The 57,671-nt window shown below is 37.1% G+C and carries 51 protein-coding genes and 1 other annotated feature (1 of these 52 running past the window's edge); of the genes, 4 read left to right on the top strand and 47 right to left on the bottom strand.

Annotated features, from left to right (window positions below; translation table 11 throughout):
* The 13 genes from HMPREF3103_RS04545 to HMPREF3103_RS04485 form a co-directional block, all read right to left on the bottom strand.
* Nucleotides 1-886, bottom strand: partial view of a peptidylprolyl isomerase gene (locus HMPREF3103_RS04545; RefSeq protein ID WP_005607355.1) — the 5' portion only. 62 nt of this gene lie to the left of the window's left edge; the window shows 886 of its 948 coding nt (coding positions 1-886); the start codon lies at nt 884-886; its stop codon lies beyond the left edge, outside the window.
* A 179-nt stretch (nt 887-1,065) separates the two neighbouring features.
* Nucleotides 1,066-1,845: a 3D domain-containing protein gene (locus HMPREF3103_RS04540; protein WP_246826958.1), complete on the bottom strand. Its 780-nt coding sequence runs from the start codon at nt 1,843-1,845 to the stop codon at nt 1,066-1,068.
* A 379-nt stretch (nt 1,846-2,224) separates the two neighbouring features.
* Nucleotides 2,225-3,835, bottom strand: a complete 1,611-nt coding sequence (locus HMPREF3103_RS04535; RefSeq protein ID WP_070437587.1) for an ABC transporter ATP-binding protein — start codon at nt 3,833-3,835, stop codon at nt 2,225-2,227.
* A 110-nt stretch (nt 3,836-3,945) separates the two neighbouring features.
* Nucleotides 3,946-5,007 carry a hypothetical protein gene (locus HMPREF3103_RS04530; protein WP_070437584.1) on the bottom strand — a complete coding sequence of 354 codons (1,062 nt, stop codon included), beginning with the start codon at nt 5,005-5,007 and terminating at the stop codon, nt 3,946-3,948.
* The gene (locus HMPREF3103_RS04525) at nt 5,004-6,194 is read right to left on the bottom strand and encodes a hypothetical protein (RefSeq protein WP_070437582.1); all 1,191 of its coding nucleotides are present in this window, start codon (nt 6,192-6,194) and stop codon (nt 5,004-5,006) included. Before HMPREF3103_RS04525 ends, HMPREF3103_RS04530 begins: the two co-directional genes overlap by 4 nt.
* 36 nt (nt 6,195-6,230) lie before the next feature.
* A complete protein-coding gene (locus tag HMPREF3103_RS04520) occupies nt 6,231-7,115 on the bottom strand; it encodes an ABC transporter ATP-binding protein (protein WP_070437581.1) in 885 nt (294 codons plus the stop codon).
* A gap of 202 nt (nt 7,116-7,317) precedes the next feature.
* Entirely contained in the window at nt 7,318-8,433 is a 1,116-nt protein-coding gene (gene rlmN, locus HMPREF3103_RS04515) for a dual-specificity RNA methyltransferase RlmN (protein WP_048709914.1), read from the bottom strand.
* Nucleotides 8,434-8,448: 15 nt separating this feature from the next.
* A complete protein-coding gene (locus tag HMPREF3103_RS04510; RefSeq protein ID WP_070437800.1) occupies nt 8,449-9,417 on the bottom strand; it encodes an asparaginase in 969 nt (322 codons plus the stop codon).
* Nucleotides 9,418-9,603: 186 nt separating this feature from the next.
* Nucleotides 9,604-11,205: an ATP-binding cassette domain-containing protein gene (locus tag HMPREF3103_RS04505; RefSeq protein WP_070437579.1), complete on the bottom strand. Its 1,602-nt coding sequence runs from the start codon at nt 11,203-11,205 to the stop codon at nt 9,604-9,606.
* Between the two features lie 580 nt (nt 11,206-11,785).
* On the bottom strand, nt 11,786-13,108 hold the full coding sequence (locus HMPREF3103_RS04500; RefSeq protein WP_070437576.1) for an ISL3 family transposase: 1,323 nt from the start codon (nt 13,106-13,108) through the stop codon (nt 11,786-11,788).
* A 159-nt stretch (nt 13,109-13,267) separates the two neighbouring features.
* Nucleotides 13,268-14,908 carry a mercury(II) reductase gene (gene merA / locus HMPREF3103_RS04495; RefSeq protein ID WP_070437573.1) on the bottom strand — a complete coding sequence of 547 codons (1,641 nt, stop codon included), beginning with the start codon at nt 14,906-14,908 and terminating at the stop codon, nt 13,268-13,270.
* A 29-nt stretch (nt 14,909-14,937) separates the two neighbouring features.
* On the bottom strand, nt 14,938-15,330 hold the full coding sequence (merR, locus tag HMPREF3103_RS04490; protein WP_070437570.1) for an Hg(II)-responsive transcriptional regulator: 393 nt from the start codon (nt 15,328-15,330) through the stop codon (nt 14,938-14,940).
* A 282-nt stretch (nt 15,331-15,612) separates the two neighbouring features.
* Nucleotides 15,613-16,773, bottom strand: a complete 1,161-nt coding sequence (locus tag HMPREF3103_RS04485) for a hydroxymethylglutaryl-CoA synthase (protein ID WP_070437567.1) — start codon at nt 16,771-16,773, stop codon at nt 15,613-15,615.
* 229 nt (nt 16,774-17,002) lie between these two features.
* On the opposite strand from HMPREF3103_RS04485, the gene HMPREF3103_RS04480 reads away from it, so the two are divergent.
* Nucleotides 17,003-18,193, top strand: coding sequence for a thiolase family protein (locus HMPREF3103_RS04480; RefSeq protein ID WP_070437564.1), 1,191 nt, complete (start codon nt 17,003-17,005; stop codon nt 18,191-18,193).
* 570 nt (nt 18,194-18,763) lie between these two features.
* On the opposite strand, the gene HMPREF3103_RS04475 is transcribed toward HMPREF3103_RS04480, so the two are convergent.
* Nucleotides 18,764-20,035, bottom strand: coding sequence for an Mbeg1-like protein (locus HMPREF3103_RS04475; protein ID WP_246826957.1), 1,272 nt, complete (start codon nt 20,033-20,035; stop codon nt 18,764-18,766).
* Between the two features lie 160 nt (nt 20,036-20,195).
* Between HMPREF3103_RS04475 and HMPREF3103_RS04470 the strand changes: the two genes are divergently transcribed.
* Nucleotides 20,196-21,683: a DUF1846 domain-containing protein gene (locus tag HMPREF3103_RS04470; RefSeq protein WP_070437561.1), complete on the top strand. Its 1,488-nt coding sequence runs from the start codon at nt 20,196-20,198 to the stop codon at nt 21,681-21,683.
* Nucleotides 21,684-21,946: 263 nt separating this feature from the next.
* Here the strand turns inward: HMPREF3103_RS04470 and HMPREF3103_RS04465 are convergent, their stop codons facing one another.
* The 28 genes from HMPREF3103_RS04465 to rhaB all read right to left on the bottom strand — a co-directional run bounded on the left by HMPREF3103_RS04465 (nt 21,947) and on the right by rhaB (nt 48,026).
* On the bottom strand, nt 21,947-23,017 hold the full coding sequence (locus HMPREF3103_RS04465; protein WP_070437558.1) for an ABC transporter substrate-binding protein: 1,071 nt from the start codon (nt 23,015-23,017) through the stop codon (nt 21,947-21,949).
* The gene (locus HMPREF3103_RS04460; protein ID WP_005607378.1) at nt 23,014-23,850 is read right to left on the bottom strand and encodes an ABC transporter permease; all 837 of its coding nucleotides are present in this window, start codon (nt 23,848-23,850) and stop codon (nt 23,014-23,016) included. The genes HMPREF3103_RS04465 and HMPREF3103_RS04460 overlap by 4 nt, the downstream gene beginning before the upstream one ends.
* Nucleotides 23,847-24,659, bottom strand: coding sequence for an ABC transporter permease (locus tag HMPREF3103_RS04455; protein ID WP_049555318.1), 813 nt, complete (start codon nt 24,657-24,659; stop codon nt 23,847-23,849). The genes HMPREF3103_RS04460 and HMPREF3103_RS04455 overlap by 4 nt, the downstream gene beginning before the upstream one ends.
* Nucleotides 24,652-25,758 (bottom strand): ABC transporter ATP-binding protein, encoded by a 1,107-nt coding sequence (locus tag HMPREF3103_RS04450; protein ID WP_049555319.1) that lies wholly within the window; start codon nt 25,756-25,758, stop codon nt 24,652-24,654. Before HMPREF3103_RS04450 ends, HMPREF3103_RS04455 begins: the two co-directional genes overlap by 8 nt.
* Before the next feature lie 22 nt (nt 25,759-25,780).
* Complete coding sequence (locus HMPREF3103_RS04445) at nt 25,781-26,323, bottom strand: helix-turn-helix domain-containing protein (protein ID WP_005607384.1); 543 nt, start codon at nt 26,321-26,323, stop codon at nt 25,781-25,783.
* Between the two features lie 251 nt (nt 26,324-26,574).
* The gene (locus tag HMPREF3103_RS04440) at nt 26,575-27,417 is read right to left on the bottom strand and encodes an AraC family transcriptional regulator (protein WP_070437555.1); all 843 of its coding nucleotides are present in this window, start codon (nt 27,415-27,417) and stop codon (nt 26,575-26,577) included.
* 359 nt (nt 27,418-27,776) lie between these two features.
* Nucleotides 27,777-29,309: a metal ABC transporter solute-binding protein, Zn/Mn family gene (locus tag HMPREF3103_RS04435; RefSeq protein WP_070437552.1), complete on the bottom strand. Its 1,533-nt coding sequence runs from the start codon at nt 29,307-29,309 to the stop codon at nt 27,777-27,779.
* Between the two features lie 178 nt (nt 29,310-29,487).
* Entirely contained in the window at nt 29,488-30,213 is a 726-nt protein-coding gene (locus HMPREF3103_RS04430) for an amino acid ABC transporter ATP-binding protein (protein ID WP_070437549.1), read from the bottom strand.
* Nucleotides 30,206-30,847 (bottom strand): amino acid ABC transporter permease, encoded by a 642-nt coding sequence (locus HMPREF3103_RS04425; RefSeq protein ID WP_070437546.1) that lies wholly within the window; start codon nt 30,845-30,847, stop codon nt 30,206-30,208. The genes HMPREF3103_RS04430 and HMPREF3103_RS04425 overlap by 8 nt, the downstream gene beginning before the upstream one ends.
* A 15-nt stretch (nt 30,848-30,862) precedes the next feature.
* The gene (locus tag HMPREF3103_RS04420; protein ID WP_070437543.1) at nt 30,863-31,669 is read right to left on the bottom strand and encodes a transporter substrate-binding domain-containing protein; all 807 of its coding nucleotides are present in this window, start codon (nt 31,667-31,669) and stop codon (nt 30,863-30,865) included.
* Nucleotides 31,670-31,713: 44 nt separating this feature from the next.
* Nucleotides 31,714-31,929, bottom strand: a binding site (T-box leader).
* Nucleotides 31,930-32,008: 79 nt separating this feature from the next.
* Nucleotides 32,009-32,407, bottom strand: coding sequence for a hypothetical protein (locus HMPREF3103_RS04415; RefSeq protein WP_070437795.1), 399 nt, complete (start codon nt 32,405-32,407; stop codon nt 32,009-32,011).
* 111 nt (nt 32,408-32,518) lie between these two features.
* Nucleotides 32,519-33,469 carry a metal ABC transporter substrate-binding protein gene (locus HMPREF3103_RS04410; RefSeq protein ID WP_070437540.1) on the bottom strand — a complete coding sequence of 317 codons (951 nt, stop codon included), beginning with the start codon at nt 33,467-33,469 and terminating at the stop codon, nt 32,519-32,521.
* Nucleotides 33,462-34,295, bottom strand: a complete 834-nt coding sequence (locus tag HMPREF3103_RS04405) for a metal ABC transporter permease (RefSeq protein WP_005607400.1) — start codon at nt 34,293-34,295, stop codon at nt 33,462-33,464. Before HMPREF3103_RS04405 ends, HMPREF3103_RS04410 begins: the two co-directional genes overlap by 8 nt.
* Complete coding sequence (locus HMPREF3103_RS04400; protein WP_070437537.1) at nt 34,288-35,022, bottom strand: metal ABC transporter ATP-binding protein; 735 nt, start codon at nt 35,020-35,022, stop codon at nt 34,288-34,290. Before HMPREF3103_RS04400 ends, HMPREF3103_RS04405 begins: the two co-directional genes overlap by 8 nt.
* 208 nt (nt 35,023-35,230) lie before the next feature.
* Entirely contained in the window at nt 35,231-35,938 is a 708-nt protein-coding gene (locus tag HMPREF3103_RS04395; RefSeq protein ID WP_070437534.1) for a glucosamine-6-phosphate deaminase, read from the bottom strand.
* 200 nt (nt 35,939-36,138) lie between these two features.
* The gene (locus tag HMPREF3103_RS09685) at nt 36,139-36,261 is read right to left on the bottom strand and encodes a hypothetical protein (RefSeq protein ID WP_255202262.1); all 123 of its coding nucleotides are present in this window, start codon (nt 36,259-36,261) and stop codon (nt 36,139-36,141) included.
* A gap of 140 nt (nt 36,262-36,401) precedes the next feature.
* Nucleotides 36,402-37,283, bottom strand: coding sequence for a hypothetical protein (locus HMPREF3103_RS04390; protein WP_070437532.1), 882 nt, complete (start codon nt 37,281-37,283; stop codon nt 36,402-36,404).
* A gap of 26 nt (nt 37,284-37,309) precedes the next feature.
* The gene (locus tag HMPREF3103_RS04385) at nt 37,310-38,191 is read right to left on the bottom strand and encodes a hypothetical protein (RefSeq protein ID WP_148128805.1); all 882 of its coding nucleotides are present in this window, start codon (nt 38,189-38,191) and stop codon (nt 37,310-37,312) included.
* 212 nt (nt 38,192-38,403) lie between these two features.
* The gene (locus HMPREF3103_RS04380) at nt 38,404-38,697 is read right to left on the bottom strand and encodes a DUF4176 domain-containing protein (protein WP_070437525.1); all 294 of its coding nucleotides are present in this window, start codon (nt 38,695-38,697) and stop codon (nt 38,404-38,406) included.
* A gap of 19 nt (nt 38,698-38,716) precedes the next feature.
* A complete protein-coding gene (locus HMPREF3103_RS04375; RefSeq protein WP_070437522.1) occupies nt 38,717-39,592 on the bottom strand; it encodes a hypothetical protein in 876 nt (291 codons plus the stop codon).
* Nucleotides 39,582-41,150, bottom strand: a complete 1,569-nt coding sequence (locus HMPREF3103_RS04370; RefSeq protein WP_070437517.1) for an LXG domain-containing protein — start codon at nt 41,148-41,150, stop codon at nt 39,582-39,584. The genes HMPREF3103_RS04375 and HMPREF3103_RS04370 overlap by 11 nt, the downstream gene beginning before the upstream one ends.
* Nucleotides 41,150-41,482 (bottom strand): DUF3958 family protein, encoded by a 333-nt coding sequence (locus tag HMPREF3103_RS04365; protein WP_070437514.1) that lies wholly within the window; start codon nt 41,480-41,482, stop codon nt 41,150-41,152. Before HMPREF3103_RS04365 ends, HMPREF3103_RS04370 begins: the two co-directional genes overlap by 1 nt.
* Nucleotides 41,463-41,786 carry a TIGR04197 family type VII secretion effector gene (locus HMPREF3103_RS04360; protein ID WP_070437512.1) on the bottom strand — a complete coding sequence of 108 codons (324 nt, stop codon included), beginning with the start codon at nt 41,784-41,786 and terminating at the stop codon, nt 41,463-41,465. The genes HMPREF3103_RS04365 and HMPREF3103_RS04360 overlap by 20 nt, the downstream gene beginning before the upstream one ends.
* A gap of 230 nt (nt 41,787-42,016) precedes the next feature.
* Complete coding sequence (nadE, locus tag HMPREF3103_RS04355; protein WP_070437510.1) at nt 42,017-42,844, bottom strand: ammonia-dependent NAD(+) synthetase; 828 nt, start codon at nt 42,842-42,844, stop codon at nt 42,017-42,019.
* 10 nt (nt 42,845-42,854) lie between these two features.
* On the bottom strand, nt 42,855-44,345 hold the full coding sequence (locus HMPREF3103_RS04350) for a nicotinate phosphoribosyltransferase (protein WP_070437507.1): 1,491 nt from the start codon (nt 44,343-44,345) through the stop codon (nt 42,855-42,857).
* A gap of 129 nt (nt 44,346-44,474) precedes the next feature.
* Complete coding sequence (rhaD, locus tag HMPREF3103_RS04345; protein WP_070437504.1) at nt 44,475-45,296, bottom strand: rhamnulose-1-phosphate aldolase; 822 nt, start codon at nt 45,294-45,296, stop codon at nt 44,475-44,477.
* A 14-nt stretch (nt 45,297-45,310) separates the two neighbouring features.
* Nucleotides 45,311-46,573: an L-rhamnose isomerase gene (gene rhaA, locus HMPREF3103_RS04340; protein WP_070437501.1), complete on the bottom strand. Its 1,263-nt coding sequence runs from the start codon at nt 46,571-46,573 to the stop codon at nt 45,311-45,313.
* Complete coding sequence (rhaB, locus tag HMPREF3103_RS04335) at nt 46,566-48,026, bottom strand: rhamnulokinase (RefSeq protein ID WP_070437498.1); 1,461 nt, start codon at nt 48,024-48,026, stop codon at nt 46,566-46,568. Before rhaB ends, rhaA begins: the two co-directional genes overlap by 8 nt.
* A 105-nt stretch (nt 48,027-48,131) precedes the next feature.
* Here rhaB and HMPREF3103_RS04330 point away from each other — a divergent pair, with 105 nt between their 5' ends.
* Nucleotides 48,132-49,082, top strand: a complete 951-nt coding sequence (locus HMPREF3103_RS04330; protein ID WP_070437495.1) for an AraC family transcriptional regulator — start codon at nt 48,132-48,134, stop codon at nt 49,080-49,082.
* 31 nt (nt 49,083-49,113) lie between these two features.
* Here the strand turns inward: HMPREF3103_RS04330 and pgmB are convergent, their stop codons facing one another.
* The 4 genes from pgmB to HMPREF3103_RS04310 all read right to left on the bottom strand — a co-directional run bounded on the left by pgmB (nt 49,114) and on the right by HMPREF3103_RS04310 (nt 55,457).
* Nucleotides 49,114-49,782: a beta-phosphoglucomutase gene (pgmB, locus tag HMPREF3103_RS04325; protein ID WP_070437492.1), complete on the bottom strand. Its 669-nt coding sequence runs from the start codon at nt 49,780-49,782 to the stop codon at nt 49,114-49,116.
* Nucleotides 49,782-52,376 (bottom strand): family 78 glycoside hydrolase catalytic domain, encoded by a 2,595-nt coding sequence (locus HMPREF3103_RS04320; RefSeq protein ID WP_070437489.1) that lies wholly within the window; start codon nt 52,374-52,376, stop codon nt 49,782-49,784. The genes pgmB and HMPREF3103_RS04320 overlap by 1 nt, the downstream gene beginning before the upstream one ends.
* Nucleotides 52,366-54,009, bottom strand: a complete 1,644-nt coding sequence (locus HMPREF3103_RS04315; protein ID WP_083278732.1) for a glycoside hydrolase family 3 protein — start codon at nt 54,007-54,009, stop codon at nt 52,366-52,368. The genes HMPREF3103_RS04320 and HMPREF3103_RS04315 overlap by 11 nt, the downstream gene beginning before the upstream one ends.
* Nucleotides 54,010-54,071: 62 nt before the next feature.
* Nucleotides 54,072-55,457 carry an MFS transporter gene (locus HMPREF3103_RS04310; protein ID WP_070437486.1) on the bottom strand — a complete coding sequence of 462 codons (1,386 nt, stop codon included), beginning with the start codon at nt 55,455-55,457 and terminating at the stop codon, nt 54,072-54,074.
* A 126-nt stretch (nt 55,458-55,583) separates the two neighbouring features.
* Between HMPREF3103_RS04310 and HMPREF3103_RS04305 the strand changes: the two genes are divergently transcribed.
* Nucleotides 55,584-56,579 (top strand): AraC family transcriptional regulator, encoded by a 996-nt coding sequence (locus HMPREF3103_RS04305; RefSeq protein ID WP_070437483.1) that lies wholly within the window; start codon nt 55,584-55,586, stop codon nt 56,577-56,579.
* Between the two features lie 47 nt (nt 56,580-56,626).
* Here HMPREF3103_RS04305 and HMPREF3103_RS04300 read toward each other — a convergent pair whose 3' ends face one another.
* On the bottom strand, nt 56,627-57,607 hold the full coding sequence (locus HMPREF3103_RS04300; RefSeq protein ID WP_168132823.1) for an alpha/beta hydrolase: 981 nt from the start codon (nt 57,605-57,607) through the stop codon (nt 56,627-56,629).
* Between the last annotated feature and the right edge of the window lie 64 nt (nt 57,608-57,671).

Below are 57,671 nucleotides of genomic sequence, written 5' to 3'. Positions count from 1 at the left end.
AGCTTTCATCAGAAATTTTCACGTCAGCACCTTTCAATAAATCCACCATTGTTTGGTGTAAGTATGCTGAATCTTTTAATTTTGCTTGTAACATTTCATCTTCCATTTGAGATTTCACTTCATCAAATGGTTTCTTCTCACCTTTGTCTAACATCTTAATAATGTGGTAACCGAATTGAGTTTCAACTGGAGTTTCTGTGATATCTCCTACATTTTTCAAGTTGTAAGATGCTTCAGAGAACTCTTTCACCATATCTGAACGTTTGAAAGGTCCGATTTCTCCACCTTTAGAAGCTGTACCTGTATCGGCAGAGTTTTCTTTTGCTAATTCTGAGAAATCAGCGCCATCTTTTAATTTTTGAATTAATTCTTCTGCTTTTGCTTTTGCAGCTGCTTTTTCTTCATCAGAAGCGGTTGCTTTAGCAGCAATCAAGATATGTTGTACTTTGATTTGTGGTTCCCACTCATCGTAGTATTTTTTAATATCTTCATCTGTAAATGCTGCAGCCTTTTTAACAGCAGCCGTCATTAATTTGTTTAAGTAAATAGTTTGACGGTATGCATCTACTGAAGCGATTCCGCTTTGTTTCAAAGCAGCTAACATGCCGTTTTCACCACCATATTGAGCTACTAATTTAGCAACTTCTTGTTCAGCATCTTCTTTTAATTTTTTAGAATCTTCTACTGATCCTTCTAACACTTTTGTTAAGACTAAACGTTGTAAAGTTTGTTCCCCAACGGTATCTTTCATTGCATTCACAAATTCTTCTCTTGTCACATTACCATATTTTGTAGTAGCAATTGTTTCTGAATTCGTATTATTTGAGCAAGCTGCTAATGCTAAAGTTGAAGCAAGCACTAACATTCCTGTGAATTTTTTCTTCATAAAATTCCCTCTCCTATTGGTTTCTTTTTTAATCGATGGTATTAATATACCATAGTTCTAAACTCTTTCCTAGTTTTCTAGTCAGGTCTTACCTTTTCTTAACTTTCTTTTGAACTAAAAAAGAGCCGGGTCTAGTAAGCCCGACTCCTCAAAAAGTTAAGTTAAGTTCTATTCAGTGATTATTGTAATACTCGAATAGTAATTGTACGACGTCCGAAGTTATAAACATCATTTAAATTCACTAAGTGAACGTCAATTCTGTTTCCGTAAATCGCGCCACCTGTATCTGCAGCACGGAAAATACCGTAACCTGGAATTTCAACATATGATCCTAATGGAATGACACTTGGGTCAACCGCAATCACATTTGGTTCATTCACAAGGTTTGTTCCATCAGCAGTGTAGCTTGATAAACCAGCTTCATTATATGAATAAGCAGTAGCTTCTACTGTTAAGTAGTAGCCATTTTGGCTTGATGAAGCAGCTTGAGTCGTTTGAGCAGCTTGTGTTGTTTCAGTTGCTTGAGTTGCTTGTGCAGTCTCATTGCTTGCTGAAGTTGTTGCTTCTGACTTCTCTACTTCTTTAACTTCTTTGTTATCTTGAACACGGTAAGAATGTTCTTGAGAGCCATTATTGACAGTCACTTCTTTTTGGTCTGCTGAGAAGCGTAATACTGTTCCTGGGTAAATAAGGTTCGCATTTTGAATCTCGTTTACTTGAACAAGTGAATCTAGTGAAGCGCCTGTTGCTTCAGAGATTACTGATAAAGTATCTCCCCATTTAATTGTGTACTCTTGTACCCCTTTGTCATCTTTTTTCACATCTTGTTTTACTTGTTCAACAGTACGTGCTGTCCATTCTACTTCATTTGCACTTGCTGAATTTGCTGTAAAACCTGCATAGCCAAATAGTGCAAGTGATGCTGTCACCATCATCAATCGTTTCTTGATTGGTTTCATATTTTCCTTTCCGACTTTTGACTCTTTTATAGAATTCAAAAATCTCGTTCGCATAAATTTTTTGAGCCGCGAACTTAATGAATGCAATTATGTTACCATGAAAAAAAATGAAAGTGTTGATTTTACGCCCTTTGTTAAGGTCACTTAATTTTTTTGACTTTTTCTGATGTTATTATTACAAACAAATGACAAGAACATATGTTTCTGCAATATTCGATATCTTCCTGTAACGTTTTCGTAGAACTTTCTTAGATTCTTAGTCATACTTTTTTCATTTATTACATCATTTTTGGCTCTTTTCAAAGAAAAAATCGCATTAAATCGAATATTACATCAAAAAAACCTTCCTATTTAACAGTAGGAAGGCTCTTCATTTTCTTTAATTTACATGATTCAATTCACTCATCTGAATCGTTTGATCGATATTTTCTTTTAAGGCTTCAGGAAGATGGTGTGTTACCCATAGAACGGTCACGCTCTTATCTTCTAGGATAGGTTTCAACACCTCAACCGTCGTCTTTTCATCTAAGTTGGAGCTGACCTCATCCAGTAAGAAGACTTTTGGTTTTTTTATAAGTCCACGTGCAAAGGCAATTCGTTGCAACTGGCCGCCAGATAGATTTGAATCGCCATCGCCTAGAACGGTGTCTAATCCTTGTGGCAAGTTTCGTACGATCGTGGCGAGTCCGACTTTTTCAAGGGATGCCCAAACTTCTTCGTCCGTATACTCTTCTGTGAGCGTTACGTTTTCGCGAATGGTTGTCGTGAAGATATGTGGCTTTTGGGCGATATAGACCATTTGACGATATAACTCATCATAGGATTGTTTCTTCACATCGACCCCAGCAAATTTTACTTCTCCTAAATACTCCGTTAATTTAGCAGCGATAATATTTAATAGCGTTGATTTCCCTGTTCCGCTTTCACCAGTAATCGCGTATTTTTGTCCTTCGTTGAATCCAAGAGACACATGATTTAAAATCACCTTTTCTCCGTAATTGAAAGAGACATCTGTTACTTCAATTAACGTATGAGAATCTTCTTTATCCACATTCTCATTATTTTGCGCAGACTCAAGTAGTTCATATTTTTCAAAGAGAGGAGCTGTACTTTTAATCGAACCGATTTTCTGACTGATATTTCCAAGAACATTAAAAATGATTCCGCTAAGGCCTGTTGTCGCAATGATACTACCGATACTCACTTCTCCGATATAGGCTAGATATCCTGTTAAAACAAAGACAGAAACTTGGCAAAATAAATTACTAATTCCACCACTTACGGCAACTTTTGCCATTGTTTTACTAAAATCTCGTTGTGTATCTCCAACTTTGACAGATCTTTCATGGATTTTTTGAGTCAAATAGTTCAATTTTCTAAATACGAATAAAGTATCGTATCCACTTAATAAGTCCGAAACATGTTTTGAAAAATGCTCGTTTTCTTCAGATGTTTTCATCGTTTTAGCTGTTAACTCTCCAGAAAACAATGCGGGTAATACTGCCATCAAAATAATACAAAAAGCGGTTAATAATACAATAGACCAATGATACATAAATAGCGCTACCGCAGAAAATACAGCAGAGATGGCTCCCCCAACGACTTCAACCGTAGGCGTAAAAGCTTTTGTTCTGATTTGTTCCATATCGCTTGTAAACCAAGAAATATAGGTTTGACTATTTTTCTCATAAAAGCGTTCATAAGAAGTGTTCTTTATGGCATGACTAATTCGATCTCGTAACCAAGTAACTACCTTTTGTTCAAAGAACGCTTGATAGCGAATCAACATATAGGTAAACAACAAATATAAAGCAAAAATTGCGACTAAAAGAATCGTCTCACGGATAAACCCGTTCATATCCATTTTTACTAAATAGTCTAAAATCTCTGCATTGACAATACTTGTTAATAATTGAGAGGTCGCAATTAATGTTAAAATCGCAATAGTCACGAACACCTCTTTTTTAAATTTTTGGAAAATCACCTTCATCTAAATCTCTCCACTTCAAATTATTATGCTCATAGTTTAACATCGTCTTAATCTAATGTGTATAGGACTTTGGACGGAAAATAAAAGAAAAGTGAGGATTTCTTAGTTCCTCACTTCCTTATATTTTTTAGTCTTATGCCAATAAACAAAATGGAGAAGGCCACTCCTACAATAGCTCCTATCACAAGCGGTACTCCCTGTTGTAGAGCTGGTAACAAACTAATCGGTAAAATAGTCCCTAACGAATATCCTCCAATACTCAAACATCCAAGAATAAAGAGGACAATCGTCGATACCATCGTATCTTTAATCAAAGAAAAGAGCAGCATCTGTGCAATGAATAACCCAACAATTGCTAATAATGGATATCCGATCGCCAGTAGAATCCCTTGAATCGCTGAAATAAAGATTGTTTCCCCATTAGAAACATACGATACAGGAAACAAAAAAACATTCTCTTGAATTAGGAATCCATAAGCCACAAAAGGCAGAATCACCAGCAGACTAGGAAAAGCATAAAAGTATTTCAAAGAATAGAGCGTTTCTGCCAATAATTCTTCTTTATTAGAAATTGGCACTACTTCTAGTAGCGTTCGGTGCCGTTGTTTTCTTTCTAAATATCCCCCTACTTGCACAAGGAAAAAGAAGACAAGGATACCGTAACCAAGAAGTTGGAAAATCGTCTGTATAAAATCACCATACTGGTAATAGGTTTGGTAGGATATCTCTTTTTCAACTAAATAATGGAATAATTGGAGTTTAGCTTTAATCTGCATAGGACTCTCTAGCGAATCCGCCCATTCTTCTGGGGCACGCCTTAGAAGAGATTCCACCAATTTCAATCGCTTTTCATAAATCGGAAGTAGCCGCTCCGTTTTCCCCTTCACTGTATAAATCCCATTTTCTTTCGCATAGGTTTGGTAAAGAGCCTGGAAAGTAGTATCCATCTCTTTCTTTGTATCTTCATCAATTGTCACCTGGTTCTCAAATGAATCTTTCAGATTATCTATCTGAGCAAATTGTCGTTCTATCACATCTCTTAAGGCCGGTTTTCCTGTAACGTGATGATATCCCATGACAAGCGTGGCAACTACTAAGATAAGAAGCGGTATCTTATAGAAAAATCCTCTTTTCTTTAAATGCATTCTATCTAACTGAACCCATCTACTCATACCGAACCCCCTCGTATCTGACGCTCTTGCCAACAAGAAGTTCCAACCGTGAATAAGAAGAACACGAACGCTCCTACAAGTAAACTGGCACATCCGTTTGAAATCGTAAATGTACCTGTCGCATAAAAATCATCTTTCATTCCTTGGATGACAGAGCCAAAGTTCACATAATACAGTGGCAACTTGTCTGCAAAAGAAGGATAAATCTTCATGGAACGGAAGATAGGCTCTGCCCAAATAACCATCAGCCCTGCGATGAACCCTACCATCTTATTTCTACTCAACTGATTACACCATGCGACGAGATTGATTAAGAATAGGAGAACACACGCTGCAAAGAGTAGGACAATCCCGATAAATTGAAACGGAAGCATGAGAACCTCCTCTTCCCCACGAAATACAAGTAACGGCGAAGTGAGGGCGTCCCAGCCAAAAGATACACTCTGTACTAGGGAAACTACAAATAAAACAAGAATTACAAGCGCCATGTTCACCAGCCAGTAACTACTGATTTTTTGTAATAAATATTTCCACTGACGAATCGGCTTCACCCCTAATATACTTCGATGCTTCCAATCGTCTAAAAGGATAGGACTGATAAATAGTAGCAAGATTGAAAATAGAAATGGCAACCAGTAAAGCATCGGTTCATTATATTTTGTCCATTCCATCCAAAAAATTCGATTCTGCATTTGTAAAATATCGTCTAATTGATAGCGACCCTTCTCCTCTAAAGAACGAAATTCCATTAAATATTGTTTGACATTTTTATACTCTAACTGTTCCTGCTTACTAGGATTAAATCCAATTGTATTGTAAATCGGAAGGGGCGATTGTTCTTTATCTCTTAATTCAAGTCGCAACTCCCAAAAATGAATCTGTTCTTTTATATAAGTTTTATAATCTTGGTTTTGAAACGCTGTTACTGCACGATGATAAGCAACGGCATCCTCTAACCATTTTTCCTCTGTTTCCGTTAAACTTCTTTTCTTAGCTTCCTCTTCATATTCATTGATTAGTATCAAATGAATTTTATCTCCTTGATTTAAAGTGGTATTCAAAAGTTCATTGAGAGAAGATTTTTGTTGAAAATTCATCACAAGAAAAATAACCATCAGCACTACACAACCGATGAACTGAATTTTCATTAATCGATTTCGAACAATCAACAGTAATTGTGTTCTCATTCTAGCTTCTCCTCTCTTTTTCAACTTTCGATTGTACTATCCGTACAGTTCTTTATAAAGGGCGTAGCAACCTTTTGCTCCAATCTTAATTTCACTGCATTGATGGATGTTTTCTAGTATCCACTTCCATATTTCTTTTGGAAGCTCCCCATCCGTAAGGTGAATGCTAATTTGTCTTCCTTCGCGATTCATCATTTCTACTTCTCTTGGAAATTGCTCTACAAACTTTTCGAAATAATCTTTTGAAATAAAGGTCAATTGAAGTGTATCGATGCCTTCCTTTTGCGGTGAATATTCCAAGGCGATTCGTTTCTCCTTCATAAAATAAATCTTGTCGGCAATCGAATCAAGATTGTTCAGCAAATGAGAGGCCATCACAATCGTTTTTCCTTCATTTCGTAACTGTCTCAACACTTTAGAAATCAATTCCACATTATCAGGATCTAACCCGTTCATCACTTCATCCACAAGCATGTAATCTGCTTTTGTAACTAGCACCAATGCAAAACAAAGGCGTTGCCGCATCCCGAGTGAATACCCACCCACTTTTTGATGAATATAGTCTTCCATTTTTAACTGCTCTATCACAGTTTGAACAGTTCCAGAAGCTACTTTCCACATCGAGGCATAGAAATTCAAATGCTCGATTCCATTTAACTCATCGTATAATTCAGATTGATCCGGCATCTTCACGATATGTCGTCTCATAAATAATGGTTCGCTTGTATAATTCTCCCCTTGATAAGATACCGAAATACCGTTATTTCTTAAATGTCCAGATAGTATTTGGATAAGCGTAGATTTTCCTACACCATTTGGTGCTACTAGTCCAATAATCTGAGACGATGGAAGCTCTAAGTCAATCTGATTTAGAATCTCTTTTTTTCCATATGAAAAATTCTGAATATGAACTTCTAGCATTCGAGCGACTCCTTCCTGTACTTGCATCTTAATTTAACCGTTTTTGTTACCGCTTCCTTTGCTAATATTATAGCAAATTTTCTTTTATAAAATAGAGTTCTTTTGTAATTTTCAATCAAATTCCTATAAAAATATCGACTTTTGTTTGATTTTTGCACACAAAAACCACACCTCTCTTCTGAAGTGTGGTTCATCTAATTTATTATGCTTTTGTTTTTTCAGCGCGGTCACGTTTCATTTGGCTTGAACGTAATTGTCCGCAGGCTGCTTCGATATCATGTCCGAATTCTTTACGAACGACACAGTTGATGTGGTTTTTCTTTAGGACATCGTAGAAGGCAACTACGCGTTCTTTGCCACTACGTTCGTATTGGTCATGTTCACGAACTTTGTTATAAGGAATTAAGTTGACATATGAAAGACGTTTCTTGTCCGCAAGAAGGTCGGCTAATTGTTGTGCTTGTTCCACCGAATCGTTCACGTGATCGAGCATGATGTACTCGAAGGTTACACGACGATTGGTTTTAGCAATATATTCATTAATCGCATCCATCACGACTTCAATTGGATATTTACGGTTAATACGCATGATACGAGAACGTGTATCGTTATCTGGCGCGTGAAGTGACAATGCGAGGTTCACTTGTAATCCTTCATCTGCGAACTCGCGAATTTTCGGAGCCAAACCACTTGTAGATACTGTGATATGACGAGCCCCGATTCCAAGCCCTTTATCAGAGTTCACAACTTTTAAGAACTTGATGACATTATCGTAGTTATCGAATGGTTCCCCAATCCCCATAACTACGATATGGCTGACACGGTCCCCCGGAGACACTTCGTCTAAAGTACGTTGCACGTGCATCACTTGCGCTACGATTTCCCCAGCAACAAGGTCACGTTGTTTTGCGATAATTCCGCTGGCACAGAAAGTACATCCGATATTACATCCTACTTGTGTGGTCACACAGATGGATAATCCGTATTCTTGTGGCATTAATACCGTTTCGATTAAGAGGCCGTCTGCTAATTCAAAAAGGAATTTACGTGTTCCGTCTGTTGATTGTTGTTTGATACGTTCGTTTAACACTGGGAATGTGAACTCTTCTTGTAACTCCTCAATCAGTGATTTTGGCAAGTTTGTCATTTCTTCAAAACTGGTCACACGTTTGCGGTAAAGCCAGTCCCATAATTGGCCTGCTCTGAATTTCTTTTCGCCTTTTGCTTCAAACCAAGCGGTAAGTTCTTCTAGTGGCATGCCGTAAATAATCGGTTTTCCTTCATATTGACGAACCACTCGTCCAATTTTTCTAACCATTTTTAATCCTCTTTCCTATACTTGAAATGCTCTAATGATTGTTTCTCTATTCGCATGAGCGCTTAATAACACCGATAATTTCACACAAGCCTTTTGTCCGCTAAGCCCTGTTGTGAAAATCACTCCTGCTTCATGAAGCTGTTTGCCTCCGCCAAGATAATTATATACATCGTACGTTACACCGTTAAATGCACGGGATACGAGAACGACTGGAATTCCTTTATCCAAGCAACGTTGCAACCCAGGAAGTGTCGTTGGCGGTAGATTCCCTGCCCCAAGAGCTTCGATGACTAATCCATTAGCATCTGAATCGGCAATGGCATCAAATAACATCGAATCCATTCCAGCATACGCCTTCAATAAGTATACCTTATCCACGAGTTCTTTAATTGGATAGTATTCATGATGTAAGAATTTTTGGAAGTAAATAACTTCACTCTTTGACACTAAGCCAAGCGGTCCAAAAGTGGGTGTTTGGAAAGTCGCAACATTTGTAGTATGTGTCTTTGTTACATATGTTGCTGCATGGACTTCATCGTTCATCACGACAAGAACACCCTTATCTACACTCTCTGGACTCGTTACCGTAATAATGGCACTGCGTAAGTTCGCTAAACCGTCCGCTCCGATTTCATTGCTGGAACGCATCGCTCCGGTCAATACAATGGGGAAAGTTCCATCTGTTGTTAACTCTAAGAAATACGCTGTTTCCTCTAAAGTGTCCGTTCCATGAGTTACCACAGCTCCGTCAAAACCATCCTTTTGTGCTTGGACGATTCTCTTTTGAACTTCCCACATTTTTTCTTCCGTCATATGTGGGGATGGTAAGTTAAATAAGTCCTCTACAACGACACTTGCGATAGGTGCGAAAAGAGTATCTGAGTTTGTTAATGGGTTGGTTCCTGTTGGGGTTACGCTTCCTGTTGAGCGATCTTCACTCATAGCAATCGTACCACCTGTATTGATAACGATGATTTTCTTCATAGTTCTACTACTTTCTTTCATTTTCTCTTTACATAGGATACCACAAAATCGCAAAAAGTGCCGAAGTATTTGTAAGTGAATACGCACAAAAAAGATGATACCTTCGAAATTTAAAACGCGAAGTAAGGAACAAGACTCTACTTCGCGTAAATCACATTCTATTTCTTTTTCAACATAAAAAGCACTTCAATTTAGAGTTAGTTCTCCTGATTCCAAAGTATACTGTTTGTTATATACGTTTATATTCTTCGGAACTCTATGAGCTATCTCTATAAATGGAATGTTATCCTTTATAAGAAGTTCTCTAATCATCATCGTTGTATCCTCATCAATAGCGGAAGAAAACTCATCTAATAGCAGTAATTGGTATTTTCTAAGTAGTAGTCGGCCTAGACAAATTCTAGCTTTCTCTCCTCCAGAAAGTGACTCATCAAGATTCACTTCTGCATTATGTAATCCTAGTCTATCCACTAAATAACCTAGTCCCACTTTTTGAAGAACAGAAGTAACTTCACTATCGGAATAATCTTCCCCTAGAGAAATATTAAATTTTAACGACTCATAGAAAATCCTTGATTCCTGAGTAAAGAAGCCAATATGTTTCTTCAAATCATCTCCTGAAACTAATTGTCTATGAACTCCATTATACTTCTGCACACCCACTTCGGATACATGCATTCCATATAATAATTCCAACAGTGTAGATTTCCCCGAACCTGATGGCCCCATAATTAGTATCCTATCATTCCCATTCATTTCTATATTAATTCTCTTTAATATAGTCATTCCATCAATTTGAACAGTGCACTCTTTTAACTCAATTGGAAATACCGTACTGATACTTGATTTGCTTTCTAAATGAGTCCATTCAAACTCCGTATACTTTTCCACTCTTTCAATCACAGGAATAATTGAATTAAATCTTTGATAATAATCTATTGCATTGAGTAAAGGACTAACAATACGATCACTCGCTAAATAAATTGCAATAACTGTGGCTAACTTCGTTTCACCAACAATAACTAGATATACCCCAATAGCTAACGGTATAAATGAACTTAATCCAGAAAGTAAGTTTGCTAATAACTTCGATGTAAATCGTACGTGATTCATTTGAAAATAAGCTTCTTCTGTTTGATTCAAGGTTCCCATCAACTTATTCAAAAAGATTTTTTCAACAAAAAAGTTCTTAATAATCGGCTTACTTTTCAAATATTCTTGTTGTTGCAAGATACTTAATTGGTTTACTTCAGCCCATTCCTTTGAATGTTTTCGAATAGATTTCGCAAATAATTTTGGCACCAATATTGGTAAGAACGATAATGTTATAAAGAGAGCTGCTAGTTTTAAATCTATTGCGGACACATATAACAAAGTAACAAACGCAAATACAAGACAATAGAAAAATCCCATGATAGACTTAATTCCTTGTTCTTCTAATAGTTTTAATTCACTAAGCACAATTGACTCTACTTCCTGTTGATTAAACTTTCCATAAAAGAATGCGGTAATAACTTTTTCTTTAAGAGATAGAGTTACTTGCTTTATCATTTTTTGTTGTGAATCTTCCCATATAAATAATCCAAAACGAATAAGGGAAAAGCTGAGAATACCTATCATTGAAATTTTTATTAAATCCTCAACCTTTTGAGTCGCCGAAACATCAATTAATCCAGAAATAAAAGAAGGGATAATAATACCATCTAAAGCCGTTAAAGACATACCAATTGCTATTAATAATAGGTATTTCCTTGGTAACCAACCTAATATTTTCTTCATATATCCCATATCGTTTTCATCCCTTCCTGCCCAGCTTCTATTACGATATTAATTATAGCAAATAGTTAAAAACTTTGTATATCTTAGAATAATACAATTTTAGCAATGATTCCAAGCTGTATTAAGCCAAGATTTTTTCTTAGAAAGCCAAATCTATCTCTATTTTTATCCAAAAATTTCTCTGTTACTGCGATTATAAAATCCGCAAGTTTCTTCGGTATCATTTTTGGTGCATTTTATTCAAATCCCTTATAAAAAAATGAAAAAAAGTGTTTCACCACTCATTTAGAAGGATGATGTGAGAGGTGTTAGAAATCGTATCCCACCGGCGTTTCTGAGACTTTTCGGCAATTTGAAGTGGGGCGTGGCTGAAAAATTTTTTTGATTTTTTCTCGGATAATTTACTACACTATTCCGAATTTATGCAATAGACCTAAAACGGGGTTGTTGAATATACCGCTAAAAACCGCATCATTTCAACGTTTATAGTTTACTTTTAATTTTAAAATTCGAAATGTAACATATATGCTACTGTAGCATATATGTTACATTTTTATTTGGGTATTCGGATTTTATTGTGGAAAAGGGCTTATAAATCACCCTTCTCCAAATTCTTAATAAGTGTGGATAAATCGACACCTAAGTTGTCTGTAATGTCGTGATCATTCACTTCATACCAATTGAAAGTATCGTATAACATAGCTTTATTGAAAGCACTTGAATTAAATCGTGGCTTACGCTTTTTATGGAGCTTCTCATTGAAAAGGATTTTGGCTCGTAAGGCATCAAACGAGTAACCTCTACCCATTCGCTCTACCTGCCTAATAATGCTGTTAATTGACTCCGTATAAGCATTAGTGAGCCTTTTATCAAAGTAGTTGAATATTTCAACATGCCAGTTGTCTACGGCTCTCACGAGGTCTTTATATGCGTCTTTAGAGTTGCTGGACATACAACGGTGTCTCCATTGACTATAACGAAGATGACCTTCATCTGGATCAGGAGTATCCCATATCCAGTAAAACTCTTCTTTGAGTTCATAGGCTTCTTTTAAAGCAGGAAGATTACCTAAACAAGTATCTAAGAGGAATGATTCACGTTCATTTAGATCGTGTTTACGCTTTAGAAGGATAAACCTTTCACGCATAAGGGTACGTCTTTCTTTTTGGCTCATATGGGCTTTCAAAGACTTTCTGACGTTATCTAAGGCTTGATTAGCCATTCTAACTACATGAAACTTATCTACGACAACTTTAGCTTGTGGAAGGATAGTGTTCACTGCGTCTTTGTAGGGCTTCCACATATCCATTGTGACGTACTCAATGTAAGTCCTGTCACTGATTTCTGAAAGACGTTGGATGACTGTTTCCTTGTTACGGTTAGGCTTGATGTCATAAATAGTCCTGCGTTCAATATTAGTCAATACAAGCCGAGGTCTACGGATAATATGTATCTCGTCTATCCCAAGCCACTTAGGAGTTTCAAACTGGTATTCACGTTCTTTGAGTGCCACATAGTCCTTAAAAACGTTCCTAATGGTTTTCTCGTCAACACCAACGCTTTCTGCGACTTCTACAAAGGTCTTAGACATGGATTGCTCTTGAATGGACTTTAAAAGCCTTTTGGTCATACTACGCTTTTCATCTACAGATATTAGGCGTTCCCAGAAGGTAGATCCGCATTCACGACACTTGTATCGTCTACGGTTCAATTGTAAGCCCACTCGCTTTAAACGAATGGGCAAATCCATAATTAGTTGATTTCTTGAACTGTGTTTGTACAACTTGTCAAAACCACATTCAGGACAACGTTCAGGTGGTCCGACTGCTTCAACTTTAAACATCATATCGGTTTCATTTTCTTGTGGCGGTTCTATTGTTTTAATGTCTGGTAGGGATAATAAGTCTGACATATTATTCATCCTTTATTACTCTGCGGTGTTAAGGTATCAATTATAGATTTGATGTCGAAATCATCAGTGTTAAATTATTTTTGTGACCACAAATGCACTTAGAAAATCCCTTAAAGCATTAGCTGGTTCACTTGAATAGGGAGTTGTAAAAAAGTTCCCTTAGCCTGCACAACAAGATAATTTCGAAATATCTTTATCGAACGTAAGTGCAACTAATTTTAGCCCTTCAGCCATTGTTAAATATGGTGCTAGGGTTTCTGTTAAATCTTCTATCGTTAAGCCAAATTTAACAGCTAATGATGCTGCATAGATGACATCTCCTGCATTTTCAGATACAATATGAACCCCTAATACTTTTAGTGTTTCTGCATCTGCTACTAGTTTAAATACACCGGTTGTTTCACGGTTTATAATTGCTCTTGGAACAGCATCTAAAGGTAATACAGATGTCTTCACATCATACCCTTTCTCTTTTGCTTGTTCTTCTGTTAAACCAACCGTTGCAACCGTCGGATTCGTAAACGTAACAGCAGGAACTACCGATAAATCTATTTTTTTGTTTAATCCACCAATAGCATTATCAGTAATAATTCCACCTTCATAGGCTGCTACATATACAAATTGTGGTCCTAAAGTCACATCTCCTGCTGCATAAATCTTTTCATTACTTGTTTGACCAAAATCATTGATCAGGATTTCATTATTTTTTCCAGTTTCAACACCTGCTGCACTTAAATTTAAAGAATCCGTATTTGGTTTTCTTCCAGTGGCAACAAGTAACTGATCTGATTCAATGACTTCTCTACTGCCATTTACTGTTACGTAAACCCTTTTTATCTCTCCACTTTGTTCAACACGCTCAAAAGTTGCCCCTTTGACAAGGTTTATTCCCTGTTCAATTAACGCTTTTTCAACTGACTCTGAAATCTCAGGATCATACTCCTTTAAAAGTCGCTCACTTCTTTGCATAAGCGTTATTTCTGAACCTAAATGATGAAATAGTTGTCCAAGCTCCATTCCAATGTATCCTGAACCAATTACAGTTAATCGTTTTGGTATTTTCTTTAACTCAAGAAGTGTTGTACTAGTTAAATAGTCCATTTTTTCAAGTCCTGAAATTTGGGGCAACGAAGGCGATGCACCTGTTGCAATTAAAAAGCGTTTTGCAGATAACTTTGTCCCATTGACCTCAACCGTACTAGCATCAACGAATTTTGCTTCACCTTTAATTAAATCAAAATTATATTCATCAATTAAATCCATATATTTTTGATTCCGAAGTTCGCTCACCAATTTATCCTTTTGCGTGATTAAACTAGCTAAATCCACTTCTCCAGCGGATGTTTGTAAACCTATAAACGGATTGTCTTTTGATAAATGATTGATTTCCCCTGCCCTAAGAAGAGTTTTTGACGGAACACAGCCAATATTCACACAGGTTCCCCCAACCGTTCCACGCTCAATCATTCCAACTTTTGCACCGTATTCTATAGCTTTAATTGCCGAAGAAAAGGCAGCAGCACCAGAACCAATAATAAGAAGGTCATAATTGTCTTCATTAATTAACGCCACGTTTTCTAGTGATGATACTTCTTCAATTTCTCCGGCTTGGTAATTTGCTTCATCAATCGCCTTTATTGCACTTTCAACCTCAATATCATCGGGCAGTTCAAATACTGCTTCACCACGACGATAACTAGACTCAATATTTTTAGCACCTATCTTTTCAAGTGCTGATTCTACGTGTTTTTCACAACCCGTACAAGTCATTCCTGAAATGTTTACCTTAAATTTATTCATAAAAAAAGCTCCTTTCGTTAATTAATCTCTCATGTTAATGTTTCTATTATTGGACACGAATGTAATTTCTTTTCATCTGGACATCGTTGTTTTAAGTCGTCTAACATAGTTTCAATTCGTTTTAAATCCTCTATTTGTTTTTGCACTTCCTTTTGTTTTTTAGAAACAAATTCGAACATATCTTGACAACGAACTTCATCTTTATCTACAACACCAAGTAATTTATAAATCTCGCTTAAAGAGAAACCAAGTTCCTGTATTCGTTTAATAAACCCAACACGCTTAACGTCATCATATGAATATATCCGATAACCAGCTTCCGTTCGGTGAGGTTCTTGTAATAAATCTTTTCGCTCGTAATATCTGATCGTTTCTTTATTAACTCCACATTTATCTGCAAACTCACTAATGCGATAAATCATCTTATTTCACCCCCTGAATATTATAAACCATGTACCATAGTACACGGTCAAGTAAATTGGACTATTTTATTTTTTCCCAAAGTATCACTCGTATGTGATTGATACTTTTATATAATACTATTGATTATCCTAACATCCCACCAGAAAATCCGATTTAAACACCAGTTGTTTTTAAACTATTAAGAAAGTAATTCCACTATATATTCCGAAGACCCTTTTATTTTTGCAGTCTTGCACTCAATAAAAAAACCGTAACCTTGGAGGCTACGGTCGGTTGTTTGATTATTTTATAGTATATTGTCTTTCGTGATTTTTTACTCCTGTGAGTGTCACTGGGCTATTGTCTTCACGTGTGAAAGTTTGTTCACCGCTAGAATCGACAACTTCCATAAAGATTTCTTCGTATTCTTCAACAGTTAACATTTTACGGTTTTCAAGCAAAGCCTTATTTTCCGCAATATGCAATTGATTTTCGAATCCTTCAACTAATTCCCCAGCAAAGAATTCCCCAACTGCTCCTGAACCATAGCTAAAGAATCCGATGCGGTCTCCAGCTACTAGCACAGAACTGTTTTCTAATAGCGAAATAAAACTTAGGAATAATGATCCTGTATAAATATTTCCGACATGACGGTTATAAATAGACGCTTCTTGGTATCTTGCCGTGAAACGTTCTCTTTCTTCTTCGCTCATTTCTTCTAAGAACGGTTTGAAAGCTTTCATCCCCATCTTCGTATACGGTAAGTGGAAGCAAATGGCCTCGAAGTCCGAAAACTCGCAATGAGTCTTTTCTTGATAGTTCTTCCACACTTCAGAGAAGAAACGGATGTACTGTTCATTTGAAAATTGACCATCTACTAATGGATAGGCTTCATAGTTCGGTCTCCAAAAGTCCATTACGTCATCCGTAAATAAGCTTGTTTCATTGTCTAAAACTAATAAACGTGGCGACTCAGAAACAACCATGGCTACCGCACCAGCTCCTTGAGTAGGTTCTCCACCTGAATTCAATCCATATTTAGCGATATCACTAGCAATGACCAATACTTTTGATGAAGGGTTTAATGCGATATGCCCTTTTGCTAATTGAAGGGCTGCTGTTGCCCCATAACATGCGTGTTTTAATTCTACGCTTCGAACACGGTTAGATAACCCTAACATCCGTTGCATATAAACTGCAGCTGATTTCGATTGATCAATTCCTGTTTCTGTTCCAAATAAAATCATATCAATAGATTCGCGGTCAGCATCATCAATAATCGATAAAGCTGCATTTGCGGCTAAAGTCACGATGTCTTGTGTGACTGGAGCTACTGCCATTGTAGACTGTCCAATGCCAATCGTGTATTTAGCTGGCTCTACTCCACGAGCAACTGCCAATGTTTCCATATCTAGTGCAGTCGGTGGCACAAAAAAGCCAATCTTATCTATTCCTATATTCATTGTTGTTCTCCTTTACGAAAAAGCCCTAACCACATGTTGGGCTTCTTGTTCTTTCTTAGCAACAACTATACTAGCAAAAAATTGCCGTCTGGACAATTGAATTTACTATTTGTTCTATAATTTAAACAATTCTTTACTATTTAGAACGATTAAAAATTAGGTTTTAGAAGCAAAATCTTATAAAATAGTGGAGATGAAAGTGAATCTACTATAGAAAGGAATCAAAGATATGAACGGAAATGATATTGTCATTGTCAGCGCCACACGGACTGCCATTGGTAAATTCGGAGGACAATTTGCTACAACCTCTGCGATTGAATTAGGAACAGCGGTAGCAAAATCCGCGATCGAAAAAGCCAAATTATCTCCCGACCAAATTGATACAGTAATTTTCGGAAATGTTTTACAAGCTGGACTTGGTCAGAACCCTGCTCGACAAGTAGGATTAAAAGCCGGTCTACTCCATTCTAGTACAGCCTTAACGGTCAATGAAGTTTGTGGTTCTGGATTAAAAGCCATTATTCTTGCAGCACAATCCCTTCGACTAGGAGATGCTAAAATTGTCTTAGCCGGCGGTATGGAAAATATGAGTTTAGCACCTCATTTATTACAACAACGCTTTGCTCCAAAAAACGGACCAGTTACTTTAGTCGATTCATTATTTAATGATGGGTTAACAGACGCCTATTCAACGGATGCAATGGGCATTACCGCAGAAAATATCGTTGAAAAATACGGATTTACACGCGAAGAACTCGATGTTTTTGCCCTTTCTTCTCAACAAAAAGCTGCTAAAGCACAAGAAGAAGGACGTTTCGAGAAAGAAATCACCCCCGTCGCTGTCTTCAATCGTAAAACAAAATCTGACGATTTCAAAGCTAGCGATGAATTCATCCGTGCAAACACAACACTGGAAAGTCTTTCCGGATTAAAACCTGCCTTCAAAAAAGACGGAGTGGTTACTGCTGGAAACTCTTCAGGAATCAATGATGGAGCTGCTTGTGTCATTATGACAACTCGCGAATATGCCAAAGAATTGAATCTACCTATTCTAGCAACTCTAAAAGGATATGCAGAAGCAGGTGTAGATCCTGCAATCATGGGGATTGGACCTGTTCCAGCGATTGAAAAATTAGTAGCACGCATCCGCATCCCGCTTGAAAAAGTGGATATCTTCGAACTGAATGAAGCCTTTGCGGCACAAAGTATGGCCGTTATTAAAGACTTGAAAATCCCAAATGAAAAAGTAAATCCATTCGGTGGTGCCATTGCACTAGGACATCCAATCGGTGCTTCTGGCACACGTATCGTTGTCACACTGATTAATGCTCTCGAACAACTAGACGGTAAACTCGGCGTTGCTTCACTTTGTGTGGGCGGCGGAATGGGCGTTGCCATCGCAATTGAACGCGAACAATAATAGAAAAAATGAGAGTTGTCCAAAATTCACTTATAAGTGAATTTCGGGCAACTCTCTTTTTTCTTTTTAACTATCGAAAGTACGAAGAAAGAAATCAATATAAAGATTACGAAGAACCTGACGTATTCTATAATAGCAGTAACGTAAATCCGCATTAAAACGAGGGAGAAAGACAGAAATGCCCTAGATTCAATTGCATCTAGGGCATTTTGTTTTCTTTCCCCTACAAAGTTGAATAGGAATGAGATAGCTGTTTACAGCTAAACTCATTCCATTCAACCACTGTGCTAAAAGGGCGTAGGAGTTTATTCCGTAGTTAAAACACTTTATAAAGTTAGACGCAGTAGCTGATTGAATCAAGCTTCATCACTTGTGATTCGCTTAATCCTAATCAGCCTTGCGGGGGTAAGACTACAAAGCAAACATGACTCACACTGTGAGTCATGTTTTGTCTTTGGTCTTACTTCCTTTTTGAGTATTTAAAGGTGAGAGACTTCGGCTCGAACCGGTGCAACGTTACAGCTATTATAAAGATATCCGTGAAGATTCGAAGTAATCCTATAACTTAATTTATTTCTCTTCGTGTTTCTTTTGTTCGTGTCGGTGTTGATAGTATTCTCGAATCTCTTCATTCTCCTGGCTTGCCTGATATGTAATCGAAATTCCTTCTTTTTTCCAATGAATGCTCGTTAAAATATCATCCCAGCTCGGAAATTCGATGTTAAATGTATCCGCAAAACTAATGGAAGCTCTCCATACATCGAAGCGAGTCTGTAGTAAAAGCAAGGCTACTCGAGTGAGTAGTTCACGTTTTTCTTCATCCATTTGCCCCGCAGCTTTGAAGAACTCCTGAACATAATGCATAAATTTGCCAAACACATCATTAATCGTATCCAAACCAATCGTAAAAAGAAGCTCGAAGAACACGTCCCAGAACAGTTCTAGTTCTTCATCACTCACTTCTTCAGTCCATTTTTTAAACGTTTGGTCATTTAATTGGCTGTTTTTCGTCAAATGATCCATCGTCACAAATTGTCCATTTTCAATTTCCCATGTCAAAGCGCTATGCTGGAGAGCAGCAAAGGCATTACTTTTGACTATGACATAAGGAATTTCAGATTCCAAAAGCAATCCAACCAACGCATCTTGAGGAATGTAACGCATCGCTAACGGAACCACTGCGCGATAGCCTTCCGTTTCTAAAATCGAACGGTGTAATCCTGGAGAATCAAAACAGAAGATTTTCCCCAATCTTGATTGAACTTCTTTCTCTTGGGTAGAGGCAGCATATAAGGCTAGATTTCCTCCTTTTGAATGTCCTGACAGGATGATTTCCCCATCGAACAACTTCGCCTGTTGCTCCAAATATTCCTTGGCATCTTTGTGCGCTGGAATCACTGGAGAATATGTCATCATAAAGTCTTCTTTCCAACCAATCAGCGTTTCATCTGTTCCGCGGTAAATCACGATGCGCACGTTGGGATTTATTTCCACTGTAAATGCGGCGAATTGTTTAGTAATATCTGAGTCCACTTCGCTCTTCATCCCGAAGAACTTAAGGGATTGATATCGTTTCGCTTTTCCAATTTCCTGCGTTAAATCGACTCTTTCTTGCGTAATCATCATCGGATTATCTCTTAATAATCGTTCCGCATTTTCTCCCATATGGTGAGCAATTTCTTCAACTGTTGAAAATTCTTTTCCACTCATATCTGAAGAAACGATCTCTTCTAGAGGTGAATATCCTAATTCCGTTAAGACAAGGGCGTCAATTTCAGAGAAAGGTCTCTCATCAAACGTGTCCTTTCCAAACTCTTGTACATAATTCATCATATTTTTCATTGAATCGTCCTCCATTAATTTGAGTGAGTCCAATACTATTTTACTCTGCCCTTATACCTCTTGCAACTCTTTTTCCTATGGGCTTTTTTTGCTGATTTTGTATAGAATTCCCCCTCCTATTTATGCTATACTACTGAAATGAATTGAAGGGGGTTGTCGTATGAAATTAGGATTTGATAGTGAGAAATATCTAGAAGAACAAAGTCAGTTCATTCTTCAACGAGTGAACGCTTATGACAAATTATATTTGGAATTTGGTGGGAAACTCATCGGTGATTTCCATGCAATGCGAGTATTACCTGGTTTTGACCCAGACGGAAAAATCAAATTACTCCACCGCCTAAGAGACAAAGCAGAGATTATCATCTGTGTATACGCTGGTGATATTGAACAAAACAAGATTCGCGGTGACCTTGGAATCACTTATGACCAAGATGTTCTCCGTTTAATGGACGACCTACACTATTGGGACCTCAAAATCAATAGTGTCCTCATCACTCGTTACACAGGGCAACCTGCAGCTACTCAATTTAAAAATTCCCTCGAGCGTCGCGGTATCAAAGTGTATACGCACGGTTATACAGAAGGTTATCCAATGGACGTTGAGACCATCGTGAGTGACGCAGGATATGGCGCAAATGAATTTATCGAAACGACTCGCCCACTTGTCGTCGTAACCGCTCCTGGTGCTAACAGTGGAAAACTAGCGACATGCTTAAGCCAGCTGTATCACGAAACCAAACGCGGTCGCCGTGCAGGATACTCTAAATTTGAAACCTTCCCTGTATGGAATTTACCGCTCAACCACCCTGTAAACGTAGCATATGAAGCAGCTACTGCCGACTTAGAAGATGTTAATATGATTGACACTTTTCACCTTGCGCATTACGGAGAAACAACGGTGAACTACAACCGAGACATTGAAGCATTCCCTCTATTACGCCGTATTTTGACGAAGATTTATGGTGACGCTCCAATCCCTTACAACTCTCCAACAGATATGGGTGTGAACCGCGTTGGATTTGCGATCACTGATGACGAAGTTGTTTGCGAAGCTTCTAATCAAGAAATCATTCGCCGTTACTACGCAGGTCAATGCGACTACAAACGCGGCATCGGAACTTTAGAAGCGGCTCAGCGTGGCAAATATATTATGGAAGAATGTGGCCTTTCTGCAAAGGATCGACCAGTCGTAGCTGTTGCCCTCGAAAAAGAGAAAGAAGTCAACGCTCCTGTCGTTTCACTCCAATTACCAACTGGAAAAATCATCACAGGTAGACAAACAGACACAATGACGGCTAGCGCTGCTTGCCTACTGAACTGCATCAAGGAGCTTGCAGAAATCGGAGACTCTATCCATCTCCTACCTCCAGTGATTTTAAACGCCATCGGGCAACTAGGACAAGACATCCTCAAACGCCAACGCCGTTCTCTAGACAGTAAGGAAGTTCTCATTGCTTTAAGCATTTCTGCAGTAACTAACCCTGCTGCAGAAGCTGCAAAAAATCAATTACAAAACTTACGCAACTTGCAAGCACATAGCACGGTCATCTTGCAAAAAGCTGACGAAGAAACCTTCCGAAACCTCGGAGTTATGGTTACTTGCGAACCAAAATTCGCCGGAACCAATCTTTATTACACAAACTAAGCTAAGCCCTCGTCCAATGGACGAGGACTTTTTTTATTGCACCCTTTTCGACTTTACACAAGCACAAACATCTTTCCACCTCTTAGCACATCCCAGCTCCCCTAGCCGTCCATACGACCTATTAGACTTTTCAACTCCTCTATTAAGAACTAGAACTTTAAAAGTCCGCACACTCTCCCTTTTTCATAAAAACCTTCGTTCCTTTTTTCATCATTCTTTTATTTTTTTGCACAAAAAAAGTCGAGAGCGTGTCTCGACTTTTCTTAGTTTCTAAAGATTTTGGCTTCTAAGAAGAGATCGTTGTAAAGGCCTAATAGGTCGGTTCCTAAGTTTTCGTAAACCTCCATCTTGCTCATCGCCTCTTCCGTCGGATAAAAACTCTCATCCGAAGTAATATCTTCCGGCAATAATGCTTGCGCATCTTTGTTTGGAGTGGCATATCCTACATATTTCGCATTTTGAGCCGCCACCTCGGGACGCAACATGAAGTTTATAAACGCATAGGCGCCTTCCTTATTGCCCACTGTTTTTGGAATGACAATATTATCAAACCATAAATTCGTCCCTTCGCTTGGAACTACGTAGGCGAGGTTTTCGTTTTCGCTCATCATTTTGGATGCCTCTCCTGAGAACGTCACCGCAATATTTGCTTCTTCTTGAATCATATATGTCTTCATTTCATCCGCAATAATGGCTTTCGCATTTGGCATTAAAGTCTTTAGGAACTTACCTGCCTCTTTCACAATGGTTTCATCTTTTTCGTTTAAAGAGTACCCTTGTGTTTGAAGTGCGATTCCCATCATTTCACGAGCGCCGTCAATGAATAAAATCGAATCTTTAAATTCTTCCTTCCATAAATCTCTCCACTCACTAATGGTTCCTTCTGGATAGACATTTTTATTGTATACAATCCCTAGAGTTCCCCAGAAATAAGGAATACTATACGTATTATCCGGGTCAAAAGACTGATGAAGGAAACGTGGATCAATGTGTTCGATGCCTTTGATTTTCGAATAATCTAATTTCTCTAATAGATTCTCTTGGACCATTTTATGAATCGTATATTCACTTGGAATAGCGACATCATAATTAGTTCCACCTTGCTTAATCTTGGTTAACATGGCTTCGTTCGAATCAAAGGTTTCATAGATAACTTTATATCCTGTTTCCTCTTCGAATTGAGCAATCAATTCTGGATCAATATAGTCTCCCCAGTTATAAACGATAATCGTTTCTGGGCTTCCAGCTGTCGCAGTTTCAAAGTTTTTACGAACTCCAAACAGCACAAGACAAGAAACTAAAATCGCTCCGATTAAAATCGTTAGTCGCTTCATAATGTGACTCCTTTCAATAAGTCACTCTCTGCATTCTTCCCATTTAATCGTTTTTGTTGGAACTTCTGAATGAAGTAATAGCCAATTACTAGAGATAAGGAGAATAGGAACATCAATGTACTTAAAGCATTGATTTCTAAACTAATCCCTTGACGTGCGCGTGAGTAGATTTCAACGGCAATCGTTGAGAATCCATTCCCCGTTACGAAGAATGTCACTGCAAAGTCATCTAGCGAATACGTGAAGGCCATAAAGAATCCACTCAAAATTCCTGGTGTAATCGATGGCAATACGATGCGTGTTAACACTTGAGAACTGGTTGCTCCTAAGTCACGAGCCGCTGTAATCATTGATGGATTCATTTCAGATAATTTTGGTAAAACCATTAACACGACAATTGGAATGTTAAAGGCGATATGTGCAAGTAATACAGACATAAATCCGAGTTTAAATCCAACCACTGTGAATAGAATCAATAAACTTGCCCCGATAATAACGTCTGGCGATACCATCAAAATATTGTTAAATCCTAATAGTACTTGCTTACGACGGTTTGAACGGATGTAATGGATCATGATGGCTCCAAGTGTTCCAATCACTGTCGCAATAAGTGATGATAATAGCGCAAGAATCAGTGTATCGAGCACAATCCCGATTAAACGCGTATCCGCTAGAACTGCTTCATAATGCTTGAAAGTAAACTCTTCAAAACCATTCATGCTTCCAGCACTGTTAAAGGAGTAAAAAATCAAGTAAAAAATAGGCGCATATAAGACGACAAATACAAACACTAAGTAGAGATTACTCCACTTGTTATTATTTTCTAATTTCATTCAGATACGCCTCCTTTTTTACGATCTCTTGTCACAAACATTAAAATAATCATCGCTACGATTAATACCACACCGATGGTTGAACCCATTCCCCAGTTTTGCGTTACGAGGAAGTGTTGCTCAACGGCTGTACCCAGTGTAATCACGCGGTTTCCTCCAATTAAACGGGTCAACATGAAGAGTGAGAGCGATGGAATAAATACCGCTTGTACACCACTTCGAACCCCATTCATTGTTAATGGGAAAATCACACGTCTGAAAGTATCCCATTTCGTCGCTCCTAAGTCACGGCTTGCCGCAATCAGAGAGCCTGGTAATTCTTCAATAGAGTTGAAGATTGGCAAAATCATAAATGGCAACTCGATATACGCTGCTACTGTTAAGAAACTGAAGTCTGTAAACAAGAACTCTTGTGGTGCAATTCCAAATAAGGAAAGGAATTGGTTAACCGTTCCTGTTTGACTAAAGATTCCAATAAATGCATAGGCTTTTAATAAGAGGTTCACCCATGTTGGCAAAATAATTAATAAGAGCCATAATTGTTTATGTTTTGTACGACTAAGGAAAAGCGCTGTTGGATAGCTAATTAGCAATGTCACTAGAGTGACTAGAAATGCATACCACACTGAGTTGAACGTCATTTCTAAATAGTTCCCTGATGCAAAATAGTTCGTGTAGTTTCCAAGCGTTACTTGTCCATTGATGTCGAAAAATGATTTATAAAAAATCATTCCAAGTGGTGTTACTACGAATAATAACAACCAAATAAAGTATGGAATGGAAAATAAGAAACGGGATTGTTTAGTCATTTTCTTCTACCTCGTCTTCGTAGCTTTCTAGACGAGCATCGAAGTCTTCTTCACTTTCTCCAAAACGCATTACGTGGATGTCTTGTGGTTCAAAGTATAAGCCCACTTTAGATCCTACTTCTGCTTTACGAGTAGAGTGAATCATCCATTCATTGCCATTTTCGTCATAACAGATGATTTCGTAGTGAACTCCGCGGAATAATTGAGTATCTACTTCAACCGTTAATTTTCCTTTTTCAATTGTCGTTAACGCTAAATCTTCTGGACGAATCACGATTTCAACTTTTTCGTTTGGACGCATTCCGGCATCGGCACACTCGAATTCTTTTCCAACGAATTCTACAAGGTAGTCTTCCTTCATGACCCCATCAACGATATTACTTTCACCGATGAAGTCCGCAACGAAGCGGTTGATTGGCTCATCGTAAATATCGACTGGTGTTCCTGATTGAATGACTTCCCCTTTACTCATTACGAAGATTTCATCACTCATCGCCAACGCTTCTTCTTGGTCATGCGTTACGAAGATAAATGTGATTCCTAAACGTTGTTGTAATTCACGAAGTTCATATTGCATGTCTGTACGAAGTTTTAAGTCTAGCGCTGATAATGGCTCATCAAGTAGAAGTACTTCTGGTTCATTAACAAGCGCACGCGCAATGGCTACACGTTGTTGTTGTCCACCAGACATTTGTGAGATTTCACGGTTTTCATAGCCCGATAATTGAACCATTTTTAAAGCGTCTGCCACTTTTTCTTTAATGATGTTTTCTGGTGTTTTCTTTAAGCGTAATCCAAACGCGATATTTTCGAACACATTCATATGTGGGAATAATGCGTAGTCTTGGAAAACGGTATTAACTTTACGTTTGTTTGGTGGAAGTTTTGTAACGTCCTCGCCGTTTAAAGTTACTTTTCCGTTTGATACATCTGTAAATCCAGCAATGATACGTAAAATTGTTGTTTTACCGCATCCTGAAGGCCCTAGTAATGTATAGAATTTTCCTTTTTCGATTTCGAAATTAATATTTTTTAATACGTGAGTATCCTCATAAAATTTGTTCACATTCTCAAATGAGATAATGGTGTTGTTTGACATTGCTAGCACCTAACTTTCTTTATTATAAATAGGAATCTGTTGCCACGACTAACACTTTAGAAGTCGTTTTACCGGCATTACTAATTTGATGTTTGGCTTTCGCCTCGAAATAGAACGATTCTCCCTTAGAAACTATTTCGACTTGTTTTCCGACTTTGACTTGAATAGAACCTTCAAGTACATACCCAAATGTCTCTGACAGTGAAGGTTGGAATGTTTTATACGCTCCCCCAACTTGAAACTCCAGAATCACGGGTTCCATCTCATGCTCATTCGAATCTGGGTTGAGCCATGTGACCGTAGTATGGTGTTTAGCATCTTCCATCATCGTCATATCTTCCTCACGGTATATCGTGAGGGCTTCTTCAGGACCTTCATCAAAAAAATCTGCAGCAGGACATCCTAATACTTCTAAAATATCGAAGAATGTATCCATGGATGGCGAGCTCAAATCATTTTCTAATTGAGAAATATATCCCTTTGACAAATCTGTTCTCTCCGCTAACTCTTCTTGCGTTAAACCCTTTTGAATTCGCAAGGCACGCAGTTGATGTCCGATTTCCATTGTCTTCTCCTTTTAAACTAATTGTTTACTAACACAAAGAGTATTATACATTAAGTTTAGTAATAGTCAACCGAAAGAACCTGAAAAAAACAGATTTTTTTAGAAGTTTTATTTGGCTTAAGATTGCTATTTTGTCAGATAGTTTTTAAAGGAGAGAAAGAGGCCAATTATCAAATATGATAATTGGATGGAAAATAAAAAAATCAAAATTAACTTTTAAGTTAATTTTGATTTTTTCTTTTTATTCAGTTTTATGCTTTTACAATTGGAATCCACAATTCCATTTTATAATCAGGACTCGTCATATCTCCTTCATAATAATATTCAAAGTCCGGAGCTCCTGAATGCATATAACCGTGCTCGGGCATAAAGACCTCCATTGCGTATTTCCATCCTTGATGAATACACTCTGGAACCGGACCTGTTAGTTCAATAATCGCATACTCTGCTTCGGGAACCTCAATTATGTCGAGACCAAGCTCCTCAGCTTTTTTTGAATCTGTAATCACATATCCCGCTAAATAATTAATCTCACTTGGATCTTGAACATCATGACACATCCCTACACTCTCTCCAGTTCCAATCTTAGCTAATTGTTCATGAGAGTATCTTGAATAGAACTCTCCCCATACACTTGGGCAAAGGGATGAATTGATGTTTTGTTTATTCAGACCTGCCACCGTAAAGGCTTTTTTGTTTTCTATCTTGATATTCATACTTCTTCCTCCTTTGACACTCAATGCCAATTGCAATCGTGAAACAATTTTAAACGGTTTCCCATGTCGTACTTCTGAAGGAGAAAATCCATGAAAATTCTTGAATGCCGCTCCAAATGAGTCTGAAGTTTCATAACCAAATCTAAATGCAATATCTATAATTTTTTCATTAGAATCTCGTAACACAATCGCAGCTTCTGTTAATCTCCTACTTCTGAGATAATCAGAGAGCGTGGTCTGCGTTAGAATTGAAAATAGCCGGCTAAACATTGGATACGAGTATCCAGATAAGGTTAAAATTTTTCTTTCATCAATATCCTCTTCTAGAACGGTCTCAAGGTAATCGATGGTTCGATTAAAAGAATGCATCATATTCATCTTCATTCCTCCTTCAACATTATTCTAAGCCTTTCTTTTTAAACATACCCTATATTTTTTGTACAAACTATCACTGAATTCGTTACTTCTATTATTTTCAACCATATTATACTAAATCATTGAACCGAAAAATAGTAGAGATTCTGTATAAACCAAAAGGGATTCGCCAAGCGAATCCCTTTTGGTTTTGATGAAGTTAAACTTGGGTGCGACCACTCACCCTCGCATCCTGTGTAGTTGAGTTCGTCTTCGCAGAAATCGCGTCCACTTCCCAAACCATACGCACATCGTCTTTAACGATGCTTGCGTTGGTTTGGTCCAGTGGTCGATTTCTAACCGCGAAGACTCACATCCTGTTTTTAATGAGCTAGCATTTCTTGTGCGATTTCTAATCCGCTTAGTTTTGTTGGGTAGTATGTTGGCCAGTTATCCATTTCTTCTAATAGTTTTTCTTGGCTTTCATTGCCCATGAAGATGTGGAAGTGCTCAGCTTTTACTGGAGCGATGTTATGGTCACTAAACTGAACATATTTTGGAGCACCTTCTACTGGTGTTACTGCTTCAAATAAGAAACGAACACCACGATTCCCTTTTTTATAAGTAAGAATCTTATAGCCAACATATTTATATTCAGCTTTGACCGTTGTTCCGTCTTCTTTTTTGAATTCCATTGTTTTATCAGTGATATTGATATTCGTGATATCTGATTTATATCCCTTAGTATAGTAGTCTTTGAATTCTTCTTTCGTCATTGTCTTTTTCAATTTTGCTTTATAATCAAAGACTTGATCTAAAGTTCCATCGACTAAATAAGGATAAACAGATTGCCATTCTCCTGCATAATCCGATAAAGTACGATCTTTCACGGCACTATCTTCAAAGTATCCATTATGAACCGTCTTGTTATCTGTCGTTTTTTCAGGTTGGATGTCTTTTCCTGGTTGATCTGTTGTTTTCTTCAAGGCTGCAAGATTTTCGCGCATTACTGAAATATAGTCTTCGCCTTTATCCATTTGCTCTTTCGTAAGAGACTCAATTGGATTTAAGATCGCAAGCTCGACACCTGTTTCATCGGCTAATGTTTTCGCAATTTTTTCAGATGCATTCTCTTCGAAGTAAATCACTTTAATGTCATTTTCTTTAACATATTTTGTTAATTCTGCTAGACGTGAAGCACTTGGTTCAGCTTCAGGTGAAATTCCTGTAATTCCGACTTGGTTGAGATTGTAATCTAATGCTAAATAACGGAACGCCGTATGTTGTGTCACAAAATTCTTTTGTTTCGCATCTTTAAATGCATTTGTGTAGTCATTATGCAATGCAGTTAATTTTTCAATGTACGCATTGGCATTTTTCTCAAATACTTCTTTACGATCTGGGAAAGCTTCGACTAATTGTTTTGTAATGTTTTGAACCATTTTAATCGCGCGTTCTGGAGATAACCACACATGCGGATCATATTCATGACTATGGCCTTCTTCCGAATGGTCATGATCATGTTCTTCTTCCTCTCCACCTGGTAGTAATACCATATCTTTTGTTGCACTAATTGGTTTTACTTTACTATCAGAGAGTGTCTTTAATACGGTTGGAATCCATGTTTCCATATATTCACTGTCATAAACTAGCGCATCCGCTTCACTCATTTTCGCAATTTCTTTGGCAGAAGGCTCGTAATCATGAGGTTCTACCCCTGCTCCAATCACTAGAGATACGTCTGCTTCATCCCCAACAATATTTTTGGTAAAGTCATAGATTGGATAAAACGTTGTTGAAATTTTTAGTTTTCCTTGTTTGGTTTGACTACTTGAAGTGTTTGAATTATTCGTAGCGCATCCAGCCACAACCAGTAAAAACAACATCAAAAATCCAATAAAGGTCGTTTTTTTCATGATAGTTTCGGTCCCCTTTTCTTAAATCGTAATTCTTACGTTTTGTATTGTAACACCTTCTAAATCTCTTTGCAAGAATTTTTTCTGAAAACAAAATGGAAACATCTTTGGTTTGGATGGAATCTTTTTCAATAAAAAAAGCCTTATCCACATCATCGCAGATAAGACTTCTCTTCTATTAGATTAATACTTTCGATAAGAACGATTGTGTCCGTTCCATTTGTGGATGTTCTAGGACCTCTTTTGGATGGCCTTCTTCTACAATCACACCACCGTCCATGAAGATTAGACGCGTTCCTACTTCACGGGCAAATCCCATTTCGTGCGTTACGACAACCATGGTCATGCCGCCTGCTGCGAGTTCCTTCATCACGTTGAGTACTTCACCGACCATCTCTGGGTCTAGCGCTGAAGTAGGCTCATCGAATAAGAGCACATCTGGTTCCATCGCAAGCGAACGTGCAATCGCGATTCTTTGTTTTTGTCCCCCAGATAAGGAGTTCGGATACACATCTGCTTTATCGGCTAAGCCCATTTTCTCAAGAAGCTCATGTGCTTTTTGTTCTGCGACCGCCTTGTCGATTTTCTTCAATTGGATGGGGCCAATCGTGATATTATCTAATACGGTTAAATGCGGGAATAAATTGAAATGCTGGAACACCATTCCTAAGTGTTGGCGTACGCTATCGAGGTCCACTCCTTTTTCATTAATGCATTGATCTTTGAAGAATACCTTCCCGCTAGTAGGCTCTTCTAATAAGTTTAGGCAACGTAAGAAAGTGGATTTTCCCGACCCAGAAGGCCCGATAATCACGAGCACTTCTCCTTGTTCGATATGAGTTGTAATCCCATTTAAGACTTGCTTGTCGCCGTATTGTTTTTTAATCTCTTCTGTTCTAATCACTGGCTTGTAACTTCCTTTCTAGTTTGTCCATAAAGAATGCTATCGTCGTTGTCATGACAAAGTATAAGAACGCCGTCATTAAGAGTGGAATAAATACGGTAAAGGTTGCCCCACGAACCGTATCCGAGCTGTACATTAAATCATGAATCCCGATTAAAGAGACGATGGAGGTTTCTTTAATTAAGGTTGCAAATTCATTCCCGATGGCTGGCAAAATATTTTTCATCGCTTGTGGTAATATAATTTGGCGCATCGCCATTCCTTTCGGCATCCCCATCGAACGAGCGGCTTCCATTTGTCCTTTATCCACTGATTGAATCCCACTACGGATGATTTCAGCGATATAGGCTGTCGTATTTACAGATACCGCAATCACTCCTGATAAGAAATCATTTAAATCAAGGACGGTTGCGAGTCCAAAATAGACTAAGTACAATTGAACCAATAGAGGAGTTCCACGAATAATATCAATGTACACTTTCGCTGCATTCGATAAAACCTTATGAGAACTCAAACGAGCAAGAGCCATTAGAGTCCCACAGCCAACCCCTACTACGACTGAGAAAAATGATAGCAAAATCGTTGTTGTCGCCCCTTCCATAAACAGGGGCCAATATTTGATGATTAATTCCATATTTTTTCCTTCTTTCTATTCAGACATTAAATTCGTATTGCGAATAATCGATTCTTTCAGTTTTCCTGAGGCTTCCAATGCATCGAGTACCTCTTGAACTTTTTTAAGGAAGACTTCATTCCCTTTTTGTGCGACTGCTGCAGTTCCCGCATCTTCACTTGGAATCTCAACAGAAGCCACTGTCAAGTCACTATTCGCTTTCACAAATTCATCAGCAGCAATATTATCCATAATCACGGCGTCTAGTTTTCCTTGTTGAAGTGCTAAAATCAAAGTAGGATTCTTTGGTTGAGAGGTCAAATTGGCACCCGTTAATGTATCCTTCACGATTCCCTCTTGCGAAGTTCCTTTTTGAGCTCCAACATTTGCTCCATCGAAAGCATCGATCGTTGTATATTTATCCGCATCCGTCTTCTTCACCACAGCGACCATATGGGAATCATAGTAAATATTAGAGAACGCCACTTCTTTACTACGCTCCTCAGTAGGAGTAATTCCAGCGAGAACTAAATCTACTTTTCCAGCTTTCATCGCCGCAATCAAGAAGTTAAATTCCATTTCTCTAATTTCTACTTCTACTCCTAAAGCTTCCCCGAGAGCGTTAGCAATATCGATATCAATTCCCACTACGGAATCTTTACCATCTTTCACATAATGCCATTCAAAAGGGGGATAGTCAGCAGTCGTCCCGATAACAATTTTCTTCTTCGTATAAATTCTATCTAACACTGCCGATCCTGTACTATTTTCTGTTGTTGGTTGTTGGGTACATGCTGCCAGTAAGCTAACTACTAGCATAAGCATTGCGATAATCTTCTTCATTTGAAACCTCCTTATAAAATAAAAACGCCCCTTATGCTAAACGCATAAGAGACGATGTCTGTCGTGGTACCACTCTATTTTGACGGGGAATTGCTTCCCGATCCTTTTGCTTGATAACGCATGTCCTGCGAAGATGGATACTAATTTCTCCATCTTTTCTACAAAGTGCGCTTCCAGAATTTCTAATCCGATGAGCTTCCACTCTACCTCATCTCGCTTTCGACGCCAAAATTCTGTACTCTCTTTGTCAATGAATTTAAGTATTTAAGTTGTTTTGTATTTTAGACCTATTTTTTTGGATTGTCAATTGAAAAATGAGAAAATCATTAAAATATGGTTTTATTTTCTTTCATGCTCCCTACTCGTCTCAATCTTTTCTTGCAATTTCCACCCAATCACCCAACCAATGACAAGCACATAGTTTTCAATTGCCCCAACGAGATTGACGAAGGTAGCTCCCTCCAAATAAGCAAGAAGATGATTCGTACCAATCCCTAATCCGCCTACCATTAGTGCTCCTAAAACGACTCTTAAATAAAACCAATCATACTTAACATTAACGGCCACTAAAATCATCAAAACCGCCAAATTCCAAAAACCAATTTCTCGTTGCCAACCAACAGCAACCCCGTATCCCGAGTGAGCTCCCATCACCTCAGGAAAGAAAATTTGATAAATCATCGCGCCTCCCATCGCCACGAATAGTATTATAAACAGTACTCTCAAAAATTTGTTCATCTTCTTCACCTCGTCATTCTTTATTTGATTTTTTATCTGATTTTCCAAAATAAAAGAGCCCCCCAGATTCTATCCAACGAATCGAATAGAAATCTAAGAAGCTCTTCTTGATTATTTGCTTAAACCTTCAATGATTTTATCTAGGTTCCATTTCATCATGCTGTAGTAGCTGTCTCCATCTTTTCCTTCTTCAGCAATTGAGTCCGTAAAGATTGTAGAGTGAATTGGTTTACCTGTTTCTTGAGATACAGTTTTCATTGGACGGTCATCCACACTACTTTCTACGAATAATGATGGAACTTTTGACGCACGTAATTGACGTACTAAGTTTGCGATTTGTTCTGGAGTTCCTTCTTCTTCTGTGTTGATTTCCCAGATATACGCTGATTTAATATCATAAGCTTTAGAGAAGTACTTGAAGCAGCCTTCACTTGTTACGATTAAACGTTTTTCTTCAGGAATTTTTGCGATACGTTGTTTAGCATCTTTATCTAACGCTTCTAGCTTTTCAACATAAGCTGCTAAATTCTTTTCATATGTTTCTTTGTTCTTTGGATCTTTTGCAATTAATTGTTTTGCAATGTTTTTAGCATAAATCACACCATTTTCGATATTTAACCATGCATGAGGGTCTTCTTTACCTTTTTCATTTTCCCCTTCAAGATAAATTACATCAACACCATCACTTACTGCAAAATAGTCTTTATCTGCAACTTTACCTGCATTTTTAACCATTTTTGTAAACCATGCATCTTCAGCATTTTCTAAGTTAATTCCATTATAGAAAATCAAGTCTGCTTTTTGAACCTTTTGAACATCTTCTGGTAATGGTTCATACTCGTGTGGGTCTTGCCCTACTGGAACGATACTATGTAAATCCACTAAATCTCCAGCGATATTTTTTGTCATATCATAAATAATAGAGTTTGTTGTCACTACTTGTATTTTTTTGTTTTCTGCCGTTGCAGATGTCGTTTGAGAACTATTCTCTTTACCAGTAGCGCATCCTGCAATCCCTAAGACAACAAGAGTAGCTACTAAAAGTTTCTTTATACTATTCATGAGATTTCCTTCTTTCTCTTTGTTTTGGTGAAATAATAAAGCTTACGACAAAAAGTGCTGCTGCTGTTAATACGATGGTTGACCCAATAGCGATGTTAAACGTATATCCAATAAACAATCCTAATATGGATGATAATGAACCAAATATCGCGGCTAAAATCAGCATTATTTTTAGACGATTTGAATATAAATACGCTGTTGCTGCAGGGGTAATTAGTAGTGCCACAATCATGACTGTCCCTACACTTTGCATTGCCGTAATGGATACTAGTGCTAATAGGAACATCAATAAGTAATGATAAAACTGTACGTTCATCCCTGTAGATTGAGCGAAAACTGGATCAAAACTCGTTACTTGTAATTCTTTAAAATACGCTAAAATAACGACGACTACAATCACGCTCACCACCAATGTAATGAGTAAATCAATATCTTGTACGGCTAAAATATTCCCGAATAAAATATGGAATAAGTCTGTTGAACTCTTCGCCACACCAATCAAAATAACTCCCAACGCTAAAAACGAACTAAAAGTAATCCCAATAGCGGTATCGCCTTTGATAGTACTATTTTGATTCACAAACGCAATTAGGAATGATGCTAATAACCCGAACACGAGGGCTCCGATAAAGAAGTTAATGCCTAAAATATACGACAACGCTACACCCGGTAATACCGCGTGAGAGATAGCGTCCCCCATTAATGACATTCCTCTTAGAATGATGAAGCATCCTAAAATTCCGGCAACCGCACCAATCACGACTGCTGAAACAAACGCATTTTGTAGGAAATGGAATTCCATTAATCCTTCAAAGAAATTATGCATGCTGCTCACCCCCTTGTGGAATATACACACTACCGCCGTATACATCATCTAAGTATTTCTTAATGAATACGTCTTCTGTTTTCCCAGAGGCTACAATCGCGTGTTTGACAAGAATCACCTGGTCAAAGTATTCTTTCACCTTCGATAAGTCATGGTTGACCATTAAAATAGTCTTTCCTTCCTCTTTCCATTTACGGATAATCGTCATAATGACTTTCTCACTAAGCATATCAATCCCTACAAATGGTTCATCAAGGAAAATATATTGTGCTTCTTGAACCATACAACGTGCTAATAATACACGTTGGAATTGACCACCAGAAAGAGCCCCGATTTGGCGAGATGCTAAATCAGTTAATCCCACTTCTTCAATGGCTGCATCGACCTTTTCCCAATCTTCTTTCGTCAATCGTTGCAATGGTTTCTTTTTAACAGTTCTTCCTAAAGCAACACACTCACGAATAGTGATTGGAAATGTAAAGTCAATCTGACTCTTTTGTTCGACATAGGCGATTTTTTGTAATACTTTTTTTGTGGGTTCTCCATCAATCAGAATTTCTCCTGATGATTGAATCAGTCCTAATATTGCTTTTAATAATGTTGATTTACCTGCACCATTTGGCCCGATAATCCCGGTAATAGTGGGTCCTTCAATGGTTGCATTACAATCTTTTAACACATGTGGTTGCATCGCGTATGATACCCCAACATTTTTAATCGTAATCAATGAATTCATCCTCTCATTTATGTAGATTCTACATTTATTAGGTTACCCTAAAAAAATAATTTCGTCAAGTGTTTTTTTAGGTTTACCAAAAACTTTTCAGAAAATTTTTGAAAACAAGCCTTTACCTGCTTAAATCAGCTGATTATCTCTCTTTTAAAAGCAGAAAAAGGCGCCTTCTGTTGCCTTGGAAGACGCCCTTTCAAACTCTTTATTTTGTTAATAATGCTGCAGCTGCTTCATCACAAATCACAGTCACTTTTGGATGTTTTTGTAAGATACTTGCTGGAACCTCTTCTGTAATTGGGCCTTCTACTAAGCCTTTAATCGCATGAATTTTCTTAGGTCCGAATGCAATCAGTACAATTTCTTTTGCATCCATAATCGATTGTAATCCCATTGAATAGGCATAGCGTGGAACATCCTCTTCTTTTTCGAAGAAGCGTTTGTTGGCTTCAATCGTTGACTCTGTTAAATGAACTTTATGTGTGCGTTGTGTAAACGGCGTACCTGGCTCATTGAATCCGATATGTGCGTTACTTCCAATTCCCAACAATTGTAAGTCCACTGGATTTTCTTGAAGAATACGTTCATAGCGTTCTACTTCCGCATCGACATCTTTGGCTAATCCATCTGGTAAATAGCTATGTTTGAATGGTTTTGCGTTGAATAATTGCTCTTTCATGAAATAATGATAGCTATGTTCATCTGTTGGCGCTAATCCGACATATTCATCTAAGTTTACGGACACTCGATCTGAAAAATCTAAATCGCTATTTCTAAGTAATTCATATAACCCAATTGGACTTGATCCAGTTGCCAACCCAAATACTTGCGCTCCTTCGCCGTGTGCACGTTTAAACACCTCAAAAGCTGCTTTTGCTCCCTCTTCTTGAGTTTTTACAACAATAACTTTCATAAATAATACCTCCCTGTATTCCCTTTCATAAAAGGGTTCTAAAAACATGAACAACTGCTCAACTCTATTCTAACAAAAATTTAGAGGTCTTTAAATAGCTAAATTCATTTTAGTTTATAAAATCTTCCCTATCTTACCGTAGAAATTCCTCTTTACGATATAAAGAGGAGAGTTGCCTCTCCTCACTTTTTTGGAACATCCTATAACCGGTTCCCTCTCTCAAGCTCGTGACGAACCGCTAATCGAATGACCCAGTAACAAGCGTAGATAAAGACTCCTGCTAGTACAAATCCTCCAAGAATCACTGGTAATCCTACATCCATATAGAGCACCTCCAATGAGACTCAAACCTTTTAAAACCGACATTCTACAACTTTATTATAGCATTCCACCTTTGAAATTCAATAGAGTCTCAACTTGAAATAGCAAAGAAAGACTATCCCATAAAAGGATAGTCTAACAATTATGATTTCGACATAAATCTAGCAAAGAACTTTCCATACCACTGCTCATTAGTAATATTAAAGTACTCTCTGTATTCTTTACGATACTTGAAGAAGTAAAATGCTCTCATAACCATCTTAATAGTTACTCCACCCATTAAGAGAAATACGAATGTAAACACCAAAAATAACAATCCAAACAAGAAACTCATAAGCCCTGGATTATCCTTACTAAATTCGCCAAAATTAAATGTCCAACGATTTAAAACAGACAATCCAATTAATATTCCCGCATATTTCTTTATAAAATAAACCAATGGAGTCCCCCAATTCTTGGTCTCCGTTTTTAGTTCAGTATATAGTATATTCTTAATTTCTATTACTCCATCCACAATAAACAATTTGAATAGAAAGACACAAACAACTAATTGCACTATAAAGGCAAGCATTCCAAATGCTCCAATCGTTAATCCAGCTGTTAAAGGTAATGTAGCTACTGCAATAACAAAGATAAACGAGATTATAAAAATCGTTCCATATAATAATTGATGTGCATAATTTATTTTTGGGAAAATATTAAAAACAACTAATACTGTATACAAAATAATAGCCCCTAGAATAATTGGTCTAAGGTAAAACCCTACTTCTCCAATTAGCGCACCTGTACTTTCAGAAGCCACTTGAATACTCGCAGGTGCATCTCTTAAACTATCCGGAAAGTGAATCCCTACACCATAAGTAATAATATCAGCCGCTAAAAACACTAACAAAGAAACTCTCTCCCAAAAACTCATAGAAGAAAATGATCCAATCTGCGTACCCTCTTCTGTCAGAATATCATCTTTTACAATCCTTTTTGATTGCTCGAAACTTGCCCCAAAAAGTTTATTTTTCCCTTGCATAATTAATTTTCCCTCTCCAAATCAACTTATTTCGACATAAATCTTGCACGAAACTTTCCATACCACTGATCGTTTGTAATATTAAAGTACTCTCTATATTCTTTTCGATATTTAAAGAAATAAAAGGATTTTACAAAATTTTTCAAAAGCTGGCCTTCTGCAAGTAAAAAGAGACTAATAAGAGGTAAAAATAAGAAGCCAGACAAAAAACTCATAAGCCCTGGATTATCTTTACTAAATTCACCAAAATTAAAAGTCCAACGATTTAGAATAGATAATCCTAATAATATTCCACCATATCTTTTTACAAAATTATTGATAGGAGTTCCCCAATCTTTATCTTTTATTTCGTTTTCATTATAAAGGGAAGTCTTAACTTCCTTCATTACATTGACAATAAGTATCTTAACTAAATAACCCAAAAAGATTAGTTGAACAATAAATGCGAGTGTTCCGAATGCTCCAATTGTTAAACCAATTAACAGAGGTAACGAAGAAAAAATTGCTAGTAACCCGAATATTAATAATAAACAATTTCCATATATTAATTGATACGCATAATTAAATTTTGGGATAATATTTAAAATTATTAGTGCTGTAAATAAAATTACTAATACCAAATTGATTGGGCGAAAATAAGCCCCTATTTCTCCAATCAATGCTCCCGTGCTTTCAGAAATGACCTGAACACTATCTGTTGAATTTCTGAAACCATCGGTCATATATATCCCCGCTCCATAAGCAATAAAACTAAACATTAATCCAACTAGCCCAAACACTCTCTTCCAAAAACTCATAGAAACAGAAACTCCCATTTGAGCGCCATCTTCGGTTGCAAACTGTCTTGGGACGATTCTCTTAGATTGCTCAAAACTCGCCCCAAAGAGTTTGTTTTTTGTTTGCATCATCAATCCCCTTTTCTAATCCTTCTCTTTCTTGTTTGAGCCATTCCCATCATTCTACTCAAACTTCTCATAGTTCTTAAGATATCAGTTTTTGTTAAAATGTCAACGTTTTTCCATAGTCCTCACCCTGCTTTTTCCAACAAAAAAGCCATCCCTACCAGTTGCCTGATAGGAATAGCTTTCAGTTTTCAGAAGATAGTACTATTCACTGCATATTACATTTTTAATTTTTTAACTTCTAATTTACTTTCCCATTCTTTATATACTTCCATGAAGCGTTCCTCTTCTTCATCCTTAAAGCCTTCAAAAACCACCTTATCAATATTTTCGTGGTTAAAAAAGATTGCATCCTCTGGATTGATTCCCTCTGGATATACAACTCCAACATAATCACTATAAACTGGCTCATTATCCGATTCAAAAACAGGACCACGACCAACTACCATTAGTTTACTAGTCGCTCCTTCTAAATATAAAACACTTCCTAAAGGTAATAATTCTTGTGTCATATTCATTCTCCTCTACTAATCATTTTTGTTTTGACATAAATCTTGCACGAAACTTTCCGTACCACTGTTCATTGGTAATATTAAAGTACTCTCTGTATTCATTTCGGTATTTAAAGAAGTAAAATCCTCTAATAAAATTTTTGAATACTAATCCACCTACGAAAAAGAATAAGTAAATCATACCAAGAAATACAAATCCGAATAAGAAATTACCTAAATCTGTATTGGCTGAAAAGTTCTCTCCAATCTTAAACGTCCAACGATTTAAGATTGCTAACCCTAAAAGAATTCCACCGTATCTTTTTAAAAGTTTCGAAATAGTTTCTTCCCAATCTTCAACCTCAACTTCTTTTCGATTATATAGTTCATCCTTAAATCGTTTTACTTGATTTAAAAATAGTTTTTTAAATAGAAAAATACATAAAAGAAGTTGAATACCAAACGCAATCCAACCAAAGGCGTCAATAGTCAACCCTACGGAAAGTGGTAACGAACCAATAAAACATAGGCAGAAGAAAGCAATTAATACTAAAGTTGCATACAGCAATTGAAAGGCATAATTCAATTTAGGAATCAAATTAAGGATAATTAATGCTGAAAATAGGATTATCGCTGTCAATACTATAGGACGCAATAAATGACCTACGTCGCCAACTAAAACACTAGAAACTGACTGTTGATTCTGAACCGAATGTCTAATACCATCTGGCCACGAAACGCCAAGCATATAAAATAGCGCACTAAACATTAATCCAACTAACCCAAGCGCTCTTTTCCAAAAATTCATCGAAACAGAGACTCCCATTTGAGCACCGTCTTCGGTTACAAACCTTCTTGGAACGATTCTTTTCGATTGCTCAAAACTTGCCCCAAAGACACTGTTTCTATCGCGCATTTTCTACTCCTCCTCTAAACACATCTACTATAGAATCTAACGCTCCACTAACTGCATTTCCTATGGTTTGTTTTATATTTTCTTTAAACTCATAAATACTTTTTCCAACAACAGAATTTGAAATCACATCGTACGTATCGTCTAGAAAATTCTGAAAATCTGAGAATTTTTCTTCCTTCTCTTGACCATTTTTTATACCCCATAAGGTGTTGAATGCTCCTGCTGCCAATCCTAAAATAGCCCCTAAAGGCCCACCTATCATCGATCCAAATATCGCACCTTCTATAGGTCCAGCACTCTTAAGTTGCGAAACCGACGCATGAATAAGAGACTTCCCTTCATTCTTGTATGCTCTGCTATTCTGATTATTATACTCTGTAATTGTAGTTATGGTGGCATCTACCCCCATGGAGACCCATCCAGCTATCTTTGCCATTTTTCCTAAAAATTTTAACTTGCCAAATAGCTTTGATTCTTTGATTACTGTTCCTATCTTTTCTATCCCTGATTTAATCGGTTCAGTTATATTACCAATCAGTTTGCTAATTTTGTTTACTGAGACGTTTCCAATTTTAAAATTAGCTATTTTATCAATCACGGAGTGGTGAAGCGTATTGAGAAAATCATTAAAACTTCCACCCTTCCACTTACTTCCAAGGTTATTATACCAGCTCCAATTTTTGGAAGCAGCATACTTTTTCATAATTCTCCAAGCAGCTTTTAAATTTTCATTAGCTTTAATTCCTTTATTACCAAATGTATAAAAAGTACTCCTTGTGTATTCTTTTGTGACAGCATTACCAAAATTCTTTGTGACAGTAAATGCTGTTTTGAACCACGGATGAATATCCGCTAGCTTATTTTCTATGAAATCTGGATTCGTCAAGAAGTCCTTAACACCTGTTAATATTTTTCTTCTCAACCACTCAGCACTTAATTCACTTGCCCAAGGCATTAATGTAATTTCAGAAGCAGAAATCATTCTGTTATTTGCATCCCATACATTTTTTGTCTGTTGCAAGCCTTGATGAATATTATCCATCAAAAAATCAATATGTGAGAAGATTTGCGCCGAAGAACTATTAAAGGCAATCAGCTTATCTAATTTTCTTTCTAATGTTTGTTTTAAGTTTTCATAATTACTTTTATTAATCCCAAAACTAATAATATTCAGAATATTGGGGTTTGTTTTGCCTCTTTCTTGATCGATTAATCTTTCATAGTCTAGAGCCATATTATTAGCATTTATAATTTGCCTATTTAGTTCATCTTCACTTAAACTAATCACATCTACACGGCTTCGATATTCTTCAGGCAACTTTGAACAGCTCTCTTTAAGTGCCTCATCCAACAATACACATCCTTTAAGCAATGGAATCAGCACATTATGAGTATAGTTTCTAGCAGCTGAATACGCATTTCCCTGTAGACTAGTTGTATTAATAAATCGATAAAGAGATTTTTGTATATTTCCATAGGATTGAATTCTTTTCGATACAACATTATTAACACTTTGCGCCTGATTATCAGAACTTTCCAAATTCATCTCAATCCCCATTAAACTTCTCTCCCTTCCCTGTTTCTTTGTTCCTTTTTCATATCATTAATCTGTTCTTCCAGTAAGATGTTTTTCTTACGCAAGGCAATGTATTCACTCTCAAACTCTTTTTTCATCTTATTTTCTTCGTGGATTTGCGAATGATAAATTTCTTGAAATGTAGCAGTATCTGAAGAGTTGTGAAAGACTTCTAGAATTGATTCTAACAATTGTTTTGATTTTTTTGAAATTTGCTCGTATTCATTTAAAGCATTACGATTGTCACGAATTTTATTTTCAACAGAATTTTTTTCCTTCTGCAATCTGTTTTTATTATTGTTTAACTGGTCCATTTAATGTAAATCCCTCATTATTCCCAAGTTGAAGATTATCAATTTGATTTTCCAATTGTACGTCTTTTTCATGAAATGATTGAGAAGTCGTCAGAAGATTATTGGACATCGTCTTCATTACTTGGCTAACAGCCTTTGAAATATCAAAAGATTTCTCAATTAATTCCTTAGCTTTTTCATTGCCATTCAGTTTAGATTGCATGTCTTTCGTAACCGAATTGCTATTATCCAATTCTGAAATTGCACTAGAAAGCATTGAAGATTGTTCGGTTGCTACTAAAAGATCATTCTTGATTTCTACCATATAACATTCCCTTTCTGTGCCTCCAACAAATGATTAACAGTGTTAAACACATTGGAAACTTGTTAAGTCTAAATCCTTTTAAAAATATATAATTAAAGATATTTACAGCTAATTCGAGAATACCGACTTTTGAATAGAAAGTCAATTTTCCTCCTTGTTTTCGTCATACTTTTTCATATAACAAAAAAGCCATCCCTACCAGTTGTCTGGTAGGAATAGCCTTCGAATCTTTATTTCCAAAAATCATCGTAGATCGTAATTGGTAAGTGACGTTTATGTTCTGTCTTACGATACCAATTTTCAATCGTCTCTGCTGCTTTTTCGTTGATATCTTTTCCTTCGAGATAATCATCAATCTCTTCGTAAGTCACCCCTAGTGCTACTTCGTCTGGAAGCGATGGACGGTCTTCTTCAAGGTCTGCTGTTGGAACTTTCAAGTATAAATGCTCTGGAGCACCCAGCACTTGTAACATCGCACGGCCTTGACGTTTATTAAGACGCCATAATGGAGTGATATCCGCAGCCCCGTCCCCAAATTTCGTATAGAAACCTGTTACCGATTCAGCCGCATGGTCTGTTCCAATAACGGCACAGCCTGTTTGGCCTGCAATCGCATATTGAGCCACCATGCGTTCACGCGCTTTAATATTTCCTTTATTGAAGTCTGAAATTTCCATTCCAAGTTCTTCAATACTGCGTTCAGACGCATCTACCGCATCCTTCACGTTTACGCGAAGTACGTCGGTTGCCTTCATAAAGGCAATCGCATCCATGGCATCTTGTTCATCTGCTTGCACCCCGTAAGGAAGGCGCACGGCATAGAAGCGATACACTTTTTGGTCTTGTTCTTCGTTTAATTCATCAATTGCCATTTGCGCCAATTTCCCAGCGAGCGTTGAATCTTGCCCACCACTAATCCCAAGGACATATCCATTTAAGAATGGGTGCTTTGCAAGATACGCTTTTAAGAAATCGAGGGTTTTACGGATTTCTTCTTCAGGATTAATTGTTGGTTTCACTCGAAGCGTTTCGATAATTTTTCGTTGTAATGGTCTCATAACGTTCCCCTTACTTTGCGTTTTCTTTGGCCAACTGTTCTGATTTAAGACGCACTTCTTCTCTGATTTCCGCAATACTTGCCAATTTTTGGTCGTATGTCTTTTGAGAGAGGTCGACTGGATATTGCTCTGGGTTCAAGATACGTTTGTATTCGTCCCATAGTGCTTCGATTTGCTCGTCTTTATACGCTTTAATTTCTTGAAGTGTTGGTAATTCATACACGCGTTTTCCGTTTTCGAAAATCAGTTGTAAAATTGGACGCGCTGTGAAGTCTGTCACTGTTTTATTAATATAAGTGTAGACTGGATGGAACATAAAGAGCTCATCTAAGTGGTCTGGACGTTCATCCCATAATGCGATGTAGTCCCCTTCAGATTTGCCATCTGAATTACGTGTAATACGCCATACTTGTTTCTTACCAGGTGTGGATACTTTTTCCGCATTGTTTGAAATCTTCATTGTATCCACCATTACGCCGTTTTCGTCTTCGATACTTACAAGCTTGTACACACAGCCAAGTGCTGGTTGGTCATACGCTGTAATTAAACGAGTCCCGATTCCCCAAACGTCGATTTTAGCACCTTGCATCTTCAAGTTGAGGATTGTTTTTTCATCAAGATCACTGGACGCGTAAATTTTCGCTTTTGTAAACCCTGCTTCGTCTAATTGTTGACGAACTTTTTTCGACATATACGCCATGTCTCCACTATCGATACGAACGCCCAAGAAATTAATCTTATCGCCGAATTCTTTGGCTACACGGATGGCATTTGGCACACCGGATTTCAAGATATCATACGTATCGACTAAGAATACGCAGTCACGGTGACTCGTGGCATACGCTTTGAACGCTTCATAGTCATCACGGTACGCTTGTACTAATGAGTGGGCATGTGTCCCAGATACTGGAATGCCAAACATCTTGCCGGCACGAACATTACTTGTCGCATCACATCCACCGATGTATGCTGCACGCGTTCCCCAAATCGCTGCATCTAATTCTTGAGCACGACGAGTACCGAATTCAAGCACTGGATCATTTCCAGAAACCATACGCACACGGCTCGCTTTTGTTGCGATCAGTGTTTGGAAGTTCACGATATTTAATAAAGCTGTTTCGATTAATTGGCATTCTGCAAGCGTTCCTTCTACTTGCACCAGTGGTTCGTTCGCGAAAACGAGTTCTCCCTCTACGGCAGAGCGGATGCTTCCTTTGAATTCGAAGTTCTCTAAGTATGTTAAGAATTCTTCTGGATAATGTCCAAGTCCACGTAAATATTCAATATCTGTTTTTGAAAAACGTAATTGTTCAATAAAGTGGACAATACGTTCTAGTCCAGCGAAAATCGCATAACCATTTTCAAATGGTAACTTTCTGAAATATGCTTCAAAAATCGCTCTCTTCTCAGACACTCCTGTTTCCCAATACGTTTTCATCATATTAATTTGATATAGGTCTGTATGTAGTGTTAAACTATCATCTTTATAAACTGAGTTCATCTATCGATACCCCTTTTTTATTGTAATTACCTCTTTATTTTACACCAGTTCTGGACAATTGTACATGGATGGAGACTTGAAGAAAAAAAGCAAGTCCTTCGTTAGACTTGCTTTTTGCTCTATTTATCTTTATAGGTCTAAGAATCCTTCGTGCGGAGTCATATGGAAGTATTCCGCAATTTCTTGTAATTGCGCATCTGTAATTTCTTGTAAGATTTTTCCACCTTGTGCACCTACTTGAGAGTAAATCATCGCTGCTTTTTCGATGACTTCAATTAATCCATATGTTTCATCAAGTGTATCGCCTGATGCAAATAATCCATGATGTGGCCAAATCACCGCTCTGAACTCTGCCATTTTCGCAGCTGTTGCTTCCCCAATCGCGTTCGTTCCTGGTGTCATATAAGGAATCACGCCGATTCCTTCTGGGAAGACAACGATGGATTCAGCTTGCATTTTCCAAAGAAGTCTTGATAAATGACGTTCGTCTAATGGTTGTGTGAAGCTTAATGCGATAAGGTTTGTTGGGTGGCAATGGAAGACCACTTTATGATTTGGATTCACTTTGAGTCGTTCGATATGGCTCATTAAGTGGCTCGCGAATTCTGAAGTTGGTTTTCCGCCATCTTCAAATCCCCATAACAATTCTGCTTTTTGTCCGTCTTCTGAAATACGAACTAAACCTAAATCAAGAAGCGGTTGGTTTGTCACGTTTCTGAAGTAACGGCCTGTACCGGTTACTAAGTAATAGTAGCCCGCAAGTGTTGAAGCGTCGAATCCTAAGTCGAGGACACGTTTCACTTCTTTTACGTCTTCATAGCCTTCTACTTCGCTCGCTTCCAAGCGTACTGACACGTTCCCGCCATTGCGTTCATCCCAGTAACGTAAGTACGATTCTTTTGTCAGTTCACATAATTTTTTTACAGCTGGTGATTCAATAAATTTTGTCATTTTTCAATTCTCCCTTAATTTCTTTTTGATAAAACTTGTTCTTCGTATGCTTTGACTTCATTATACCATGCAAGTCCGATAGGCACATCATTGATTTCACAGAAATAATTCCAAACATCAGCATACGGGAAGTCTTTCAATTCTTCTGTCACGACTAATCGTTTGGTTAAATCTTGTTCCAGTTCAATAGCTCTTAAATCTTCTGTTGGCTCTAATAAAGCTTTTAATAATGCCTTTTGAGTATTACGCATCCCAACAACCCAAGCTGCGATACGGTTAATCGTCGCATCAAAGAAATCTAATCCGATAACCGCTTTATCGAGCAAATCATTACGAACGATTTCTTTTGCAATTTCTTGAAGCTCGTCATCCATAATTACTACATGATCACTATCCCAACGCACGGGTCTTGAAACATGAAGCATAACGCCTTTACTAAATAATGCAAGCGAAGATAATTTATTAGAAATGGTTTCTGTTGGATGGAAATGTCCAGCGTCTAATAAAATCATTTTTCCACGTGTGAGACCATATCCCATATAGAATTCGTGAGAGCCCACTGTATAAGCTTCAGCTCCGATACCGAATAACTTACTTTCTACAGCATCCTTGTTATAGCGCTCATCGATTTCTTCGCTAAAGATTTCATCAAGTGATTCCATCAAACGTTTGCGAGGCGCTAAGCGGTCAACAGGATTATCTTTGAATCCATCCGGCACCCAGAAATTTGTGTAACAAGTTTCACCGAGTTCTTTCCCGAAATATTCTGCCACACGACGTGACCGTTTCCCATGTTCAATCCAAAATGCTCGCACTTCTGGGTCAGAGCTTGCAAGTGTAAAACCATCTTTCATCATTGGATGCGAAAAGAATGTTGGATTAAAGTCTAACCCTACTTGATGTGCCTTAGCCCAATCCACCCATTTTTGAAAATGGCGTGGTTCGATTTCATTCAAATCTACTTTTTCATCTGTATCAAGATAAATAGCATGTAAATTTAATTTATGTTTTCCAGGAATTAAAGAATATGCTTTTTCAATATCTTGTCTTAATTCTTCAGGTGTTCTTGCCGCTCCTGGATAATTGCCTGTTGATAAAATTCCACCCGTTAACTCTCCGTCTGCATTCCAAAATCCGCGAACATCGTCCCCTTGCCAGCAATGCATAGAAATTTTAACGTTCTGTAATTTCTTCAAAACCGCGTCAGTATCGACACCAATTTCTGCGTATCTCTTCTTCGCAACTTCATACGCTTGTTTTACCGCTGAATTAGTCATATTTCTTCCCTCTTTCAGTTATTTGTTTCCATTGTTGTAATAGTTGTTTGTTTTTATGTTCTTCTGGTTCAAAGATATTTAATTCGATTTGTTCTTTTAGGAACTGACGAGCATGCTGCAGGGATTCAAGTTTCCCATCCGCAATCATTTGTACTAATAAATTTCCTAAAGCTGTTGCTTCTCCTGGTCCTGCCACAACAGTTTTTCCTGTAACAGTAGCTGTTAATTGGTTGAGAATGGATACATTCGATCCTCCACCTACTATATGAATTGTGTCAAAAGAATATCCAACAAGTCTTTCTAAGTGATCTAATTCAAAGGCATATAGTAATGCGAGGTTCGAGTACACGCACATAGTAAGTTCGCCAACGGTTTCCGGAACTGTCTGATGAGTCTCTTTACAATAAACTTGAATTTCCTCAATCATATTTTTGGGATTGGTAAATCTTTCATCATTTAAATCAATAAATTGTTCAAATGGAGCTACTTTCTTTGCAGCATCAGCCATTTCCTGATAGGAATATTGGTAGTTCAATATACGAGCAATCTCTTGAATACTCCACATTCCTGTGATGTTCTTTAAGAAGCGAATCGTCTCGTAAGCTCCCCATTCATTGGTATAATTTTGCTTCTGCGTTTCTGCGGTAATGAGCGGTTCTTTTAGCTCCGTTCCAATTAATGACCAAGTTCCACTTGAAATATATGCAAAATGCTCATTTATAGCTGGGACGCCTACAACCGCTGATGCTGTATCATGTGTTGCTACCGCATATACATGTGTTACGGGAAAATCATACTCTGCTCTTAAGGCATCAGTCACATCCCCAATATACGTTCCTGCAGCTACTAACTCTGGTAATTGATGAGGTGTTACTCCAGCAATTTCAAGCAACTCTACATCATAAATTTTGTGATACGGATTTAATAATTGAGTCGTTGAAGCGTTTGTTTCTTCTGCAACCATAACGCCTGTTAACTGATATGCTAGGTAGTCCGGAATCAGTAAGCTCTTCTCTGCATTTCGTAACACGTCGCTTTCCTCAGATGCATATTGGAATACCGTATTGAACGGCAGAAATTGAATTCCTGTTTTTGAATAAAGGTCTTCTTTGGTAATTTTCGCAAAGACATTTTCTACACCCTTTTGTGTACGCGAATCTCTATATGCAATTGGATGTCCTAATCTTTTTCCCTCCTTTACCAGAACATAATCGACTGCCCAAGTATCGATTCCAAGCGTACATTCCTCAATGCCATGCTCTTTTACTTTTGCTAAACCTATCAAAATATTTTGAAACAAGTCATCAATATTCCATCGATCATGTCCGTCTACTTGCCCGAAGCCATTTTTAAAGCGATGGACTTCGCTAGTTTCGAAATGGTTGTCTTCATATTCTGCTACAATGACACGTCCACTCGAAGCACCGATATCTACTGCTACATGCGCACTCATAACTTCACTCCTTTACGGTTCTATCAAATTCATTTAACTATGTTTTGACTTATGCTACAATAACAACAAGTTATCCAAATCGTATCAAATATACAGGAGAAGAAAATGCTTTCAATTATCGATTATTTAACCCAAGAAACAGCCATTGAATCACAGCAAAAAGAAACTGGAAAACACATTCCCGATTATGTCAGACAAAAAGCGGGCCTTCCGCGTCTGACAAACGATTTATTTCTAGCCAATCGCTCGATCTATATCAGCAAACATAATCGTTATGCTCCGTATCCAAAACACACTCACCAATTTTTGGAATTAAACTATGTGTTGAAGGGGCAATGCCAACAAATTATTAACGACAATCCCTATACTTTTTACGAGGGGGACATCTTATTGATGGATGCCGGGAGCGCGCATGCAATCGAAGCGCTTGGCGAAGACGATTTGCTAATTAATATCGTTTTTAAAGATACTCAAATTTCATTGAAAAATTTGGAGGAACTGCAGGGCCAAAATAGCATTTTGTATCAATTTCTCCTAAAAAGTCATACGCATATTCAATCAGCGGAAAACTTTATTGTTCTTCGCTTGGACCAAACGAAGAAATCAAAGAGCATCATCGAATTAATGCTAAATGAATACTTTGATCCAAAACCATTTTCCAACCATATCTTGGAACATTACTTAAGTATTCTCCTCTTCGAGCTTGCTCGTTCATTGCCAACTCTTAGCGATACCGTTCGTGCTACGAATGACCCATATATACAAGTACTCGAATTAATCGACCAAGAATACTCCACTTTGACCCTTTCTCAGGCCGCTAAGCAATTGAACTTTAATAAAAACTACTTAAGTAACCTGGTTAAGGAAAAAGGAAATGCTACATTTACCGAACTCCTCAACCAGAAGAAGTTAATGATGGCTCAATTGCTATTAAAATCAACCACCTTCTCAATCGAAAAAATCTGTCAAACAGTGGGTTACTCCAACAAAACTTACTTTTATAAGCAATTCCAAGAAAAGTTTGGGAAACTTCCCTCACAGATACGAAATAAATAAGAGCTGTCCTAAAAAGAACAGCTCTTTATCTTTATAGTTTATCATTTACAAAGTTATTCCAGGATTCTTGAAGTAGTGTAACACTTAGTTCTTTTGTGCTTGTAACTCTCTGAAAAGCTTCAGAAAGTTTATCGTCTCCAACTCCTATAGAACAACTTCCTGCACTATTAATAGCTTTTATACCTGCAATCGAATCTTCAATACCAACGCAATCCTTGGGTGCTAAACCTAATTGTGCAGAAGCAACTTCAAATATTTCAGGGTCAGGTTTGCCTCTAGATAATTTTCCAGGATCAACAATAGTGTCAAAAGAATCAATTAATCCAATTTTCTCAAGGATAAAAGGACCATTATGGCTTGCTGAAGCCAATGCTATTTTTATACCTTTTTGTTTTAATTCTTCTATTAATTTAAAAATACCTGGCAGAATATCCTCGCTCGTCAATTGATTAAGCGATTCAATATAACATTGATTTTTCCTATTTGTTAAATACTGAAATCTATCTTTATCTAGAGATAGATCCAATTCCTCAAGAATAATTCGTAACGAATCCTCTCTACTGACACCCTTGGTACGTTCTTCAACAATTTCCGGCAACGTAAGTCCAAACTCATCTTTTATCAGACGACTCCACGCAGAAAAATGATAAGTTGCTGTATCTGTAACGATACCGTCTAAATCAAACAATACACCTTTCATTATACAATCACATCTTTCATTTTATTATGACCCGGGTTAAGGTAGATTTCATCTCCATTTGTGGATACATATTTGGCAATTGTACGTCCGGGTATTACAATATCTACTAACACGTCATCGCCACTGAGTCTCCAAGAAACTGATAATTCACCATTAGCAGTTTGAAGAGCTCCCTTCACCCATTCTAGACGTTTTGTAAAGTTTGGTTGAATTAGATATGTCTCTGTGTCATCCAACACATTTGGCAGCTGAATACCAATCAGTTTTTCTATGATGAAATCTTCAACTGCGCCATAAGCGTAATGGTTTAAACTATTCATATCAGTACCACTAATTTCGCCATTAGGAAGGATAGAGTCCCATCGTTCCCAGGTCGTAGTCGCGCCCATTTCAACCTCAAATAACCAGCTTGGCGTTTCCTTTTTAAGCAACAGATTTATAGCTTCTTCGCGTAACCCTGAGTCTAGTAACGCATGTGGTAAATCTCCAGTTCCTGCAAAACCAGTTGTTAAATATCCATTATGCTCATCCATTTTTTCTTGAAGTCGTTTTACCAGTTTGTCTCGTGCAACTTCATTTGGATACAATCCATGACGAAGCAATACCGCTAATCCTGTTTGAGTATCGATTGCAGTCGGAATTGTAACTCCTCCATAATTTTGTGCCATAGATTGACGGATATTTTCAACCTCTGATTGCAGCGTCACTGGATTTGTATTTAATTCATCTCCATTAAAGTAGGTATGAATTATTTTATTGCGTACTTCTTTTGCTAAAGTTCGATAAAATTCACTTCGGTTATCTTCCAACACAGACAACATTTTTGAAGTATAATCTGCTGAAATATAATAATAAGCAGAAGCAATCAACGCAGAATCTGTCGCACCAAATACTGAGCCTTTAATGCCACTATCTAACGCCAACCAATCTCCTAATTGCCAACCAAAGTCCCATAGTCTATTTCCACCACGAGCTTCATCTTGTCGATAAATCCAATCGACCCAATCTGTCATTAATCTCAAATATTGTTTTAATAACCCTTTATCTCTAAAATGGCGATAGAGATTATACGGAATAAATGTTGCAGCATCTCCCCAAACTGCTGCTCCTGCATTTGATAAAAATGGATTTTTTGCATCATCTACTTTTGGAACCGGAGCAAAAAAAGGTGTAGCCCCATCAAGTAAACTTTGCTCTAATTTCAGATTTTCCATAAAGTGTGCAAAAAAGGCTCTTGTTTCCATGTTGTAACAAGCCGTATTTGAAAAAACTGTTAAATCTCCTGTCCACCCCATACGTTCATCTCGTTGTGGACAATCAGTTGGTATACTTAGAAAATTATCTTTTTGACTCCAACGAATATTACTTAGTAATCGATTCAATTTGTCATTAGATGAACTAAATTCAAACGTTTCATCCATCTTACTTTGCAGCGCTTGGGCTACCACTAAAACTGCTTCATCCTGAGTTAGCCCTTCTACTCTTACATAACGGAATCCAAAATATGTAAAATGTGGACGCACTTTCACACCTTTTTTGGCATTTTTTATTACAAATTCCTGTTTGGCAGTTCTAAGATTTTCCGTATAAAATGCCCCATTTTGTAATAATTCTCCAAATTGAAATCTTACGCTCTTTTTATCTTCAAGCAATTTCGTGAATATCCATCCTGTTATTTCTTGACCAAAATCTAGAATCATTTGATTTTTTGTATCAAAAAATACGCGTGGATAAAGTTCTTCTACTACTACAACAGGCAAATCCAAACGTGGTGTTAACAATGATGTAGTAACATCAATAACTTCAGTTGTTAACGTACTTATTTCACTATGGTAATCAATTATTTCTCCATCATAAATAGAGTTTCCTTGAATATAATTTGTTTCTACTATCCACGTTTCATCAGAATAAAATTGTTCCAGCGTTCCATCTGTATATTCAACATGTAACTCTGCAATTAACTTTTGCTTATTCCCGTAAATATTTTCAAAACCACCTTCAAAAAGAAAACGACCACGATACCAACCGTTTCCTACAACAAATGAAACCTCAGTATCTTCTATTAAACACTCTGTTACATCATAAGTTTGATATTGTTGCAATAAATCATAGCTATGATAACCAGGCGATAAATATTCTTCACCCAATTTCACTTCATTTATAGCTACTTCATATAAGCCATGTGCCACAGTATATAATCGTGCTTGCTTGACTTCCTTTGAGAACGAGAATTTCTTGGAGAACGATATAGACTCCTTTGTTTCTCCTTTGTACGAAATCCATTTAGCCTTCCATGGTTCATTCATTTTTGAAGTTTCAAAAGTACTAACAGCTTCAAGATTGCTAAAGCATACTCTCCAATAATATTTTGTTTTTGGTTCCAGAAAATTAGAATCGGTAGAAATGATGTTAAAGCTACTCTTAGTTGTTCCACTCCATAAAATTTCAGAAAATGTCTCTGCCTTAGAAACTTCTACTCTGCATTCCACTGATTCTTCTAACTGCCCTTTAAGTCTCCAAGAAAAAGTTAAGTGTTCAAATCGATACCCTAATGGAGCCTCCACTCCATTCACTTTTAAATGACTAATCTTCATTTTTTAATCCCTCCAACAGACTGTTATCACAGAATGCATTTACTGGACTTACACCTTTAAATGAACTTTCGCCAGTTAATTTCTTAATAGCCATTTCAATAAAATGATCGTAGTTACAATAAGCATTAACCACCGTTTCAACCATTGGTAAATCATACAAATGGTATGGATTCCCAAAACTAATGAGAGCAGTAGGAACCTCTTTTGTAAACCAAGGCATGTTATTCCCTAAACCAAATAATGTATGCCAATGAATTCGAGCTACAGTCTGGTTACTAGCATTCTGTATATTAGCGATGTACAGCACTGCATCAAAATCATTTGAAAATGAAGCTACTGTCCCTAAATCGAAAAGGTCTGTTTCAGGTTCATATACTGTAATTTCAAAGTCTCGTTTCTCTAATTCCTCTATTACTTTCTTTAACACTCGTTCGTTTGAGTCAAACGAACCTAATAATTGTAGAAGAATTCTTTTATGATTCTCAAGATTTAACGGAAGCATATTTTGTGTATCTTTTACAAAAGTGATAGAACGATCCGCTAAATCTAGTTGTTCTTTTTTATAATCTTCGAAGGATGCACTTCCATGGTTTATAGTTTCATGTAGCCCTAACGATGCCTTAGTTGCTAAAATACGGGTAACTGCTTCATTTAATCTTTCCTTTGTAAGTAATCCTTTTGCTAAACCCTCTTTCATATATTGGATATCTTCTTCTAAAACACGGTTGAATAATAACATGTCACAACCTGCTTGAATGGTATATGGTACTGCTTCACTTCTCTTCATAGCCGAACAAAATCCGACCATAGGAGTTGCATCTGTAATCGTAAGCCCATTAAACCCAAGTTCAGTTCTCAATAAATCATTAATTAGTTTCGGGCTTAATGTTGCAGGCATGTTATCCCCTGAGTATGCAGGAAAAGCAATATGTCCAACCATGACCGCTTTCGAACCAAAATCTATTAACTCTTGATACACTTTACCGAAAGTTTTTCTCCAGTTATTTACTGACAAAGAGTTAATGGAAGTAAGTAAATGCTGATCTCGTTCATCCACCCCATCTCCAGGAAAATGTTTTATAGACGTCATACTTCCATTATCATGAAAGGCTTGAATATACTCTTTAGCATTCTTAATTACTCGTTCTACATCACTTCCATATGTACGAACATTTGTAATTGGATTTCTAAAATTTAAATCTAAATCCACAACCGGTGAAAATCCAAAATTTACACCTACTGATTTTCCTTCTGTTGCAGCAATTTTCCCTAATGTATATGCATCACTTGTTCGATTTGTTGCAGCAACTGCCATTTGATTCCCAAAAGCAGTTGCTTCGACGGATGCTCCATTTCCTCCATCTTCTAAGTTAGCAGCTGTTAACAAAGGCACTTTACTATTTCTTTGCATATATTCATATACTTGTTGGACCTCTTTAGCCTCTCCAGGTCTAAAAAATAATCCTCCAACACCTAGATCGATTAAATGATTCAAATATTCTTTTTCATTAGAAAATCCAATTGGAAAGAATAATTGTCCGATTTTTTCGTCTTCAGTTAATTTTTCTAGAGTCTTGTTTACCCATTCAACAGCAGAGTCATCTAAATAAAATGGTTTTTCTTTTAAATTCATGATCTTTATCTCCTTATAGCAGAATGAGGGAGAATGCATTTTGCCTCTCCCTTAACATCTTATTATTTTGATAGGCCTTGCGAACGTTCTTGAAGATTCTTTACAATCTCAGGCAATTTTTTATCTAAATCATAGAAGAACATTAATACAATTGAAATCACACCTAGTAAAATTGGGATATATGCAAATAAAGCTTTGATTGCAAAAATCGTCCCTGGTGTTTGAACCGCTGCACCAGCTACGTATCCACCGATTGACATTACAATACCAATCAATAATCCTCCTAAACCTGAACCAACTTTTTCACCAAAAGTTCCAGCTGAGAAAATTAATCCATCTGAACGAATTCCCGTTTTCCATTCACCGTAGTCTGCTACATCCCCTAGCATTGCATAACTTGCAACTGCTGTTGGCGCTAAACCAAGACCACGAACAATTAATCCTACTTTGATAAGATCATAATTTTCAGGGAATAATGCTAAAATTACTGTTCCTAAAATAACAATTAGGTTTCCTAAAATCATAGCATTACGTTTTGACATTTTAGCCATAATAATTGGCGTAAAGAATGACCCTACGATAATCGGCGCAAACGATAACATCCCGATAACCGCTACTTTTTCAATATCTCCGAGGATATATTGTGCATAGTAAATATTAATACCACCTAACCCTGCGCTAATAAACCCAATTAACATTGTTGAAATCATAATAATCCAATATTTATTTTTAAATAATGCTTTTACATTATCCATAACTGGTACTTTCTCAACTTGTTCTGCTACATAAGCTTCGTTTGTTTCTAAAACACGTTCTTTTGAATTTTTATAAAGAATTGTTAATAATACTACAGACACGAGAGCAAAAACTGCAGCCATTTTTGTCCAAGATGATGCGTCTGTTACTTCACCAAACATGCCAACAACTTTTAATACGATTCCGTTTACTAAAAACGCTCCTATAAATCCAAAAATCGTTCTTGACGTTGATAAGAATCCTCTTTCTTTCGAATCAGAAGTTGTAGTTCCTAACATAGTATTATAAGGTACCATTGTCATTGTATAGACACCTGCTAAAGCAATAACATACGTAGCAAATGCATAAAAAGCCTTCATTTCTTGCGGTAAGAACGATGGGGAAGTAAATAAAAGAATAAGAGCCAAAGCATATGGAATAATCATTCGTTTAATCCATGGACGAGCCTTTCCTTTTGCAGTTGATGTACGGTCAACAACCGCGCCCATTAGAATATCAGTAATTCCATCAAATACTCGAGCAAATAATAAAATCGACCCCACTACTGAAATTGTTAGCCCTACAACATCTGTATAGAAATAAGTAATAAAGCCATTTGCTGTTGTAATCATCAGATTGGCTGCTAAATTACCAAATCCATATGTTATTTTTTCTCCAATTGGAACGCTTGATAAATTTTTTTTTTCTGTCATTATTTTTCTGTCCCTTCTCTATTAATTAAAAGCGTTTACAGGTTTATACTACCTGGAAACAAATATATTCACAATGCATTAAAAACAGGTTATAATGAACTATCTACAGATTAAGCGGGGGTTTATATGAATTTAGAAGAATTAGAAATTTATTTACGTCATATTAATGTATTTGAGAAAAAACAACGTGAAACAGGTAAATCTGTGAATGATATTTCTAGAGCTGACAAAAACTTTGATACCTATGTCGATCCCCAATTTAATATTTTTCGTTTCCCAAAATCACTATTTTTCCGTGACGGAGAAAACATCTATATTAACAAACACAATAGATTCGCCCCAATGATTGAACATCTACATGATTTTATTGAAATAACATATGTTTATTCTGGAAACTGTACACAACAAATCAACGGAAAAACTATTCATCTTTCCAAAGGAAGTTTATGCGTATTAGATAGAGATGTCCCCCACTCTATTGATGCTTTAGGCGAAGAAGATATCCTAATAAACATACTAATAAACGAAGAAACATTTTCTTCTCTTTTTCTATTTAAACAGCAAAATATAACTAGTTTAGAAGCCAGTCTATTGACCGATATTTTTAATGAACAAACTAGTCATGATAGATATGTTGTTTTTGACACAACAGAAAGCGTAGCTATCCACTCTCTAGTTCAATTACTCTTAGCTGAGTATTGGTCTTACCAACGCCAAGGTTCTGAATTTCTTTCACACTACATTCAATTGATTCTATTAGAATTAGTTCGAATATATAGCCAAAACGCAACTCAAAATTACCTCTCTTCAAGAATTCAAATACATGAGGTTCTAGCTTATATTGATTTTCATTTTAAAGAGCTTAAACTAGAAACAGTTGCCAAACACTTTAACTATAATCCTAATTATTTAAGCAATATGCTTAAAAAAAGTATTGGGAAAAGTTTCCAAGAAATTTTGTTAGAACGTCGATTACTTCAAGCAACTGAGTTATTGACATCTACTGACTTAACACTAGAAAGTATAGCTCTTGAATCGGGATTTCCCTCCACGAGTTATTTTTTTAGACAATTTAAAAAACACTACAAATGTACTCCAAAAAGCTATAGGAAAAATCGATAACTTTTTGAAAAACAAAAAGCAATGCTCCAAATGGAACATTGCTTTCCTTATTTTCTCAACTCTTCAATTAATTCTTGAATATCGACTCTAGCTTCTTTAATCGGGAGCCCCACATACACATGATTCATCTTTTCACGTTCAATATATCGATGTTCGATTCCTTCTTTAAGAAGCTTTTCATGTAACAATCGATTATCTGGATAAAGGATATCATGCGTCCCAATATAAATACTGATTCTCCCTAGTCCAGACAAGTCTCCAAATAGCGGACTCACTAGCGGTTGCTTCAAGTCGTCTCCTGCCCACAATTTTGCCACTTCATGAATCCCACTCTGTTTAAGGATTGGGTCAAATGGTTCATAAGAGGCGATTTCAGGATTATCCGTTGCAATATCGACCCAAGGAGAAAACAGGACGATCTCCATTGGCTGTGGTAGCGAAAGTTCTTTTAAGTAAATCGCAAATCCTAATGAGAGTCCACCTCCAGCAGAATCCCCCATGAAAATAATAGAATTCGGATTTGTATGTTCTTCTAAAAGTCCACGATATAACTTTTCTAACTTTTCATACGTCTCACGGTATTGGTGCTTTGGAGCCTTTGGATAAATTGGAAACACCACTTTTGCATCTATCGCCTGTGCTATTTTATTCACCAAGGTAAAATGCCCCATCAATGGTTGCTGTACATACGCTCCACCATGTAAAAATAGAATTACTTTTTGATTAGCGTCTTTCTTGTCATTCCACACAAACACTTGCATGCCATCTACATCTTTTTCTTGGACATCTACTTTAATGTATTTCTTTGGATTTGTGATAGGAATGTCATTTCCCTTGGCCAATTTATTTAATTCTTGCTCAAATTTTTCTGGATTATCTTTTGAATAAATCAGTGGTTTGACAAATAGAAAGAGTAATCGTTCCATTAGATAACTTAAAAAAGAACGCTTTTCAACTTTTCTCACATAATGAATTCCACAATAGATTATCACAGCACCTATAACAATCCCTATTAAAAATCCACTCATCTTAATACCTTCTTTCATACAAAAAAGGAGCTAAAATGTACTGACCCCAAAAAGTTAGACAATT

This window comes from Granulicatella sp. HMSC30F09, assembly GCF_001806915.1.
GTDB lineage: Bacteria > Bacillota > Bacilli > Lactobacillales > Aerococcaceae > Granulicatella > Granulicatella adiacens.
The sequence above is the reverse complement of the archived record's forward strand: the minus strand, read 5'-3'. Positions and strand labels throughout refer to the sequence as shown.

Bases quoted from the DNA above. Each gene is read 5' to 3' on its own strand.
- HMPREF3103_RS04405 (WP_005607400.1), bottom strand. From the start codon at position 34,295: ATGCATAATTTCTTTGAAGGATTAATGGAATTCCATTTCCTACAAAAT.
- HMPREF3103_RS04450 (WP_049555319.1), bottom strand. From the start codon at position 25,758: ATGTCAAACAACACCATTATCTCATTTGAGAATGTGAACAAATTTTAT.
- HMPREF3103_RS04330 (WP_070437495.1), top strand. From the start codon at position 48,132: ATGCTTTCAATTATCGATTATTTAACCCAAGAAACAGCCATTGAATCA.
- HMPREF3103_RS04300 (WP_168132823.1), bottom strand. From the start codon at position 57,607: ATGAGTGGATTTTTAATAGGGATTGTTATAGGTGCTGTGATAATCTAT.
- merR (WP_070437570.1), bottom strand. From the start codon at position 15,330: ATGATTTATCGCATTAGTGAGTTTGCAGATAAATGTGGAGTTAATAAA.
- rhaA (WP_070437501.1), bottom strand. From the start codon at position 46,573: ATGACTAATTCAGCGGTAAAACAAGCGTATGAAGTTGCGAAGAAGAGA.
- rlmN (WP_048709914.1), bottom strand. From the start codon at position 8,433: ATGGTTAGAAAAATTGGACGAGTGGTTCGTCAATATGAAGGAAAACCG.
- HMPREF3103_RS04520 (WP_070437581.1), bottom strand. From the start codon at position 7,115: ATGCTAGAAGTTCATATTCAGAATTTTTCATATGGAAAAAAAGAGATT.
- rhaD (WP_070437504.1), bottom strand. From the start codon at position 45,296: ATGACAAAATTTATTGAATCACCAGCTGTAAAAAAATTATGTGAACTG.
- HMPREF3103_RS04390 (WP_070437532.1), bottom strand. From the start codon at position 37,283: ATGCAAGGGAAAAATAAACTTTTTGGGGCAAGTTTCGAGCAATCAAAA.
- HMPREF3103_RS04385 (WP_148128805.1), bottom strand. From the start codon at position 38,191: ATGATGCAAACAAAAAACAAACTCTTTGGGGCGAGTTTTGAGCAATCT.
- pgmB (WP_070437492.1), bottom strand. From the start codon at position 49,782: ATGAAAGGTGTATTGTTTGATTTAGACGGTATCGTTACAGATACAGCA.
- HMPREF3103_RS04460 (WP_005607378.1), bottom strand. From the start codon at position 23,850: ATGAAATTAGAAAATAATAACAAGTGGAGTAATCTCTACTTAGTGTTT.
- HMPREF3103_RS04350 (WP_070437507.1), bottom strand. From the start codon at position 44,345: ATGAACTCAGTTTATAAAGATGATAGTTTAACACTACATACAGACCTA.
- HMPREF3103_RS04485 (WP_070437567.1), bottom strand. From the start codon at position 16,773: ATGAATATAGGAATAGATAAGATTGGCTTTTTTGTGCCACCGACTGCA.
- HMPREF3103_RS04375 (WP_070437522.1), bottom strand. From the start codon at position 39,592: ATGCGCGATAGAAACAGTGTCTTTGGGGCAAGTTTTGAGCAATCGAAA.
- HMPREF3103_RS04470 (WP_070437561.1), top strand. From the start codon at position 20,196: ATGAAATTAGGATTTGATAGTGAGAAATATCTAGAAGAACAAAGTCAG.
- HMPREF3103_RS04535 (WP_070437587.1), bottom strand. From the start codon at position 3,835: ATGAAGGTGATTTTCCAAAAATTTAAAAAAGAGGTGTTCGTGACTATT.
- HMPREF3103_RS04425 (WP_070437546.1), bottom strand. From the start codon at position 30,847: ATGGAATTAATCATCAAATATTGGCCCCTGTTTATGGAAGGGGCGACA.
- HMPREF3103_RS04320 (WP_070437489.1), bottom strand. From the start codon at position 52,376: ATGAAGATTAGTCATTTAAAAGTGAATGGAGTGGAGGCTCCATTAGGG.
- HMPREF3103_RS04530 (WP_070437584.1), bottom strand. From the start codon at position 5,007: ATGAGTAGATGGGTTCAGTTAGATAGAATGCATTTAAAGAAAAGAGGA.
- HMPREF3103_RS04310 (WP_070437486.1), bottom strand. From the start codon at position 55,457: ATGACAGAAAAAAAAAATTTATCAAGCGTTCCAATTGGAGAAAAAATA.
- HMPREF3103_RS04525 (WP_070437582.1), bottom strand. From the start codon at position 6,194: ATGAGAACACAATTACTGTTGATTGTTCGAAATCGATTAATGAAAATT.
- HMPREF3103_RS04480 (WP_070437564.1), top strand. From the start codon at position 17,003: ATGAACGGAAATGATATTGTCATTGTCAGCGCCACACGGACTGCCATT.
- HMPREF3103_RS09685 (WP_255202262.1), bottom strand. From the start codon at position 36,261: ATGGATGTAGGATTACCAGTGATTCTTGGAGGATTTGTACTAGCAGGA.
- HMPREF3103_RS04365 (WP_070437514.1), bottom strand. From the start codon at position 41,482: ATGGACCAGTTAAACAATAATAAAAACAGATTGCAGAAGGAAAAAAAT.
- HMPREF3103_RS04435 (WP_070437552.1), bottom strand. From the start codon at position 29,309: ATGAAAAAAACGACCTTTATTGGATTTTTGATGTTGTTTTTACTGGTT.
- rhaB (WP_070437498.1), bottom strand. From the start codon at position 48,026: ATGAGTGCGCATGTAGCAGTAGATATCGGTGCTTCGAGTGGACGTGTC.
- HMPREF3103_RS04410 (WP_070437540.1), bottom strand. From the start codon at position 33,469: ATGAATAGTATAAAGAAACTTTTAGTAGCTACTCTTGTTGTCTTAGGG.
- HMPREF3103_RS04465 (WP_070437558.1), bottom strand. From the start codon at position 23,017: ATGAAGCGACTAACGATTTTAATCGGAGCGATTTTAGTTTCTTGTCTT.
- HMPREF3103_RS04540 (WP_246826958.1), bottom strand. From the start codon at position 1,845: ATGAAACCAATCAAGAAACGATTGATGATGGTGACAGCATCACTTGCA.
- HMPREF3103_RS04395 (WP_070437534.1), bottom strand. From the start codon at position 35,938: ATGAAAGTTATTGTTGTAAAAACTCAAGAAGAGGGAGCAAAAGCAGCT.
- HMPREF3103_RS04380 (WP_070437525.1), bottom strand. From the start codon at position 38,697: ATGACACAAGAATTATTACCTTTAGGAAGTGTTTTATATTTAGAAGGA.
- HMPREF3103_RS04445 (WP_005607384.1), bottom strand. From the start codon at position 26,323: ATGGAAATCGGACATCAACTGCGTGCCTTGCGAATTCAAAAGGGTTTA.
- HMPREF3103_RS04315 (WP_083278732.1), bottom strand. From the start codon at position 54,009: ATGAATTTAAAAGAAAAACCATTTTATTTAGATGACTCTGCTGTTGAA.
- HMPREF3103_RS04505 (WP_070437579.1), bottom strand. From the start codon at position 11,205: ATGGGATATATGAAGAAAATATTAGGTTGGTTACCAAGGAAATACCTA.
- HMPREF3103_RS04440 (WP_070437555.1), bottom strand. From the start codon at position 27,417: ATGAATATGATGCATTCTTTTAATCGAACCATCGATTACCTTGAGACC.
- HMPREF3103_RS04360 (WP_070437512.1), bottom strand. From the start codon at position 41,786: ATGGTAGAAATCAAGAATGATCTTTTAGTAGCAACCGAACAATCTTCA.
- HMPREF3103_RS04415 (WP_070437795.1), bottom strand. From the start codon at position 32,407: ATGAACAAATTTTTGAGAGTACTGTTTATAATACTATTCGTGGCGATG.
- HMPREF3103_RS04500 (WP_070437576.1), bottom strand. From the start codon at position 13,108: ATGTCAGACTTATTATCCCTACCAGACATTAAAACAATAGAACCGCCA.
- HMPREF3103_RS04455 (WP_049555318.1), bottom strand. From the start codon at position 24,659: ATGACTAAACAATCCCGTTTCTTATTTTCCATTCCATACTTTATTTGG.
- nadE (WP_070437510.1), bottom strand. From the start codon at position 42,844: ATGAGACCATTACAACGAAAAATTATCGAAACGCTTCGAGTGAAACCA.
- HMPREF3103_RS04510 (WP_070437800.1), bottom strand. From the start codon at position 9,417: ATGAAGAAAATCATCGTTATCAATACAGGTGGTACGATTGCTATGAGT.
- HMPREF3103_RS04420 (WP_070437543.1), bottom strand. From the start codon at position 31,669: ATGAAGAAGATTATCGCAATGCTTATGCTAGTAGTTAGCTTACTGGCA.
- HMPREF3103_RS04370 (WP_070437517.1), bottom strand. From the start codon at position 41,150: ATGGGGATTGAGATGAATTTGGAAAGTTCTGATAATCAGGCGCAAAGT.
- HMPREF3103_RS04475 (WP_246826957.1), bottom strand. From the start codon at position 20,035: ATGAAAAATATGATGAATTATGTACAAGAGTTTGGAAAGGACACGTTT.
- HMPREF3103_RS04305 (WP_070437483.1), top strand. From the start codon at position 55,584: ATGAATTTAGAAGAATTAGAAATTTATTTACGTCATATTAATGTATTT.
- merA (WP_070437573.1), bottom strand. From the start codon at position 14,908: ATGAATAAATTTAAGGTAAACATTTCAGGAATGACTTGTACGGGTTGT.